The organism is Mycoplana ramosa, assembly GCF_041930185.1.
In the GTDB taxonomy this organism is placed as follows: Bacteria; Pseudomonadota; Alphaproteobacteria; order Rhizobiales; family Rhizobiaceae; genus Mycoplana; species Mycoplana ramosa.
The window spans coordinates 1-57,671 of sequence record NZ_JBHEEW010000011.1 but is presented as its reverse complement, the minus strand read 5'-3'; the positions used below and the strand labels follow the sequence as shown (position 1 = coordinate 57,671).

Genomic DNA, 57,671 nt, shown 5'->3' with positions numbered 1-57,671 from the left:
GCGCGCCTCCGCGAAGAGACCCGTGCCGAGACCGGTGCGCTTGATGGTCTTCAGGTAGTCCTTCGGGATGATCATGTCCGTGTCGATATTGACCACGGGCAGCGGCGCGGCGACGCCGGTCAGCTTGACGAACTTGTCCATGACGTGAACCTCGATTGCGATGCGTAGCGTTTCGCGCTTGCGTTTAGATCACTTTGGCGGGGAATTGAAGGAGAATCTTGGCAGGCGCCACCATGGCGAGAAGACCCGCGGCGCAGGCGGGCCCGCCCGCGCCTTCAGCGCGGCGCAGATCCCGTCAGCGGATCCATCAAAGATCGATGATCGTACCGCGACCGTCATTCCAGACGCGCGGTTCACGCTGGCCCGGCTTGTTGGCGCGGGCATAGGCCTTCGCGCGCACCGGCGTCGGCTGCAGCCTGGTCGAGATCCAGCTGCCGAGCATCACAAGCGAGGCGATCCCGGCCAGCGCCAAGCCGACCGAAGCGGCGAAGACGATCGTGGCGGCGGCAACGGCGATTGCGACGGCGGTGAGGAAGATGGAGCGGATGCTGTGCATGGATAACCCTTTCTCTGCCGCTCAATGTGGGCAGCGAATGTGGTCATTGCAAGGCTTGCGCGGGCGGCCACGCTGTCGCACCGCTGGCAAGCGGCAGAGGGGCAAGACCGCTTGCCCATTCCGAGAAAGCGAGGCAGAAAGCAGTCATGGACACGCCGACCCGTTATCAGCCGCTTCGCCTGCGCCGCTCGCTTTTGAGCGTGCCCGCCGGCAACGCCCGCGCGCTGGAGAAGTCGTCCTCGCTCGCCTGCGACGGCGTCATCTTCGACCTTGAGGATTCGGTCGCGCCGGAGAAGAAGGCTGCGGCGCGCGAGGCGCTGAAGCGGCATTTCGCCGGGCTGCAACGCGCGTCGGCGCAGGAACGCATCATCCGCGTCAATGCGTTTTCCGGCCCCGAAGGACAGCACGACCTGGCGGCGGTTCTCGCCTGCGGGCCGGATGCGGTGCTGGTGCCGAAGGTGTCCGGACCGCAGGACATCCGCGCCGTTGCCGACTGGCTGGGCGATCAGGGCGCCGACGAGAGCCTGCGACTGTGGGCGATGATCGAGACGCCGGCGGCGATCCTGAACCTCGCCGAGATCGCCGAGGTCGGCCGCACCAGTGGCGGCAGGCTCGATTGCTTTGTGCTCGGCCTCAACGACCTGCGCCTTGCCACCGGCATCGCCGACATCCCCGGACGGCCCTTTCTCGTGCCGCTGCTGATGCAGGCGCTCGTCGCCGCCCGGGCCGCCGGCCTCGACGTGATCGACAGCGTCTTCAACGGCTTCACCGACCTCGAGCCGTTTGCGGCCGAGTGCGAGCAGGGCCGGCAGATGGGTTTCGACGGCAAGATGCTCATTCATCCCGCCCAGATCGAACCGGCTAACCGCGCTTATGGTGTCTCCGCTGCGGCGCTCGCCGACGCCGCGGCCATTGCGGCGGCCTTCGCCCTGCCGGAAAATGAAGGCAAGGGGGCCATCAACCTCGACGGCCGCATGGTCGAACTCCTCCACCTCGACCAGGCGAAGCGACTGCTCGCCAAGGCCGACCTCATCGAAAAGAAAGAAAGCAGCACATGAAAGTCTACCGCTTCCTCACCGGCCCCGACGACGCCGCCTTCTGCCACAAGGTGACGCTGGCCCTGAACAAGGGCTGGTCGCTGCACGGTTCGCCGACCTATGCCTACAACGCCGAGACGAAGCAGATGCAGTGCGGCCAGGCGGTCGTGAAGGAGGTCGAAGGCAAGGAGTACACGCCGGACATCAAGCTGTCCGAACAGTGAGGCGGCAAACGCAGCCTTGGCGCATGTTTCGCGTAAGCTGTGCCCGGTCTCGGTGATGCGAAGGAGCGGAGCCGGAAGCGCTTCAGGCGACCCTGAACGATAGCGACCGGTTTTAGGCGGCCGGCGCGACCGGGTCGAAGCGGATCCGCGCCTCCAACCCGGTCGGCAAGCCCTCGGGCGGCGACAGCAGTTCCAGCCGGGCGTTCATCTGGCGCAGCAGTCGCTCGGCGATGGAGATGCCAAGCCCGGAGCCCGAGGCCGACGTCCGGCCGCGGCCGAAGCGCTTGCGGATCATCTCCAGCTCCCAGTCCGCCAGGACCTGCCCGTCGTTGATGATCCGCACGACGCCGTCCCGCTCGAGCCGGATATCCACCGGCGCCTCAGCGGCGCCATGGATCAGTGCGTTTTCGATCAGGTTACGCAACGCGATCGCAAAGCCGTCCTCGCTGGCCGGGTAGCGCAGCGACGCCCCCTCGGACCGGTGCAATCGCAGCCGGCCGGCAACCCGGGGATCGCGCTGGAAATCGAGAACGACCAGCTCCAGCACCCGCGCCAGGTCGACGGGGGTCTCGACGGTGCCGAGCCCGGCCTCGGCCCGGGCCAGCTGCAGCAGTTTTTCCGCCAGGTGGCTGAGATTGGCCAGCGACGCCTCGATCTGGCGCGCCCGTGCCTTCTTCGGTCCGCTCGGAAGCTCGTCGATCAGGACCTGCGTCTGCGCCAGTGCACCGGCGATCGGCGTCCTCAGTTCATGGGCGCTGTTGGCAGTGAACTCCCGCTCGGCATCCAGCGCCGCCTTCAGGCGGTTGAGCAGCAAGTTGACGGAGCGCACGATCGGCAAAAGCTCGCGCGGCATGCCCTCGCGTGGGATGACGGCAAGGTTGCCGCCGTCCTTGCTGCCAATCTCCTGGCGCAGCGTGTCGATCGGGGCGATCGCCCGGCGGCCGATGTACCAGACCAGCGCGATGCTGGCCGGCACGAGAAGAAGCACCGGCAGGAACAGTGCCATTGCCCCTTCGATCAGTGCCTCGCGCCGGTTGGCGAGCGCGTCGGCAACCTGCAGGTACAGCCGGCCGTCGCCGGCGGTCGTCGCCGTATAGTAGCGATAGTTCGCGTCGCGCCAGAAACCCTTCTTCAGCGGCACGTCGAACGGTGGCGTCGGCGCGTCGTGGGAGCGCAGCAGCACCTGTCCCCTGTCGTTGCGCAACTGGTAGATCAGATACTCCTTGCCGGAGGCCGAGACCACGCCTGCGTAGGCGTCGCCCGAACCGACCTCATCGTCCGGCGTGGCGTTGTCTGCGACAAGGACCAGCAGCCGCTCCGCCGTTTCCTGCAGCGCACCGTCGAAGATCTCGCCGAACTCGTCCTGCATCACCATGACGCCGAGGGTGGTCGCCAGCAGCCAGAAACCGGCCAGCGCGGCGGCGAGCGACAGCGTCAGCCGGCGGGTGATGCTGGGTTCCTTCATGCCTGCATCCCAAGCCTATAGCCGACGCCGCGAATGGTGAGGATGTAGTCGTGCCCCAGCTTCTTGCGCACGCGGCTCACATAGACCTCGACGGTGTTGCTTTCGATCTCCGAGCCGAAGGCGTAAAGCGCCTCCTCGATCTGCGCCTTGGAGACGATGGCGCCCGAGCGGGCGAGCAGGGCATCCAGGACGGCCCATTCCCTGCCCGACAGCACGATTTCGCGGCCGTCGCGAACGATGCGGCGGTCGGCCTGGCCGATCTCCAGATCGCCAAGCCGTACGACGGGGGACGGGTTGCCGCCGTAGCGCCGTGCCACCGCGAGCATTCTCGCCGACAACTCGCCGAGATTGAAGGGCTTGACCAGATAGTCGTCCGCTCCGCTGTTGAGCCCCTCGATACGGTCGGAGATCTGGTCGTGCGCCGTCAGGATGATCACCGGCGTGCCGTCACCCGCTTCGCGCAGGTCCTTCAAGAAGCCGATGCCGCTCCCGTCCGGCAGACGCAGATCGAGGAGGATGAGACCGTATTTGACTGCCTTGGTCGCCGACTTGGCATCTTCGAGCGTCCGCACCCAGTCGGCCGCGTGCCCGCCCGCGGCGACATAGTCACGAACGGCTTCGCCCAATATGGCGTCGTCCTCGATCAGCAGCACCCGCACGCAGCAGCCCTCCCGGAATGCGCCGCAGCGCGTTTATTGCTCCTCGTCCAGACTATATCGGGCGCCGTTCCCTCGTCCATTCCGGTTCAGTCTCAGGTCGAGGGGGCAGGCCGGCAGCCTGAAAGTACGTCGAGCGCCGGATCGTAGACCGTCGTCGCCACCGACATCAATCCCAGCACGGTGTGGAACAGGTTGTCGTGCGACGCCGGTTCGCCGGCACGTTGGCGCAGGCAGGCCGTGTTGACCGTGGCTCTGTCTTGTGCGCCGAGCCACAGAACGAACGGGACATGCGTCTGCTGTTTCGGCGCAATCAGGTAGGGGGCGCCGTGCAGGTAGAGGCCGTTCTCTCCAAGGGATTCGCCATGGTCGGACATGTAGATCATCGTGCCGTCCAGTCGGCCCTCGCGCGCTTTCAGCGCGTCGATGATCGTCGACAGAAAATGATCGGTATAGGCAATGGTGTTGTCGTAGGCGTTGACGATTTCCTCTGCGCTGCAGTCGGCGACGTCCGGCGTCCGGCAGTCGGGCTTGAAGCGCCGGTAGGCGTCCGGATAGCGCTCGTAATAGGCCGGGCCGTGGCTGCCCAGCTGGTGGATGACGAGGACGCTGTCCGTCGTCACCCCGTCAAGCCAGGGAACGAGGCGCTCGAGCAGGATGCCGTCCTGACATTCGCCATCGGTGCAAAAGCGGGGATCGGGGCTGGCGGGTAGAGAATGGTAGGTGACGCGGTCGGCGATCCCCTTGCTGCCGGTGTTGTTGTCCCACCACTCGATCGCAAGCCCCGCATGGGACAGGACATCCAGAAGGTTCTCGGTCTGAAGGCCCTTGCGGTGGCTGTAGCTGTCCCGGTCGTAGACGGAGAACATGCAGGGCAGCGACACGGCGGTTGCCGTGCCGCAGCTTTCCGTCTGCGCGAAGTAGGTGATATCGCGCGCCGCCAGCTCGGGGTTGGTCGGTCGCGGATAGCCTCCGAGCGAGAAATTGTCGGCCCGCGCGGTTTCGCCGGCGACCACGACCAGCACCCGCGGCCGGCGTCCGGCTGCCGCGACGAGATGGGCATCGGCGCCGAGCGTCTGCACGACGATATTCTTCTCCGCCTTCGTGCTGGACGCATAGCGGACGGCGCTGACGATCGGCGCAACCGGATTGAGGCTTGCGAGCCAATCGCGGTGCTCGCGGCTGGTGATGATGAGCAGGCGCATCTGCATCGACGCGGCGACCGCGGCAATCAACAGCAGCGGCACCAGGAAGGCGGCGTTCCGGCGCGCCTTGGCGATAAAGGGGCGGTGCTCGACCCGCACCCAGGCGACCGCCAGCGTGGGGAGAAGGCCGAACTTGACAACATGCCAGGCAAGGGCCGGCGTGATCAGGTTGCTCGCCTCTGCCCTGGTCGTTTCGGCTGCGTTGCGGATCATCTCGACACTCACGAGCACGCCGAAGCGGTCCATGAACCACGAGGCCACGGCGCTGGTCAGGATCAGGAAGATGAACAGCGGCTTGGTCAGGAACCGGATGGAGACGGCAATGCAGATGGCGGAAAAGAGCGCGGCCAGCCCCAGCGCCAAAACCGGCATGGCCCCAACGGTTCCGCTGAAGTAGATCGCCGTCTTGTCCCAAAAGCTCCGATTTGCCGTCGCCAGCAGGAAGAGCGCCACGACGAAGCTCAAGGACACGGCACCGATGGTGGGCCGCAAATTCTGCCGCGCGGCCGTCGGGCCGTCCGTGAAAGTCGTCATCTGGTCTCCTCGCGATCCGCATCATCCGCGGATCAGGAAACCTCGCAAGCGCCTCTTGTGAACATGTGCACGCGGTCAGCCTCGTTGCGGACAGTTGTCCGCCTCCGCTGCGGCGGACCATGCCGAGCGATACTGACAGCAACCTGAACGACGTCGGGCCGGTTGCGGGGCGCCGTCGTCAGTTCGAGGGCCGCACCTTTGTCTTTCTCGGCGACATCTGCGCGGGCTGAGCCGCGGGCGAAAACGGTTTATCGCCCCTGCGTAGGGATTGGCTGAGCTTGACTCGTTTTTGCGAGAAACCTATTACTTTTGAAGGATTTGATAGAAACGAAGGGGAACGAAACATGACGACCAACCTCCTGATTAAACGTCGTACCGTGCTTGCCGGCGGTCTCGTTCTCGGGGCGAGCACGTTTCTGCCGCAGGCGCGCGCGCAGGCACCGCTGAAAGTTGCGGGCATCCACGCCTCCCCCGTCGAAAACGCCTGGAACTCGCGCCTGCACGAGGCGCTGCAGGCCGCGGCCAAGGACGGCGTGATCGAATACACGTTCTCGGAAGGCGTCTCCGGCACCGACTATCCGCGCGCCATGCGCGAATACGCCGAGCAGGGCAACAAGCTGATCGTCGGCGAATCCTATGCGGTCGAGCGCGAGGCGCGGCAGGTGGCTGCGGACTATCCGGACACCGCCTTCCTGATGGGGTCCAGCGGCGAGGCCGCGGGCGACAATTTCGGCGTCTTCGGCACCTGGAACCATGACGGCGCCTACCTCGCCGGCATGCTCGCCGGCAAGATGACCAAATCCGGCATCGTCGGCTCGGTCGGCGCGATCCCGATTCCCGAGGTCAACATGCTCATCAACGCCTTTGCCGCCGGCGTGAAGGAAGTGAACCCGGACGCCAAGCATCTCGTCTCCTTCATCGGCACCTTCTTCGACCCGCCGAAGGCGCGCGAGGCGGGCCTGGCGCAGATCGACGCCGGCGCCGACATCCTGTTCGGCGAGCGCATCGGCACCGCCGACGCCGCCAAGGAACGCGGTATCAAGGCGGTCGGCTCGCTGCTCGACTATACGCCGCGCTACCCCGACACCGTCTTCGCCAACGCGATGTGGTACTTCCGCCCGATTCTCGATGCCGCGGTTGCCGACGTGAACGCCGGCAAGCCGGTCGGCCGGAGCTACACCGCCTACGGCCTGATGAAGGAGGGCGGCAGCGACATCGTCTACGTCAAGGGCGTGGCGCCGGCGGAGGCAGAGGCGGCGATGGAAGCCAGGCGGGCCGACATCAAGGCCGGCAAATTCGAAGTCCCGATCCTGATGGAAGAGCCGAAGTAAGCCGGCCGTAGTCGTGCCCACGCCGACGGTCGAGAGTGCGACGAGGGGGGACGCGTCGGCGCTGGCCGATGCGATCCGCTCCGGCGTGCTGTCCGCCTCCGAGGCGATGGAGGCGGCGCTGTCGGCCGCTGCCGCCAACGCCGCACTCGGCGCGATCTGCCACCTCGATGAAGCGCGCGGCCGTGAGGCAGCATCAGCTTTGGACGCGGAGCGCGCGGACAGTCCGGGCCATTTCTCCGCCAGGCCCTTCGGTGGCGTGCCGTCATTGGCAAAGGACCTCGGCGGCCCCTTTGCCGGCTTTCCTGTCCGTGCCGGGTCTCGCATGCTGGACGGGATGCTGGATCCGGCGCGGGATTCGACCCTCGCCGCCCGGTTCCGCCAGGCCGGCTTCGCCCTCTTCGGCCTGACGACCAGCCCGGAATTCGGGCTCTCTCTCGCCAGCGAGCCGGCCCGCGGGCCGATCTGCCGCAATCCGCTCGACCCGTCCCGAACCGCCGGCGGCTCGTCGGGCGGGGCGGCCGCTGCCGTCGCAGCCGGGATCGTCGCGATCGCCCATGCCACCGACGCCGGCGGATCGATCCGCGTGCCCGCCGCCTGCTGCGGCCTGGTCGGGCTGAAGCCGACGCGCGGCGCCATTCCCGGCGGCCCGCATTTCGGCAACCACCTCGGCGGCGTCGCCAGCGAGCTTGCCGTCTGCCGCTCGGTGCGCGACACGCGGGCGGTCCTCGCGGCGTTGCGCGGCATGGCAAAGGGCCCGTTTGCCGACCCGGCAGAGAACGGCGCGGTCGGCGGGGTCGGCGCCGGCCTGAGGATCGGTGTTCTCACCGAGACCGGTCGCGACTATCCCACGGATGCAGCGCAAAGCACGGCGGTTTCGGACGCGGCGAAAGCCCTGGAAGGCGTCGGGCACCGGATCGTTTCGCTCCGCTGGGCGGAATTCGAGGATCTCGTTGCAACGTCCGCCGGCGTCTTCGCCGACATCGTTTCGGTCAATCTGGCCCGGCTTGCCGAGGCTGCGGCACTCGATCTCGACCTTGGCGAACCGCTGACGCGCGCGTTTGCGCAGCGTGGACAGAAAATATCCGGTCGCGACCTCTGGACATCGCTCGATGCCGCGGTGCATGTGAGCCACAGAACCTGGGCGCTGTTCGAAAGCCTGGATTGCCTGCTGATGCCGATGCTCTCTTCCGCCCCCCTCCCGGTCGGGTCGTTTCCCACCGACCATACCGACACCGATCTGCACCTGCAGCGGATGACGGCCTTTGCGCCCCTGGCAAGCCTCGCCAACATCTCCGGCTTTCCGGCGCTGACGCTGCCTTTCGGCACGGACGCGGACGGATTGCCGCTGCCGCTCCAGTTGATGGCCCCCATGGGCTGCGAGACGTTGCTGCTGTCCCTCGCCGCCGGGCTTGAGCGCGAAGGGCGCTGGCAGCACCGTTTTGCCGTTGCGGGACTTGCAGCATGACCAGCGAAATCGTCCTCGAACTCTCCCACATCAGCAAGCGCTTCGGTCCGATCGTCGCCAACGACGATATCTCCATCAGCCTGCGCAAGGGCGAACTGCTGGCGCTGCTCGGCGAGAACGGCGCCGGCAAGACGACGCTGATGAGCATCCTCTTCGGCCACTACACGCCGGACGAAGGCACGGTTCGGGTCGACGGGGTCGAGCTTCCGCACGGCCGGCCGCGCGCGGCGATCAAGGCCGGCGTCGGCATGGTGCATCAGCATTTCTCGCTGGCGCCGAACCTGACCGTGCTCGAAAACGTCATGACCGGCACAGAATCGCTGTGGTCATGGCGGTCGAACGAGAAGGCGGCGCGGCGCAAGCTGCTGGCGATCGCCGAGCGCTTCGGCCTCGGCGTCGATCCCGACGCGCGGCTCGGCGACCTTTCCGTCGGCGAGCAGCAGCGGGTGGAGATCCTCAAGGCGCTCTACAACGACGCGCGGATCCTGATCCTCGACGAGCCGACGGCGGTGCTGACGAACATCGAGGCGGAGCGGCTGTTCCGCACGCTGAGGGAGATGGCGCGCCAGGGCCTGTCGCTGATCTTCATCTCGCACAAGCTGGACGAGGTGATGGCGGCGGCCGATCGCATCGTCGTCCTGCGCGGGGGCAAGGTGGCGGCCGAGCGCCTGGCCGGCGAAACCAACAAGGCGGAACTGGCCGAACTGATGGTCGGCCACCGCGTCACGCGGCCGACGCGCGAACCGGCGACCCCGGGCGAAACCGTGTTCCAGGCGTCCCGCCTGACGGTGACCGGCGGCGGCATCGACCGGCTGAAGGAGATCGACTTCTTCCTGCGCGAAGGCGAGACGCTGGGCATCATCGGCGTTTCCGGAAACGGCCAGGCAGCGCTGTCGCAACTGATGAGCGGACTGGCAGCGCCAAGCAGCGGCGAGATGCGGCTGTTCGGCGAAATCACCCCCGCGCTCGATGTGCACGCGCTGGTGGAAGCCGGGGTCGGCCGCATTCCCGAAGATCGCCACCGGCAAGGCACGATCGGCGAAATGGCAATCTGGGAGAACGCTGTGCTGGAGCGAATCCACACGGCGCATTTCTCCCGGGCCGGCCTCGTCAACCGCATGGCCGGCCAGGCGCTGGCCGCCACGATCATCGAGGATTTCGACGTGCGCGGCGGCACGCCGACGAGCCGCGCGCGGCTGCTGTCCGGCGGCAACATGCAGAAGCTGATCCTGGGACGCAACCTCTACAGGCGGCCCCGAATCCTGATCGCCGCTCAGCCGACGCGGGGCCTCGACGAGGGCGCGGTCGCCGCCGTGCACGCGCGCATCCTCGAGGCACGCCGGCAGGGGACGGCGGTGCTGTTGATTTCCGAGGACCTGGACGAGGTGATCGGCCTCGCCGACCGCATCCAGGCGATCGTCAAGGGGCGGCTTTCCGCGCCGATCGCCGCCGAAGACGCCGACCCGCGCCGCCTCGGCCTGATGATGTCCGGCGACTGGACGTCGAGCGAAGGACAGACCAATGCGCCTTGAACGCCGCGAACACCGTCCGCTTCTGCTGGTCGTCCTGTCACCGATCCTCGCCGTCGCCGCGGCGCTGGCGCTCGCCGGCGTGCTGATCGCGCTGGCCGGCGCGCCGGTGCTGGAGGCCTATGGGCGGATCCTCACCGGCGCCTTCGGCACCCGGCTCTCGGCCACCGAGACGCTGACGCGGGCGACGCCGCTGATGCTGACCGGGCTGGCGGCTGCCGTCGCCTTCCGCGCACGGCTATGGAACATCGGCGCCGAGGGGCAGTTCTATCTCGGCGCGATCATGGTGGCGGCGCTCGGGTCGAGCGCGCTCTCCGGATTGCCCGCGCCGGTGCTGGTCCCGCTCCTTTTTGCCGCCGGCGCCCTTGCCGGCATTCTCCTGATGCTGGTGCCGCTCTGGCTCCGCCTGCGTTTCTCCGTCGACGAGGTGGTGACTAGCCTGTTGCTGAACTTCGTCGCGGTCCTCTTCGTTTCGATGATGATCGAGGGACCGCTGAAGGATCCGCTCGCCTTCGGCTGGCCGCAGTCCCTGCCGGTCGCCGACCATGCGCTGCTGCCGAAGCTGATCGAACGCTCGCGGCTTCACGTCGGGCTTGTGGTGGCCGTCATTGCTGCATTGCTGGTCTACTTGCTGCAGGCGCGCACGGTTTTCGGCCTGCAGTCGCGCGCCGCCGGCCTGAACCCGGAGGGCGCCGCCTTTGCCGGCGTGCCGCTCGGCAGGACGCTGGTCAAGGTTGCCTGCCTCTCCGGGGGGCTTGCCGGGCTTGCCGGCGCGATCGAGGTGATGGGGGTGAAGGGGTACGTCACGACCGATCTGTCGCCGGGATATGGCTATGCCGGCATCATCGTCGCCATGCTGGCCAACCTCAATCCGCTCGGCGTCATCGCCGCCGCGCTCTTCACCGCCACCATGTTCGTCGGCGCCGACGGCATGAGCCGGGCGTTGAGCATCCCGACCTACATCGCCGACGTCACCGTCGCGCTGTCGTTGTTGACCATGCTCGTCGCCATCTTCTTCACCCAGTACAGGATCCGCCGATGAGCACGCTGTTCGACATCATCGCCTCGGCCGGCCTGTGGGCCGCGGTCCTGCGGATCGCCACACCGCTGATCTTCGGTACACTCGGCGCGCTGTTGTCGGAGCGGTCCGGCGTGCTCAACCTCGGTATCGAGGGCATCATGACCTTCGGCGCGATGATCGGCTGGCTGGCGGTGTTCAACGGCGCCGACCTCTGGACCGGTGTCCTGGTCGCCGCGCTTTCCGGCGCGCTGTTCGGCCTGCTCCACGCGTCGATGACGGTGACGCTCGGCCTGTCGCAGCATGTCACGGGGCTCGGCATCACCCTGTTTGCCTCCTCGCTCAGCTACTATATCTTCCGCCTGACGGTGCCGCTTGCCTCGACGCCGCCGACGGTGATACCGTTCCAGCCGATCGCGATCCCGGGCCTCTCGGATCTGCAGTTCGTCGGCCCGGCGCTCTCCACCCAGACCGCCCCCACCTATCTGGCGATCGTCATCGCGCTCCTGCTCGGCTATATCGTCTACCGCACGCCACTCGGGCTGGCGCTGCGCATGAGCGGCGAGAACCCGCACGCTGCCGAGGCGCAGGGCGTCGACCCGATCAGGGTGCGCTACGGCGCGATCATGGCGGGCAGCGCGCTGATGGCGGTCGGCGGCGCGTTCCTGACGCTCTCGGCGTTCAACAGCTTCTTCCCGACGATGGTGCAGGGTCGTGGCTGGATCTGCATCGCGCTCGTCGTCTTCGCCTCCTGGAAGCCGGCAAGGGCGCTGTTCGGGGCGTTGCTGTTTGCTTTCTTCGACGCGTTTCAGTTGCGGCTGCAGGCAGTGCTGGGTGACGTGCCCTACCAGATCTTCCTGATGATGCCCTATATTCTCTCCATCGTGGCTCTCGCCGCCATGGCGCGCCGCGCCCGCGTGCCGCAGGCGCTGATGCAGCCCTATCGGCGCGGCGAGCGCTAGTCTTCCTCCGTCCCCATTGCAGGTGCCCCATGTTCGATGTGCTGATCAAGAATGCCAATCTCCCCGACGGTCGCGAGGGCATCGACATCGCCATCAAGGGCGACAAGATCGCCGAGGTCTGTCCGCGGATCGAGGCTGAGGCGGGCGAGGTGATCGAGGCCAACGGGCGGCTGGTCACGCCGCCGTTCGTCGACCCGCACTTCCACATGGATGCGACGCTCTCGCTCGGCCTGCCGCGCATGAACGTCTCCGGCACGCTGCTGGAGGGCATCGCGCTCTGGGCCGAGCTGCGCCCGACGCTCACGCGCGAAGCGCTGGTGGAGCGCGCCATGCGCTACTGCGACCTCGCCGTGAGCCAGGGCCTGCTCGCCATCCGCAGCCATGTCGACACGAGCGATCCGGCGCTCGTCACCGCCGAGGCGCTGATCGAGGTGCGCGAGAGGGTCGCGCCGTATCTCGATCTGCAGCTCGTCGCCTTTCCGCAGGACGGCTATTACCGCGCCGAAGGCGGCGTCGAATCGCTGAACCGCGCCCTCGACATGGGGCTCGACATCGTCGGCGGCATCCCGCATTTCGAACGAACCATGGCCGACGGTGCGGCCTCGGTCGCAGCGTTGTGCAAGATCGCCGCCGACCGCGGGCTGCCGGTCGACATGCACTGCGACGAGACCGACGATCCGATGTCGCGCCACATCGAGACGCTCGCCGCCGAAACCGTGCGCTACGGCCTGCAGGGCCGCGTCGCCGGCTCGCACCTGACCTCGATGCATTCGATGGACAACTACTATGTCTCCAAGCTCATTCCGCTGATGGCGGAGGCCAGGATCAACGTCATCCCGAACCCGCTGATCAACATCATGCTGCAGGGCCGGCACGACACCTATCCGAAGCGCCGCGGGATGACGCGGGTGCGCGAGCTGATGGAGGCCGGCCTCAATGTCTCCTTCGGTCATGACTGCGTGATGGACCCGTGGTACTCGATGGGCTCCGGCGACATGCTCGAGGTTGGCCACATGGCGATCCACGTCGCGCAGATGGCCGGCATCGAGGACAAGCGCAAGATCTTTGACGCGCTGACGGTGAATTCGGCCAGGACGATGGGGCTGGAGGGTTATGGCCTGGAAAAGGGCTGCAACGCGGATCTCGTGCTCCTGCAGGCGCGCGATCCGCAGGAGGCATTGCGGCTGAAGGCCAATCGCCTCGTCGTCATGCGGCGCGGCAAAATCATCGCCCGCTCGGCACCCCGCTTCAGCGAGCTGAAGCTTGAGGGACGGCCGACCGCGGTCGATGCCGCAGACTACGCGCCGCTGCGGCCCGGCGAACGCTGAGGCTGGCCGGGCCAAGGCTCGCCGCTTCCGGAGATTGCCCATCAGGATACAAAAATGGCGGCCCCTCTCGGAGCCGCCATTTTTTGTTTCGCTTGCCGCTTGGCCCCGGAGCAGGTCCGGTGCGGAGCACACAGGCCTCAGCCGATCGCCATCAGGCTGGCATTGCCGCCGGCGGCGGTGGTGTTGATCGAGGTGGACACCTCTTCCAGCAGCCAGTTGAGGCAGTAGGCATCCGCGTTCCGGTCGGCAATCGCCGCAGCCGACGCCGCCTGGACCAGCACCAGCGGGCCGGGCAGGGCTGCGATCTTCTCGTTGGCGGCACGGACGCGTTCGCCGTCGCCCTCCACCAGCGCGCCGGCGAAGGGGCCGTTCTTCGCCCAGTCGTTCGACCAGGCGATCCGGGCGGCAACGCTTGCCGGCAGGTCCTTCAGCGAGGTCTGCAGGCCGGAAGCCGCATCGATCACCGCACGGTTGCCGGTGGCGAGCGCGGCGACGATCTGGCTGTAGAGTCCTGCTTCCGTCTGCGGCACCAGCAGGATCTGGCCGCGCGGGTGCAGCGCATAGAGGTTGCGTTCGCCGACCGGGCCGGGCAGCTCGATGTCGAGCCCCAGCGCCGAGGCGCTGCCGGTGTCGCGCGCGGCCTGCGCCTGCGCATTCATGCCGCGCTGGCCGAGCCAGTTGGCGAAGTCCGTCAGCGCCGGGTCGGTGTGGACCGAGCTGTGCTGCGGCGGGATCGGCGCGGTCTTGACGAGACGGCCGAGATAGAGCGGGCCGCCGGCCTTCGGGCCGGTGCCGGAGAGGCCGCGGCCACCGAACGGCTGGACGCCGACGACGGCGCCGATGACGTTGCGGTTGACGTAGATGTTGCCCACCCTCACCCGGCTCGTCACGTGGGCGATCGTCTCGTCGAGACGCGTGTGCAGGCCGAAGGTCAGGCCGTAGCCGGTGGCGTTGATGTCGTCGATCAACCGGTCGAGATCGCCGCGCTTGTAGCGGATCACGTGCAGGACCGGGCCGAACACCTCGCGTTTCAGCTCGGAAATGCCGCCGAGCTCGATGATCGTCGGCGGCACGAAGGTGCCCTGCGCCGTCTCGGCGTCAAGGCTGATCTGCTCGACCTTGCGGCCCTTGCCGCGCATGCCCTCGATGTGCTCCTCGATGATGCCCTTGGCTTCGGCGGTGATGACCGGGCCGATGTCGACGGACAGCCTGTCGGTGCGGCCGATCTTCAGTTCGTGCAGCGCGCCCTTGAGCATGGCAAGCGTGCGATCGGCGACGTCCTCCTGCAGGCAGAGCACGCGCAGCGCCGAGCAGCGCTGGCCGGCGCTGTCGAAGGCGGAGGCGATCACGTCGAAGACGACCTGTTCGGCAAGCGCCGAGGAATCGACGATCATCGCGTTCTGGCCGCCGGTCTCGGCGATCAGGGGGATCGGCCGGCCATCGGCCGAAAGCCGACCGGCGAGTTGCGCCTGGATCAGGCGAGCGACCTCGGTCGAACCGGTGAACATGACGCCGGCGGTCTCGGGAGCGGCGACCAGGGCGGCGCCGACACGGCCGTCGCCCGGAAGCAGTTGCAGCGCCTCGGCCGGGACGCCGGCCTCATGCAGCAGGCGCACGCCTTCGGCGGCGATCAGCGGCGTTTCCTCGGCCGGTTTTGCCAGCACCGGGTTGCCGGTGACCAGTGCGGCCGCGACCTGGCCGGTGAAGATCGCCAGCGGGAAGTTCCACGGGCTGATGCAGACGACCGGGCCGAGCGGCGCATGCGCCGGGCCGAGGGTGCGGCGCGCCTGGTCGGCGTAGTAGCGCAGGAAGTCGATCGCCTCGCGCACCTCGGCGATCGCGTTCGGCAGCGACTTGCCCGCCTCGCGGACGATCAGGCCGAGCAGCGTCGGCATGCGCGCCTGCATGGCATCGGCAGCCCGCTCGAGGCAGGCGGCGCGCTCGGCCGGCGACACCGCGGCCCAGCGGGGCGCCGCAGCGGCTGCCAGCGCCACGGCCTGGCGCGCGGTTGCATCCGAGGCTTCGGTGACCTGTCCGACGACATCGCCGAGATCGCCCGGATTGAGGACGGGGCGGGTCTCGCCGCCGGCCGTACCGGTGGCCAGCTGCGGCTCGGCCTTCCAGGCGATTGCCGCGCTGGCTTGAAGCGCTTCGGTGAGCGAGGCGAGGGTGGTCTCGTCGGAAAGGTCGAGGCCGGCGGAATTCGGCCGCGCGCCATAGAGGTTTGCCGGCAGGGCGATCTGGTCGTGGCGGGCGCCGACGACGGCCATCGCGCGGACGACCTCGGCCGGGTCGGCGATCAGATCGGCGATCGACACGGCCGGGTCGGCGATGCGGTTGACGAAGGAGGAGTTCGCGCCGTTCTCCAGAAGTCGGCGGACGAGATAGGCCAGCAGCGTCTCGTGCGTGCCGACCGGCGCGTAGATGCGGCAGGGACGGTTGAGGTTGCCGCTGCCGACAACCTCGTCATAGAGCGGTTCGCCCATGCCGTGCAGGCACTGGAACTCGTACTTGCCGACGGAAAAGTCCGGGCCGGCGAGATGGTAGATCGTTGCCAGCGTCTGCGCGTTGTGGGTGGCAAACTGCGGGAAGACCGCGTCGGTCGCCGCGAGCAGCTTCTTGGCGCAGGCGATGTAGGAGACGTCGGTGTGGATCTTGCGGGTGTAGACGGGGAAGTCGACAAGCCCGTCGACCTGGGCCCGCTTGATCTCGGCATCCCAATAGGCGCCCTTGACGAGGCGCACCATGATGCGGCGGCCCGAGCGCCGGGCGAGGTCGATGATGTAGTCGAGCACGAACGGGCAGCGCTTGCCATAAGCCTGGACGACGAAGCCCACGCCGTTCCAGCCGGCGAGATCCGGATCGACGCAGAGGCTCTCGAGAAGGTCGAGCGACAGTTCCAGCCGGTCGGCTTCTTCGGCGTCGATGTTGAGGCCGATGTTGTAGGTCTTCGACAGCAGCGCCAGCGCCTTCACCTTGGGCAGGAGTTCGCCCATCACCCGGTCGACCTGGGCGCGCGAGTAGCGCGGATGCAGGGCGGACAGCTTGATCGAGATGCCCGGGCCCTCATAGATGCCGCGGCCGGCCGACGCCCGGCCGATCGCATGGATGGCGTTTTCGTAGTCGCGATAGTAGCGCTCGGCATCGGCAGCCGTCGTCGCAGCCTCGCCCAGCATGTCGTAGGAATAGCGGAAGCCCTTCTGCTCCAGCGCGCGGGCGCGGGTGACGGCCTCGTCGATCGTCTCGCCGGTGACGAACTGCTCGCCCATCATGCGCATCGCCATGTCGACGCCGCGGCGGATCACCGGCTCGCCGCAGCGGGCGATGAGCCGGGTGAGCGCCGCCGAGAGGCCGCGATCGTTGACGGTGCCGGTCAGCTTGCCGGTGACGACAAGCCCCCAGGTGGCGGCGTTGACGAACAGCGAACGGCCGCCACCGATATGCGACTTCCAGTCGCCGTCGGCGATCTTGTCGCGAATCAGCGCGTCGCGCGTCGCTGTATCGGGAATGCGCAGCAACGCTTCGGCGAGGCACATGAGCGCCACGCCCTCCTGGCTCGACAGCGAATACTCCTGCACCAGGCCCTCGACGCCGGTGCCCTTGTGCTTGGCGCGCAGCGCGGTAATCAGCTTGCCTGCGGTGGCGGCAATGGACGCGCGCTGTTCGGGCGAGACCGTGGCGGCCTCGAGCAGCGGCGCCAGCGCTTCGGCCTCGGGCAGGCGATAGGCGGCGGTGATCGCGCGGCGCAAAGGGCCTTGTTCGCGGACCGGCGGGGCAAAATCGGCAAAGGGGCTACGTGCACCGGCAGAGCCGGCGGTTTCCGGAGAGGAGGAGGTCTTGGTCATCGTGGCGCGCTCGTGGGTGATTGGTCGTTGCAGCTGATCGTCGGGCCTGGCCGCGCCGCCGCTTTCCGGCGTGTCGTTGCGCAGCGTCCGGATAGTAGCACTGAAGCAAAAACCATGTTGACTTGATTATCGCTTCATTTAGGCCATTCAATCTGTTTATCGACCAATGGGGAGGCCGAATGAATGGCAAAGACGCAAACCAACGACGATTTGGATCAATTCGACATTCGCATCCTCGACGTCCTCAGCCAGGACGGTCGGCTCTCGGTGACAGAGTTGTCCAAGCGGGTGGGATTGTCAAAGACTCCCTGCCAGGCGCGCCTGAAGCGACTGATCGACGAGGGCTTCATCCTCGGTTTCCATGCCGAGATCAATTTGCGCAAGCTCGGTCTCGACCACATCGCCTTTGCCGAGGTGAAGCTTTCGGATACGCGCGAAAAGGCGCTCGAGGCGTTCAACAGCGCCGTGCGCCGCATCCAGGAGGTCGAGGAATGCCACATGATCGCCGGCTCGTTCGACTATTTGCTCAAGGTCCGCACCTCCGACATCCGCAAATATCGCGAGGTGCTGGGTGAAAAGATCTCCAGCCTGCCGAACGTCGCCAACACCTCGACCTTCGTCGTCATGCAGGCGGTCAAGGACAGCGGCGCCACGAACGTCCCCACCGCCCTGCTGTAGATTCCGGCCACATCGGCACAACCGGCGGAACCGGAAACCTGACGTTAACCATGCACCCCGTATGCAGGACGCACCGCACATGAGGGGACAGCATACAATGAGTGCAGCATCTGCAGATATCGGCCTGACATCGCGCATGGTCCCGGTGCCGTTCCCGTTGGCCCGGCGGATCGGGATCGTCCGACGCTGCGCTGCTGAACTGGAGGCTCTGCACGGTGAAGCGGCCCAGCGGTACTGGCGCGCGCAATGCCGCAAACTTGCCGACGAACTGCTGGCGCTTGGCTGCGCCGAGGCGGAAATGCGCCTGCAGGTGCTGGATTTCCAGGACGAGGTTCAGGCCGAACTGCGCCGCCGGCACCTGGCGGATGCGACGCGCGACGAGGCTGTGCGCGGCTGATCGGCCGGCCGGGTTGCCTCTGGCCGCGCTCCGTTCAAACCGGGCAGGGAGCGCCCATCATCGTACCTGGCGGCTTGCATAAGCAGATGCGATAAAATACATAATTTTTATACGTTTTTAGCACTTGGCGCCTAAAATGCGTCGGAATCATCCGTAATGGGTGGCTGACGATCATCCCCGAATAGACGGGTGAATTCCTGGAAGCGGGTGCGCTTGGTGCGCAACGCGGCGAATGTCGATTTGCAGGCAGAAAGCGGGCGGGCATGCTGACGAAAAAGGGCAAGTACGGGCTGAAGGCCCTGGTCGACCTGGCGCGGCTTGCACCCGGCGAAACCGCGTTCGTCAGCGAGATCGCGCTGCGCAACAACATTCCGAAGAAATTTCTCGACACCATCCTGCTTGAACTGCGCAACGCCGGCATCCTGCGCTCGAAGAAGGGCCCGGGCGGCGGCTATGCGCTGTCACAGCCGGCGTCGGCCATCCGCATCGGCCACGCCATCCGCGTGCTCGACGGCCCGCTGGCGCCGATTCGCTGCGCCAGCCGCACCGCCTATGAGGCCTGCGACGATTGCGCCGACCCCGAGACCTGCCAGGTGCGCCGCTCGATGACGGAGGTGCGCGACGCCATCGCCGCCATCCTCGACACGATGACGCTGGAACAGTTCGTCGCCGCGCCCGGCGCGGCCGGCCTCGTCGAGGAGGACGAACCGGTGAAGAAGATCGTCGGCCGGTGAGACGTTAGACCACCAAATCTATAGACTATTGACGCGCGCCACGATTTTGCCATGATCGTTGCCCGACGGTTAACGGCGGAGCACGATCAGGGGGACGCATGTTCTATATGGGCGGAATGACTCTCGGCTATCTGTCGCCACATCCGACCGGTGCCGGCGAAGGCGAGGCCGACAAACGCGTCCCGGTTTCGGCTCAGACCAGGACCCTCAAGAGCCTGCTGGACCTGCTGAAGCCGATCGTCCCCCAGAAGGCACGGCAAGAGCACACCGCCTGGCCCATCCACGTGTTCTACTGATTTCTACGCGCGACAGCGACAAACAAGAGCGCGGCCAATCGAAGGCCCGGGCCCGACGGCGATGACGGGCCTGAGCTCCGCCCTCGGGTGCGGGCCGCGCTGGCCGCTACAATCCCAGATAGGCTTCCATCACCTTCGGATCGGTCAGCAGCGCGCTCGCCGCGCCGGAATGAACCACCTCGCCGGTTTCCAGCACATAGCCGCGATCGGCGATGGCGAGCGCTGCCGACGCATTCTGCTCTACCAAGAGGATCGCCATGCCGCGCGCCTTCAGATTGGTGACGGCGGCAAGGATCTGGTCGATCAAAAGCGGCGACAGGCCGAGCGAGGGCTCGTCCAGCAAAAGCAGCTCCGGCTCCGCCATCAGAGCGCGGCCGATCGCCAGCATCTGCTGCTGGCCGCCGGAGAGGCCCGAAGCGGGCTGGGCGCGCTTCTCGGCGAGGATCGGGAACATGGCAAGGACGTCGGCAAGGCTCTCTTCGGTTCTGTCGCGGCCGCGACGGAAGGCGCCGAGGCGAAGATTGTCCTCGACACTGAGCGGACCGAAGATCTGCCGGCCTTCCGGCGATTGCACCAGGCCGCGGGCGACGCGCTCGTGCGGCGGCAGCTTCTGGATCTCCTGGCCTGCCAGCAGGATGCGGCCGGACAGGATCGGCTGCACGCCGGAGAGCGCGCGCAGCAGCGTCGTCTTGCCGGCGCCGTTCGAGCCGACGATCGCCACCACCTCGCCGTCGCCAATCGAGAGCGACACGTCGTGCAGAACGCGGATGCGGCCGTAAGCGGAGTTCAGTCCCTCAACCTTGAGCACGATCCGCCTCCCTTGCGCCGTGTTCCCCGAGATAGGCGGCGATCACCGCGGGATCGTTGCGGATGGCCTCGGGTGTGCCCTCCGCCAGCCGCTTGCCTTCGGCCAGCACCAGGATCCGGTGCGAGATGCGCATGACCAGTTTCATGTCGTGCTCGATCAGGACGACGGCGATGCCGCCTGCGGCAATCTCGCTGATCAGCTTGTCGATCGCCTCGCTCTCGACCGCATTGCAGCCGGCGGCCGGCTCGTCGAGGAGCAGCACCTTCGGCTCGGCAGCGAGCGCGCGGGCGATTTCGAGGCGTTTCAGCGCGCCATAGGAGAGCGAGCCGGCCGACATGTCGGCGTAGCGCGCAAGACCGACGCGGTCGAGCAGCGCCAGCGCCGCCTCGCGGGTGGCCCGGTTCTGGCGCGTCACGCCCGGCAGGCCGAGCAGGTCGGAGAGGAACGAGGTCTTCTCCGTCAGGTGGAAGCCGACCATGACGTTCTCCAGCGCCGTCATGCGGAAGAAGATCTGCAAGTTCTGGAAGGTGCGCACCATGCCGCGCCGGACGAGCAGGTGGGGGGCGATACCGCTGACCGCCTCGCCGTCCAGCATGACGCTGCCGCGGTCGGTCTGGTAGACGCCGGTGACGATGTTGAACAGCGTCGTCTTGCCGGCGCCGTTCGGCCCGATGATCGAGAAGACCTCGCCCGGCTTGACGGCGAAGGAAACGTTGTCGACGGCGACGAGACCGCCGAAGGAAATGCCGGTGTTATCGACCTGGAGAATGCTCATGCCGCGCGCTCCGTCCAAAGCTTGCGCAAGGCGGGCACGATGCCGGCCGGCAGGAAGATCATGAACACCATGATCAACAGGCCGAGCACCATCTGCTCGTAGTCGTGCAGGGCCGTCAGAGCCTGTGGCAGCACGACCAGGAAGGCAGCGCCGACCACCGCGCCGAAAACGGAGCCGAGACCGCCGATGATGACCATCGCGACGAGTTCGATCGAGTTCATGAAGCCGGCAATATCCGGCGTGACAAGGCCGTTCATCAGCCCGATCAGGCCGCCGGCGACCGCGCCATAGATGGCGGCCAGCACGAAGGCGTTGAGCTTTTTCGCCGCGACGTCGATGCCCGTGGCGGATGCGGCGACCTCGCTGTCGTGCAGGGCGCGTAGCGCCCGGCCCGTCGGGCTGGCGCCGATGTTCAGCGCGATTGCGGCGCCGACGAGCATGACGCCGGCCGTGACCCAGTACCAGGTGGACGCGCCGGAAAGCTTCAGGCCGAACAGTGTCGCCCGTGCCACCTTCATGCCGTCCGGGCCGCCGGTGATGTCGCTCTCGCCGGTGATGACGAGCGAGACGATCATGCCGAAGCCGAGCGTGGCGATCGCGAGATAGTAGCCCTTCAGCTTCAGGATCGGCTTGCCGACGATCCAGGCGATCAGGCCGGCAAGAGCGGCGCCAAGGACGAGCGATACGAGCGGGTGCAGGCCGAGATATTCGGGGCCGAGCGCGACCGAGTAGGCGCCGATGCCGAGAAAGCCAGCGTGGCCGAGGCTGACCTGGCCGGCATAGCCCATCAGGATGGTCAGGCCCATGGCAGCCAGAGAAAAGGTCCAGACGAGGGCCGCGACGCGCAGATAAAAGCCGGACGGAGCGACCAGCGGGACGATTGCGACGATGACCGCAAGCACGACGAGCGGCAGCAAACGGCTGTTGAGAAGCGACTTCGCCATCAGACGCGCTCCACGCTTTTCGAGCCGAACAGACCGCGCGGCATGAAGAACAGCACGACGAGGATCGCCAGGAAGGCGACGGCGTCCTTGTAGGCCGAGCTGATGTAGCCGGCGCCGAAGGCCTCCGGGATGCCGATCAGCAGCCCGCCGACCAGCGCCCCCTGCGGCGAGCCCATGCCGCCGACCATGGCGGCGGCGAAGCCTTTTAGCGCGAAGATCGTGCCGATGTCGTAACGGGTGAGCGTGATCGGCGCGACGAGGATGCCGGCCAGCGCGCCCATCGCGGCCGACAGGCCGAAGGCAAGGCCGAGCATGACGCGGACGTTGATGCCGACGAGGCGGGCGGCGAGCCGGTTGGCGGCGGTGGCGATCAGCGCCTTGCCCGTCAGTGTGCGCGTCAGGAAGAGGTAGAGCGCGACGAACAGCACGACGGCGCCGGCCAGCACCCAGAGGCTCTGCGGCAGGATGGCGGCACCGGCGATGTTGATCGGGTCGGCCCCGGAGAAGGCGGGCAGGGTGTGGAATTGCTTGTCGAAGACGATCTGTGCCACGCCCTTGATGAAGATCGAGGCGCCAATCGTGATCATGATCAGGGTGACGGGCGAAGCCCCGCGCGCCGGCTCGATCGCAAGCCGGTGCAGGAGCAGGCCGACGATCACGGCGCCGACCACGGCGACCAGCGCCGCGATCGGCAGCGACAGGCCGGCGGCCATGAGGAACACCGTCCCCATGCCGCCGATCATGACGAAGTCGCCCTGGGCGAAGTTGATCACGTCGGAGGCGTTGTAGATCAGCGTGAAGCCGAGGGCGACGAGCGCGTAGACGGCCCCCACGGTCAAGCCGGAAATCAACAGTTGCAGAAATTCGCTCATGGCCCGGTTACCCGCTCGTCGAGGATTCAATGGGACGCCGAATCAGTTGGCGGCCGTCTCCGGCACCCAGTCGCCGTTCTCGATCCGCAGCAGCCGGAAGGACTCGGTGCCGAGACCCAGGTGGTCTTCGGCCGACATCGTATAGATGCCGGTTACCCCGACATAGCCGTTCGTCGCCTCGATCGCGTCACGGATCGCCGCCGGCTCGTCCGAGCCCGCCCGCTCGATCGCCGCGGCCAGCAGCGACAGCCCGTCATAGGCATAGCCGCCGAAGGTGGAGACCGGCTGGCCGGTGCTGGATTCATAGGCCTGCTTGTAGGCGGAAACCACCGGCTTCTGCTTGTCGTCGTCGGCAAGCTTGTCGGCGATCAGAAGCGCCGGCGCCGGCAGGCGTACGCCCTCGGCCGCCGCGCCGGCCAGCTCGATGAAGCTCTTCGAGGCGACGCCGTGCGATTGGTAGAGCGGAACGGAAATACCAAGCTGGGCGTAGTTGCGCGTGACGATCGCCGGGCCCTGGCCGAAGCCCGGATTGACGACGGCCTGAACGCCCTCGGTGTTCTTGATCTTGTTCAACTGCGGCGTCATGTCGGCGTCGGTCGGGCCGTAACTCTCGTCGACGAGCACCTCGATGCCGTAGTCGCCGATCACGTTCATGCACTGGTTGCGCATCGACTTGCCGAAGCCGTCGGTACCGGAGATCATGCCGATCTTCATCAGGCCGCGCGCCTTCATGTCCTCGAAGATCTTCATGCAGGCGGTCTTGTCGGTGTGCGGCGTCTTGAAGACGAACGGATTGACCGGATCGATGATCTCGATCGCGCCGGCAAGCGAGATGAAGGGGATTTCCGCATCCTCGAACACCGGGACCATCGCCATCGTGGCGCCGGTCGAGGTGCCGCCGACAACGGCAACGACGCCGTCGTCCTCGACCAGGCGGGTGGCGAAGGTGCGCGCCTTGTTGGCGTCGCCGCCGTCATCATAGAGGATCAGCTCGATCGGCCGGCCGAGAATGCCGCCCTTGGCGTTGATCTGCTCGGCCACGAGCTTGAGCGTCTTGGCTTCGGGGTCGCCGAGGAAGGCGGTGGAGCCGGTGGCGGAGACGACGGAGCCGATCTTGATCGGGTCGGCTGCGGCAACCGGAGCGATGCCTGCCGCAAGAACGGCAGAGGCAGCGACGGCGCCGAGAATCGCGCCACGGGTCGACGTGAAGGTCATGATCGGAACTCCTCCCAAAGTGTCCAGGTTCGGCGGGCGCCCGAAGGGGCGCGACAGGGCCAGTTTGCAATTTGCGAAAGGCACGATATAATTCACCGAACGATTGGTCAATCATAATTTCCGCCCGGATTTCCGGGCGGTCCGCCGGTGACGGCGCGCGAGGCCGACTTTACGCCGCCCGGAGCGATTGATAGACCGTTCGGATAATCATTCGCCGCGCCGGCGAGTCGGCCCCCGGCGAAGGCAAGCGATTGGATTTCTGCACATGGCCCGTACCCGCGCCCAGGACTACGACACCAAGCGTCTGGCGATCTTGCAGCGCTCGGCGGGGCTGTTCGCCCGTTTTGGCTTTACCGGCACGTCGATCAACATGATCGCGGAAGCCTGTGGCGTATCGAAGGCGCTGCTCTATCACTACTACCCGGACAAGGAAGCGCTGCTCTTCGACATCCTGAACGACCACCTGCAGGAACTGGTCGAAGTCGTGGGGCAGGCCTTCGCCTCGACGGCGGATCCGAGACTGCGGGTCCGCGCCATCGCGCTGGCCCTGCTCGACGCCTATCGCGACGCCGATGCGGAGCATCAGGTGCAGATCGCCAACCTGAAGCTGCTTTCGGACGAACGGCGCGAGCTACTGCTGGCGATGGAGCGCCAGCTTGTCGTGTTCCTCTCCGACGCACTGGCCGAGGCGCTGCCGGAGATTGGCCGGGGACCACTGCTCAAGCCGCTGACGATGTCGATGTTCGGCATGCTGAACTGGCACTACCTGTGGTTCCGCGAAGGCAAGGGTTTGACGCGCGAGGCGTATGCAGAAATGGTCACGACCCTGATCCTGGCCGGCGCGCCCCAGGTTGCCCGGCCCGACGCCTCGGACGGCAAGGTCAGCCAGATCGGTCGGCGATGACGACGCAGGCCAGGACACAGCCGCCGGATGCGGCCGCCCTGCGGCAGGCGCTGTCGCAGGTGCTCGATCGGCTGCAGTCGCAGCCTTCGCGCACCTGGTCGATCATCATCACCTTTTACGGCGACGCCCTGTTGCCGCGGGGCGGCTCGGTCTGGCTCGGCACGCTGAACTCGTTCTTCAAGGGACTGGACATCGCCGACGGGGTGGTGCGGACGGCCATGTCGCGACTGGCGGCGGACGGCTGGCTGGAGCGCAACAAGGTCGGCCGCAACAGCTTCTACCGCCTCGGGGCGAAGGGGCGCGAAACCTTCTTCGAGGCGGCCAACCGCATCTACAACCCCAAGGTCGCCGACTGGGACGGCCATTTCACCGTGCTGATGCCGGCGCCCGGACCGGACCGGGACGTGTTGCGCAAGGCTCTCGAGCAGGCCGGATATGGCGCTCCTCTGCCGGGCACCTGGATCGCGCCCTCCGGCTGGGCCATCCCCGAGGTTGCCCGCGATGAACCACGGCTTCTGGCGCAGGGTTCGGAGGCCGACATGCGCGCGCTGGCCGAGCGGGCCTGGCCGCTCGCCGTCCTCGCCGACCACTACCGCCATTTCATCGCCGACTTCAGCCCGCTGCTGGCCGCGCTCGACCAGGGGCTGCATCCGTCCGATCTCGGCGCCATCACGGCGCGGGTGCTGATGATCTACGAATATCGCCGCATCGTGCTGCGCGATCCCGGCCTGCCGGCGGCGATCCTGCCGGAGGACTGGCCGGGCGCGGCGGCGCGGCAGCTGTGCGCCGCCCTCTATCGCCATCTCGCCGTCGCCTCGGAGCGCTGGCTGGACCAGAATGGCGTGGATGAGGACGGGCCGCTGCGCCCGCCGCGCATCTCGATGGCCGACCGTTTCGTATAAAAACCTCTTATTTTCAACGCCCAAAGCGGCGTGTCGTTGTTGTAGCGCAAAGTGTTACAAAAAATCGTTGTCGAATTGTTTTTTGTTACATATATTGACCGCATTCGATGGAGGATGCCATGTACACGCAAGCTCTCAACGCCAATCCGGATGCCGGCGACCGCCAGCTCGAGGATGCGGTGCTGCTCGAAAAGTTCCAGGCGCGCATCGATGCGGAAGATCGCATCGAGCCGAACGACTGGATGCCGGCCGCCTACCGCAAGACGCTGACGCGCCAGATTTCCCAGCACGCCCATTCGGAAATCGTCGGCATGCTGCCGGAAGGCAACTGGATCACCCGCGCCCCGTCGCTGCGCCGCAAGGCGGCCCTGCTGGCCAAGGTGCAGGACGAATGCGGCCATGGCCTCTATCTCTATACGGCCGCCGAAACGCTCGGCGTCTCGCGTGAGGAGCTGGTCGACCAGCTTTTGACCGGCAAGGCAAAATACTCCTCCATCTTCAACTATCCGACGCTCACCTGGGCGGATATCGGCGCGATCGGCTGGCTGGTCGACGGTGCGGCGATCATGAACCAGATCCCGCTCTGTCGTTGCTCCTACGGTCCCTATGCGCGCGCGATGATCCGCGTCTGCAAGGAAGAGTCCTTCCACCAGCGCCAGGGCTATGAGATCATGGTGACGCTGTCGAAGGGCAATGCGGAACAGAAGGAAATGGCGCAGGACGCGCTGAACCGCTGGTGGTGGCCGTGCCTGATGATGTTCGGCCCGCCGGATGCAGCAAGCCAGCATTCCGACCAGTCGACCCGCTGGAAGATCAAGCGCTTCTCCAACGACGAGCTGCGCCAGAAATTCGTCGACGCCACCGTGCCGCAGGCCCACTATCTCGGCCTGACGCTGCCCGATCCGGACCTGAAGTTCAACGAGGAAACCGGCCACTGGGACTATGGCGCGATCGACTGGGACGAGTTCAAGCAGGTGATCTCCGGTAACGGCCCGTGCAACCGCGATCGTCTCGCTGCCCGCAACAAGGCCCATGCGGAAGGCGCCTGGGTGCGCGAAGCAGCCCTCGCCTATGCCGAGAAACGCCGCGCCCGCAAGGCGGCGGCTTAAGGAGAACAGGACATGAAGGACATTTTTCCGCTCTGGGAAGTTTTTATCCGCTCGCGCAACGGCCTGGCCCACAAGCACGTGGGTTCGCTGCATGCGGCCGATGCCACGCTGGCCTTGCAGGCTGCCCGTGACATCTACACCCGCCGCGGCGAGGGGCTGTCGATCTGGGTCGTGCCCTCGAACGCGATCACGGCCTCCGATCCTGCCGACAAGGACATGATGTTCGAGCCGACCGCTTCGAAGATCTACCGCCATCCGACCTTCTACGACGTGCCGGAAGAAGTCGGCCACATGTAAGCCCAGGCTTACGACGATCGCTGCATGATTCGGCGGGCGCTGCCGGAAGGACCCGTTCATCGTCCGCTTGAGGCGGACGACCCTGGAGGAAACCCATGGCGAAGACCATTCGCGTCAACGAAACGCCGCTCGTTCTCTACACGCTCCGCCGCGCCGACGACGCGCTGATCCTCGGCCACCGCCTGTCGGAATGGTGCGGTCACGCGCCGATGATGGAAGAGGACATGGCGCTCGCCAACATGGCGCTCGACCTGATCGGCCAGGCGCGCTCGCTCTATACCTACGCCGGCGAGGCGGAGGGCGAGGGGCGGACCGAGGACGACTTCGCCTATTGGCGCGACGAGCGCGGCTACCGCAACCTTTTGCTCGTCGAGCAGCAGAACGGCGATTTCGCCCGCACGATCCTGCGCCAGTTCCTCTACGCCAACTTCGCCGACCTCTACTGGCGGGCGATGATGGCGTCGAAGGACGAGACGCTCGCCGCAATTGCCGCGAAGAGCGAAAAGGAAATGGCCTACCACGTGCGCCACACGGCGGAATGGGTGATCCGGCTCGGTGACGGCACGACGGAAAGCCATGCGCGCATCGCCGCAGCCCTCGACGGGCTCTGGGCCTATACGGGCGAACTCTTCGAGATGGACGCTTCCGAAAAGGAGTTGGTGGACGCCGGCATCGCCGTCGATCTTTCCACCCTGCGCGCGGCCTGGCGCGACAATGTCAAGGCCGTGCTGGACGAGGCGACGCTGATCACGCCGGAGGACGGCTGGATGCAGAAGGGCGGGCGCACCGGCATCCACAGCGAGCATCTTGGCCATCTGCTCTCCGAACTGCAGCACGTCCAGCACACGATCCCCGGAGCGGTCTGGTGATGGCCGGGCGGGAAAGCCAGCCGGTGCCGGCGACGTCTTTTCCGCTGGCAGATACGGACGCGCGGCTGGCGCATGCGCGTTCGGTCGCCGCCACCGTCACGGACCCGGAAATCCCGGTTCTTTCCATCGATGACCTCGGCGTCCTGCGGGAGCTGAAGCTTGCCCTGGACGGTACGCTCGAAGTGTTCATCACGCCCACCTATTCCGGCTGCCCGGCGATGAACATGATCGCACTGGAACTGGAGCTGGCGCTGGAGAAGGCCGGCTTCGACCGGGTCAAGGTAACGACGGTGCTGTCGCCCGCGTGGACGACCGACTGGATGACCGAGGCGGGCCGGCGCAAGCTGAAGGAATACGGCATCGCCCCGCCCTCCGAAAAGCGTGCCGGCCGCGGCGCCCTGTTCGGCGCCGACGAGGTGGAATGCCCCCGTTGCGGCTCCGTGCGCACAAACCGGCTTGCCGAGTTCGGCTCGACCTCCTGCAAGGCTTTGTGGCAATGCCAGGACTGCCGCGAGCCCTTCGATTATTTCAAATGCCATTGACGAGGTGATCCGGATGTCCGTTTCCCAGCAAGCCACGACCGCCGCCCAGGCCCATGCGCCGACCTCGGCTCCGCAGCACGCCCCGCGCTTCCACAAGCTGCGCGTCGCCGACATCAGCCGCGAGACCGACCACGCCGTTTCCGTCGCCTTCGACGTGCCGGCCGATCTGGCCGATGACTATCGCTTCGAGCCCGGCCAGTACCTGACGCTGCGCGCCACGATCGACGGCGAGGACCTGCGCCGCTCCTACTCCATCTGTTCCGGGCCGAAGGACGGCGACCTGCGCGTCGCCATCAAGCGGCTCGAGGATGGCGTCTTCTCCAACTGGGTGAACGACACGCTCAAGGCCGGCGACGAGATGGAGGTGATGACGCCGACGGGTCGCTTCGGCCTCGCCAACGCCCCCGGCGACGGCCGCATCCATGTCGGCTTTGCCGCAGGCTCCGGCATCACGCCGATTCTGTCGATCATGCGCGGCGTGCTGGAGACGGAGCCGGACAGCCATTTCTTTTTATTCTACGGCAACCGCTCGACCGGCGACATGCTGTTCCGCACGGCGCTGGAAGAGTTGAAGGACCGCTTTCTCGGTCGCCTCGCGGTCTTCCACGTGCTCAGCAAGGAGGAACAGGACATTTCCGTGCTCAACGGCCGGCTCGACGGCGACAAGGCGCGGGTGCTCTTGACCTCGATGGTGCCGGCGAAGATGGTCGATCACGTCTTCATCTGCGGCCCGACCGGCATGATCGACGACCTCGAAGCGACGCTGAAGGACCTCGGCATCGCCGAGGACCGGATCCACACCGAGCGTTTCGTCTCGGTCTTCAACGGCCGCCCGCGGGCGCCGGTGAAGGTCGCACCCGATGCGCCGCCGGCGCACACCGCGCTTTTGACCGTCGACGGCAAGCGCCGCGAGGTTCCGGTGGCCGACGGCGAATCGATCCTTGATGCGGCCTTGCGCGCCGGCATGGACCTGCCGTTCGCCTGCAAGGGCGGCATGTGTTCGACCTGCCGCGCCAAGTTGGTCGAAGGCGAGGCGCCGATGGAGGTCAACTACTCGCTGGAGCCTTGGGAAGTCGAGGCCGGCTTCGTGCTCACCTGCCAGGCCCATCCGAAAAGCGCCCATGTTGTGGTCGACTTCGACCAGATGTGACGCCTTGTCCCGCCGAACCGTATCCTGGCGGGCGTTCCCCTGACCACGCGCTGAATAGAAAAAGGCCGGGCGCCTCAAAGCGACCGGCCTTTCCTCCCAGCCCCTTGGCAGCAACGCGTCGAGCGTTGACGCATGAGACGCCTGTCGCACGCGCAGGGGGTATTTCAGCGCACCGGTGGTCATCCGGCTTGTTGGTTCTTGGCGCCGCCCGTCCCCAAGATGCGTCGCGGAGAGAAAATCGCACGCGACGAGCTGGCTGTCCTTGTGCTTTTGCAAGTCAGGTTGTGGAAAAATTACACTGCCCGCAAAACAGGAAAAGCCCGGACGATGGGCCGGGCTTCGATCCAGTTTCGCAAGCTTCAGTCCTTCGGGCGCTTGTCGATGATGCGCTTGGCCTTGCCTTCGGAACGGGCCACCGAATTCGGCGCCTGGATGGCGATAGCCGTCGAGATGCCGATGGTGTCCTTGATGTGCTTGGCCAGCCGCTGCGCATGGGCCTGCAGGCCTTCGCCATCCCAATGCTCCTGGCGCGCCTCGGCGAAGACCGTCATCTTGTCCATGCGGCCTTCCCGGGAAAGCTCGATGACGAAATGGCCGGCGCACCAGTCGGTGGCAAGCAGCGCCTCCTCGATCTGGCTTGGGAAGACGTTGACGCCGCGCAGGATGATCATGTCGTCGGAGCGGCCGGTGACCTTCTCCATGCGGCGCATGCCCGGACGCGCGGTGCCGGGAAGCAGGCGGGTGAGATCGCGCGTGCGGTAGCGGATGATCGGGAAGGCTTCCTTCGTCAGCGAGGTGAAGACCAGTTCGCCATACTCGCCGTCCTGGACCGGCATGCCGGTGTCCGGATTGATGATTTCCGGCAGGAAATGGTCTTCCCAGATGTGCAGGCCGTCCTTGGTGTCGACGCATTCCTGGGCGACGCCGGGGCCGATCACCTCGGACAGGCCGTAGATGTCGGTCGCCTGCATGTCGAAGGCGTGCTCGATCTCCTGGCGCATGGCGTTCGTCCACGGCTCGGCGCCGAAGATGCCGTATTTCAGCGTGGTGGAGCGTGGATCGATGCCGGCCCTGGTGAAGCCGTCGAGCAGCGCCAGCATGTAGCTCGGCGTCACCATGATGATGTCCGGCTGGAAGTCGTTGATGAGTTGCACCTGACGTTCCGTCATGCCGCCGGACATCGGAACGACGGTGCAGCCGAGCCGCTCGGCGCCGTAATGGGCGCCGAGACCGCCGGTGAACAGGCCGTAGCCATAGGCGACGTGGACCATCATGCCCGGCTTGCCGCCGGCCGCGCGAATCGAGCGGGCCATGACATCGGCCCACATGTCGATGTCATTCTTCGTGTAGCCGACGACGATCGGCTTGCCGGTCGTGCCGGAGGAGCCGTGCACGCGGGCGAGCTTTTCCTTCGGCACGGCGAGCATGCCGTAGGGATAGGTGTCGCGCAGGTCCTGCTTCACCGTGAAGGGGAACTTGGCGAGATCGGAAAGTTCACGGAAGTCGGAGGGATGAACGCCGGCCGCCTCGAACTTCTGCCGGTAGAACGGCACGTTCTCATAGGCGTGCCGCAGCGACCAGGCGAGACGTTCGCGCTGCAGCGACTGGATCTGGTCGCGTGAGGCACGCTCATGCTCGTCGAGGCCGACGAAGTCCCGACCGGACTGGATGTTGGGAAACCTCATGTTCATATTCTCCTCCGTCGCGACCTGTCCTCCGACAGGATCATGCAGGCTTGTTGGTTTGCGGTCCATCAGTTCCGATGAAGGAACTGCCGAGACTGCGCGAGTGGCCGCGGAACTCGGCGATCGTCACGCCGTTGGCGCTGACCCTCACGTCATAGATGCCGGAGCGGCCGGCGCGCGAGACTTCGCGTGCCTCGGCCGTCAGCAAGTCGCCAAGCCGGCCCGGCCGGATGTAGCTGATGCTGCAATGGGCGGCGACGGTGGTCTCGCCGTAAGAATTGCAGGCGAAGGCAAAAGCGCTGTCGGCGAGCGCGAAGATGAAGCCGCCATGCGCGGTGCCGTGGCCGTTGGTCATGGTCTCATTGACCGTCATGGTCAGCGTTGCCTTGCCGGGCTCGACGGAAACGACGTCCATGCCAAGACCCTGGCTGGCACGGTCGCTGGCCCACATGGTCTCGGCCGAAAGTTTTGCGAGTTCAGCGCCGGTCATTTCGTTCGTCCCGTAAAGACCGCCTGGCGCTTCTCCATGAAAGCCCTGACACCCTCGGCATAGTCCGGCGTGCGGCCGGCCTGGCGCTGCAGGTCGCGCTCCAGGTCGAGCTGGGTGTCGAGGTCGTTGGCGCTGGAGGCCTGCATCGCTTCCTTGATCAGCGCCAGGCCCTGCGTCGGCTGGGTGGCAAAATGGGCGGTCAGCGCCTCGGCTTCCGCCATCAGCTTGTCGTCGTCGACAACCTTCCAGATCAGGCCCCATTGCTCGGCCTTCTCTGCCGACAGCGGCTCGGCAGTGAATGCGAGCGCCTTGGCGCGGGCCTCGCCGATCAGGCGCGGCAGGAAGAAGGTGCCGCCGGAATCCGGCACGAGGCCGATCTTGGCGAAGGACTGGATGAAGCGGGCCGAGCGGGCGGCAAGCACGATGTCGCAGGCAAAGGCGATATTGGCGCCGGCGCCGGCGGCGACGCCGTTGACGGCGCAGACGACCGGCTTGCGAAGCGCGCGCAGGCGGCGCACCAGCGGATTGTAGAAGGTCTCGATCGTATAGCCGAGATCCGGCGGGCCGTCCTTGCCGACCCGGTCGGAAAGGTCCTGTCCGGCGCAGAAGCCACGGCCTTCGCCGGTCAGAAGCACGGCGCGGCAGCTTTCATCGGCAGCCTCTTCGAGTGCGGCGGCCAGTGCGCGGTGCATCTCTTCATTGAACGAGTTGAGCCGGTCGGGCCGGTTCAGCGTGATCGCGGTCCAGCCCTCGCGCCGGTCCACCTTGATTGTAGACGTCACTTTCTGCCTCCCTTCGGCGGGTCAACAAGTTTCACTTGAATTGACCGATCGTTCGGTTAATAATTAGCCGAAATCGACCCCTTGTCAACTGTCAAGCACAATCGGGCCGAACGTGGAGGAATTCATGACCGGACTGTTCGAAACGCATCGCAATCTGCTTGCTGATGCGATGAAGGCCATTGAGGAGCGCGGCTTCTGGAGCGCCTTTTCCGAGGTCCCGCGCACCTATGGTGAGGTGCTGCCCGTCGAGGGCAAGGCCGCTTTCGAGGCGCTGCTCGACAAGCCTTTCGCGCTCGACCAGGAAGCGGACGATGGCCGCGTCGGCGGCGAGGTGTCACCCTTCGGTCCCCCCCTTGGCATCACCTATCCCCGCACCGGAATTGACCAACTGATCGCGCGCGCTTCCGCTGCCGCCTCGGGTTGGGGGCAGGCGAGTATTCAGGCCCGCTGCGGCGTCGCCCTCGAGGTCATCGCCCGGCTGAACAAGGCATCCTTCCTGATGGCGCACGCGGTCGAGCAGACGACGGGCCAGGCCTTCGCGATGGCCTTCCAGGCCGGCGGGCCGCATGCGCAGGACCGCGCCTTGGAAGCGGTGGCCTACGCCTATCGGGAAATGACAGGCATCCCGCGGGGTGATGTCGCCTGGGACAAGCCGGCGGGCCGCAACGTCATCCGGCTCACGAAGGAATTCCACCTCGTGCCGCGGGGCATCGGCCTTGTCATCGCCTGCGCCACCTTCCCGACTTGGAACAGCTATCCGGCGATCTTTGCCGATCTCGTCACCGGCAATCCGGTGATCGTCAAGCCGCATCCGGCGGTGATCCTGCCGCTGGCGATCACGGTGAAGATTGCGCGTCAGGTGCTGTCCGAGGCCGGCTTTGACGCCGATGTCATTCAGTTGGCCGTCGACACGCCCGAGGCGCCCGTCGCGCAAACGCTTGCCGTCCATCCGGCTATCGCGCTCGTCGATTTCACCGGTTCCTCCGAGTTCGGCGGCTGGCTGCGCGACAATGTCCAGGGAAAGCCGGTCTTCACCGAGGAAACCGGCATCAACACGATCGTCATCGACAGCACCGACGATTTTTCGGCCATGTGCCAGAACATCGCCTTCTCCCTGTCGCTCTACAGCGGCCAGATGTGCACGACCCCGCAGGACATCTTTGTGCCGCGCGGCGGCATCGAGACGAACGAAGGCCACAAGAGCTTCGACGAGGTAGCCAGCGGCATCGCCGCGGCGATCGACGCGCTGCTGGCCGACCCGCAGCGCGCGGCGGCGGTCTGCGGCGCAATCCAGAACCCGGCGACGCTCGAGCGTGTCGCCAAGGCTTCCGCCCTAGGCCGCGTCGTGCGCGCCAGCACCCCCGTTTCTGGACAGGAGGGTGCGCGGACGGCGACCCCGCTGGTTCTCGCGGTCGAGGCCGCGGACGAAGCCGCCTATCTCAAGGAACAGTTCGGTCCGATCAGCTTCGTGGTATCCTGTGAAAATGCCACGGACGCGATCGATCGCGCCACGCGCGCGGCGAAGGCGAAGGGCGGCATCACCGCCGCGCTCTACAGTCGCGACGACGCGCTGATCGACGCGGCGGTCGGGCTCTATGCGCAGGCCGGCGCTCCGCTCTCGGTCAACCTGACCGGCGGCATCTATGTCAACCAGAGTGCTGCCTTCAGCGACTTCCACGTCACCGGTGCCAACCCCGCCGGCAATGCCTGCCTGACCGACACGGCCTATGTCGCCCAGCGCTTCCGCGTTGTCTGCGTGCGCCGTCCGGCAGCGGCCTGAACCGCATTTTCAAGGAGGATTTCATGTCGGAAGCCTATATTTGTGACTTCACCCGCACGCCGATCGGCCGCTATGGCGGCGCGCTGAAGGACGTCCGCGCCGACGACCTCGCCGCCCATCCGTTGCGCGTGCTGAAGGAGCGTAACCCGGGGATCGACTGGGAAGCGGTGGACGACGTGATCCTCGGCTGCGCCAACCAGGCGGGGGAGGACAATCGCGACGTGGCGCGCATGGCGGTGCTGCTGGCCGGCCTGCCGGTGAGCGTGCCGGGCACGACGATCAACCGCCTGTGCGGCTCGGGCCTTGATGCCGTCGGCATGGCGGCCCGTGCGATCAAGACCGGTGACGCCGACCTGGTGATCGCCGGCGGTGTCGAGAGCATGACGCGCGCCCCCTTCGTCATGGGCAAGGCGACCGACGCGTTCTCAAGGCAGGCCGAAATTTTCGACACCACGATCGGCTGGCGCTTCGTCAATCCGGTGCTGAAGGCGCAGTACGGCGTCGACTCGATGCCGGAGACGGCCGAAAACGTCGCCGCCGACTTCAATATCTCGCGCGAAGACCAGGATCTCTTTGCCTGGCGCTCACAGCAGCGGACCAAGGCGGCGCAGGAGGCCGGCTTCTTCGCCCGCGAGATTTCGCCGATCGACGTCGCCGGCAAGAAGGGAGCGATCACGACGGTCAGCGTCGACGAACACCCGCGCGCGGAGACGACGCTGGAACAGCTCGCCAAATTGAAGGCGCCGTTCCGGAAGGAAGGCGGCTCGGTGACAGCCGGCAACGCGTCGGGCGTCAATGATGGTGCCGGCGCGCTGATCATCGCCTCGGAGGCTGCGGTGAAGCGCTACGGCCTGACGCCGCGCGCCCGTGTCGTCTCGGTCGTCTGCGCCGGCGTCGCCCCGCGCGTCATGGGTATCGGTCCGGCGCCGGCAACGAAGAAGCTTCTGGAAAAGACCGGGCTTTCGCTCTCCGACATCGACCTGATCGAGTTGAACGAGGCCTTCGCCTCGCAGGGGCTGGCGGTGCTGCGCCAGCTCGGCCTGCCGGACGATGCGGAACACGTCAATCCGCATGGCGGCGCGATCTCGCTCGGCCATCCGCTCGGCATGTCCGGTGCGCGCCTTGCCATGACGGCCGTCAGCGCCCTGGAAGTGCGCGGCGGAAAACGGGCGATCGCCACCATGTGCATCGGCGTCGGCCAGGGGATCGCCGGATTGATCGAAAGGGTGTGACCATGACCAGCCCTGCCCATCCCGTTTCCATTACACGCCATGGCGGCGTCGCCGTCATCACGATCGACTACGCGCCGGTCAATGCGCTGTCCAAGGCGGTGCGCGAGGGCCTGCTCTTCGCCGCCTCCGAGGTCGCTTCGGACGACGGCGTCACCGCCGCCGTCATCTACGGCGGTCCGGGCCGCTTCATCGCCGGCGCCGACCTGAAGGAAATGTCCCTGCCGCCGGACGAGCCTTATCTCCCCGACGTGGTGGCAGCGATCGACGCCCTGGAAAAGCCGGTTGTAGCCGCAATCGACGGCGCGGCGCTGGGCGGCGGGCTCGAGATCGCGCTTGCCTGCGACTACCGCATCGCCGGCCCGAAGGCGCAGGTCGGTCTGACGGAAACGCGGCTCGGCATCATCCCCGGCGCCGGCGGCACCCAGCGGCTGCCGCGCCTGACCGGCATGGCGACGGCGATCACCCTGATCGCCGAGGGCAAGATCCTGAAGGCGGCCGAGGCTGAGAAGCACGGCATCGTCGATCGCGTCGTCGAGGGCGACCTGCTGGCTGCGGCGATCGCAGCGGCGGAGACGATGGACAAGCGCCGCGTACGCGAGTTGCCGGTTCCCGAAGGGGACGAGGCCGAGGAGGAAGCGGCGGCCGCGGCAGCGATCGCGCGCGCCAAGGGCGTGCCGGCGGTGGCGGAGGTCATTCCGATCATCCGCACGGCGCGCAACCCGGCCTTCTCCGACGGCCTCGCCACCGAGCGCGCCGCCTTCCTGCAATTGCGGGAAAGCGCGGAAGCGAAAGCCTTGCGCCACCTGTTTCTTTCCGAGCGCCAGGTCTGGAAGGTGCCGGGGCTGCACGGCGCCAGCGCGCGCCCGGTCGCCAACGTCGCCGTCATCGGCGCCGGCACGATGGGCGCCGGCATTGCCGTGGCACTCGCCGATGCCGGACTGACCGTCACCGTCCTCGAACGCGACGAGGCGGCCGCCGCGACAGGCCGGGAACGGGTGAAGGGGCTCTACGAGCGGCAGGTCACGGGCGGCCGCATCAGCAGCGAATCGATGGCCGAGCGGCTTGGCCGACTGACCGTCGGCGCGGACTGGAACGTGCTTTCCGGGCAGGACCTCGTCATCGAGGCGGCCTTCGAGGACATGGCGGTAAAGACCGACATCTTCAATCGGCTGGACGCGCTTTGCCGGCCGGGGGCGATCCTGGCCTCCAACACCTCCTATCTCGACCTCGACGCGATCGCCGCCGTGACGAAGCGCCCCGAAGACGTCGTGGGCCTGCATTTCTTTTCACCGGCCAACATCATGAAGCTGCTGGAGGTTGTGCGCGGCGCAAAGACCAGTGCCGAAACGCTTGCGACCGCGCTGGCGCTGGCGAAGAAGATCGGCAAGATCCCTGTCGTTGCCGGCAATTGCGACGGCTTTATCGGCAACCGCATCTATGCCGTCTATCGCCGTCACGCCGAGTACCTGATCGAAGACGGCGCTTCGCCGGAGCAGGTGGATGCGGCGCTTCAGGCCTACGGCTTCGCCATGGGCATCTTTTCCGTGTCCGACATGTCCGGCCTCGACATCGCCTATGCGATGCGCAAGCGGCGCGCCGCCAGCCGCGATGCGGGCGAGCGTTACGTAACGATTGCCGATACGCTGGTGGAAGCCGGCCGGCTCGGCCGCAAGACCGGCGCCGGCTGGTATGCCTATGACGCAGCCGGGAAGAAATCGGTCGATCCGGTGACGACGCAGACGATCGAGGCCGCCCGCGCGGCAAGGGGCATCGCGCCCCGCGCCTTCACTCCGGAAGAGATCCAGCGCCGCCTCGTCGCCGTCATGGCGAACGAGGGTGCCAAGGTGCTCACCGAGGGGATCGCGCTGCGCGCCTCCGACATCGATCTCGCCTTCGTCAACGGCTACGGCTTCCCGCGCCTGAAGGGCGGGCCGATGTGGGCCGCCGACCAGATCGGGCTGTCGCGCCTCCTTGAAGAGGTCGAGGCGGCGCACCAGGCCGGCGGCGTCGGCTCCGAACCGGCCCCTCTTCTCATCGAACTCGCCCGCACGGGCGGAACCTTTGCCGCGTGGCGCAGCCACTGACGCAAACAGGAGACCATGACATGTCAACCATCCTGAAGAGCTATGTCGAAGACCGCTGGTTCACCCCGGAGAGCGGCTTTGCCGACATTCCGAGCGCGATCGACGGTCGCGTCGTCGCCCGCGCCTCGACGAAGGGGCTGGATTTCGTCGCAGCCCTTCGCCATGCGCGCGAGGTCGGTGGTCCGGCGCTGCGGGCGCTCACCTTCCACGAACGCGCCGGCATGCTGAAGGCCATTGCGGTCTACCTCAACGAACGCAAGGAAGAGCTCTACCAGATCGCTTTTGACACCGGTGCCACCCGCCGCGATAACTGGATCGACATCGATGGAGGCATCGGCACACTGTTCGCGTATGCCTCGCGCGGCAAGAAGGAACTGCCGAGCGAGCGCTTTGTCATCGAGGGCGAGACCGAGCCGCTGTCCAAGGCCGGCACCTTCGTCGCCCGCCACATCCTGACGCCGCTGATCGGCGTCGCCGTCCACATCAACGCCTTCAACTTCCCTTGCTGGGGCATGCTGGAGAAGCTGGCGCCGACGATCCTTGCCGGGGTTCCCGTCATCACCAAACCGGCGACGGCGACGGCCTACGTGGCCGAAGCCTGCGTGCGGATGATCATCGAAAGCGGCATCCTGCCGAAGGGCGCGCTGCAGTTCATCGCCGGCTCCACCGGCGACCTGCTCGACCACCTGACCGGACAGGACGTCGTCTCGTTCACCGGCTCGGCCGACACCTCGGAGAAGCTGCGCAACCACCCGGCGATCTCGCGCAATGCCGTACGGTTCATCGCCGAGCGGGATTCGCTGAACGCCGCCGTGCTCGGACCGGACGCGGGGCCGGGCACGCCGGAATTCGACATCTTCGTCAAGGAAGTGGCGCGCGAGATGACGGTGAAGGCCGGGCAGAAGTGCACGGCCATCCGCCGCGTGCTGGTGCCGCGGGCGCAGGAAGAGACGGTCACCGAAGCGTTGAAGGCGGCACTCGCCAAGGCCGTTCCCGGCAACCCGCGCCTCGACGAGACGCGGATGGGTGCGCTTGCCTCGCGGGCGCAGCGTGAAGCGGTCGTCGAGGCGATCGAGGAATTGCGCAGCGAGGCTGAGATCGCCTTCGGCCGCGTCGACATTCCGGACGGCGAGGGTGCTTTCTTCGCGCCGGTGCTTTTGCGCTGCGACGAGCCGCTCAAGGCAAACAAGGTCCATTCGGTCGAAGCCTTCGGCCCGGTCTCGACGCTCATGCCCTATGACACGCTGGACGAGGCGGTCGAACTGGTGAAGAAGGGCGAGGGCAGCCTGGTCGCCTCCGTCTACACCTATGACGCCGATGTCGCCGATGCGCTGATCTTCGGCATCGCCCCCTATCACGGCCGCGTGCTCGTGCTCGACCGCGACTGCGCCAAGGAATCGACCGGCCACGGCTCGCCGCTTCCGGGCCTCGTCCACGGCGGCCCGGGCCGGGCTGGCGGCGGCGAGGAGATGGGCGGCCTGCGCGGCGTGTTCCACTACATGCAGCGCACCGCCCTGCAGGGATCGCCCGACCGGATCGCCCAGATCACCCGGCGCTGGACGAAGGGCGCGGCCGCCCCGGTCACGCCTGAGCATCCCTTCAAGCGCAATTACGAAGCACTGAAGATCGGCGAGACGGTGCAGACGCCGTCGCGCACGGTCGGTCTGGAAGACATCGAGCACTTCGCCCATTTCACCGGCGACAAGTTCTATGCGCACATGGACGAGGAGGCCGCGAGCGCCAATCCGTTCTTCCCCGGCCGCGTCGCGCATGGCTACCTGATCCTGTCTTTTGCCGCCGGCCTCTTCGTCGATCCGGCGCCGGGCCCGCTGCTCGCAAACTACGGCCTCGAGAACCTGCGCTTTCTCAAACCGGTTTCGCCCGGCGATTCGATGCGCGTGCGGCTGACGGTGAAGGACAAGAGGGCGGCGCGCAGCCCGGAATACGGCGAGGTGCGCTGGGACGTCGAGGTGTTCAACCAGAACGACGAGACGGTCGCCCGCTATGACCTTCTGACGATGAGCGCGCGCACCGCCGCCTGACGGCTCGCCACCCGGGGCCGCGCGCGGTAAGTGCGGCGCCGGAAACGAAGCGCTTGCGTTCGAGGAGGGACGCAGGCGATGCTTCGGTTGCTGCCAGGGATGCCCTGCCACAGGGCCTCGCCCTCACATGCCAATTTTCGTGCGACGATCGTCCGGGAGGATGGCGATGGAGCATGCGGAGACAGGCGGACACATCGACCGGCGGGTTCTCGCCGGCGTCGGCGCGCAACTGCGCCACCGGGGCATCGATCCCGAGCCGATCGGCCGGCGCATCGGCTGCCCGCTGACGAACGGGAGTCTTTCCGGTTCGACGGTCAGCCTCGGTCAGTTCGTCGGATTTCTCGAGGAGGCCGGCCGGGCGCTTGGTGATGCCGCCGGCATCTGGCAATGCGGCCGCGCCTTCGTGCCCTGCGGCTTGCCGCAGCTCTTTCCGCATTTCGCGCGCGGAAGCCGGCTCGGCACCGTGCTTTCGGCGCTCGTGGCGACGATGAACGAAGTTCAGTCCGGCAGTCTCATCCGCCTTTCGGTCAGCGATTCGCTGGCGCTCATAGAATACCGCATCCTCGATCCGGCGATCTGGCCGCGCGCCTTCGACGTCGAGTTCACCTTCGGCTTCTTCGATGGCGTCATTCGCCGCTATTTCAAGCCGGACTTCCGGCCCGAAAGTCTCGTCTTCGAGCATGAGCAGGGCGGTCGGCGCCATGCGTTTGACAACGCTTTCGGGATCGCCTGCGTCTATGGCTATTCCAGCAACCTCTTTGCCTTTCCCGCCGCAATGCTGTCCCTTCCGGTCTTGTCGGAGTGGCCGGCCGGGGCCCATCCGGCCGACGCCCCGGGACGATCGGAGCGCAGCGAGCGGCTGGCGGACCGGCTGCGGCTGGCGGTGCTGTCCTGCATCGGCGAGGGCGAGATGGACCAGGCGACGATCGCCATGATGATCGGCCTTTCGACGCGCACGCTGCGTCGGCGGCTGCTGGAGGAGGGCTTGTCGTTCCGCGACGAGATCGAGCGACTGCGGATGGAATACGCCCGCGAGATGATCCTGCAGACGAACCTGCCCTTCATGGAACTCGCAAGCCGGCTCGGCTACCGCCAACAGTCGGATTTTACCCGCGCGTTCCGTCGAGCAGAGGGGATACCACCGAGCAGGCTGCGGCGGTTGCGGTGCGACGATGAACCGGATTGAGAAGGGGCCGGCGCGATGAGGCTGCCTGGACGGTTTCAGCAATCCCGGACGCAGGAAGCGTCCGGGGTTCCGGAAGATAGGATCGGGCGGGGGCCGGTCGGCGTGTATGTCCGCGATGCTGTTGGCGGGGTTGTTATCGACGCAGCCCGCGGCCATCAGCCCCAACCCGGCGGGGGGCGATGCTGGAAGATCAGCGCATCGATCGCCGAGCGGATCGCGGCGAGGACGGTCTGTATGTAGTGATACATTTCAAGTCCTCCGGTGCCTTGCAGCCGGACGTTTCGTTTCCGGCTCTACGCTTCCTTGATCGCACAAGACGGCGGCCGACCCTGTTTCCCCGGTGACAAGGCGGTCGGGCGGCTGCGCAAAATTCTTTCGTCGCGGCGATTTGCCTTGAACGGAAGTTGCGCTAAGAACCGCGCGAAACCCGCTATCTTTGACGAGGAACTTCCCATGACAGAGCGCAACCTTCTCCTCCTGCCCGGCGACGGCATCGGCCCGGAAGCCATGGCGGAAGTCCGCAAGATCATCGCCTACATGAACGCCGAGAAGGGCGCCGGCTTCGTCACCGACGAGGGTCTCGTCGGCGGCTCGGCCTATGACGCCCATGGCGCGGCGATCTCGGAAGGCGACATGCAGAAGGCGCTCGAGGCCGACGCCGTGCTGTTTGGCGCCGTCGGCGGGCCGAAGTGGGATTCGGTGCCCTACGAGGTGCGCCCGGAGGCCGGCCTGCTGCGGCTGCGCAAGGATCTGAAGCTGTTTGCCAACCTGCGCCCGGCGATCTGCTATCCCGCACTTGCCAACGCGTCTTCGCTTAAAGCCGAGCTGGTCGAGGGCCTCGACATCCTGATCGTGCGCGAACTGACCGGCGGCGTCTATTTCGGCGAGCCGAAGGAGATCATCGACCTTGGCAACGGCCAGAAGCGCGGCATCGACACCCAGGTCTATGACACCTACGAGATCGAGCGCATCGCCGGCGTCGCCTTCGAGCTGGCCCGCACCCGCAACAACCGCGTCTGCTCGATGGAAAAGCGCAACGTCATGAAGTCGGGCGTCTTGTGGCACCAGGTCGTGACCGAGACGCACAAGCGCGCCTATTCCGACGTGCAGCTCGAGCACATGCTCGCCGACGCCGGCGGCATGCAGCTGGTGCGTGCGCCAAAACAGTTCGACGTGATCGTCACCGACAACCTGTTCGGCGACATGCTCTCCGACGTCGCCGCGATGCTGACCGGCTCGCTCGGCATGCTGCCGTCGGCCTCGCTCGGCGCGCCGGACCCGAAGACCGGCAAGCGCAAGGCGCTCTACGAGCCGGTGCACGGCTCCGCCCCGGACATCGCCGGCAAGGGCATCGCCAACCCGATCGCCATGATCGCCTCGTTCGCGATGTGCCTGCGCTACTCCTTCAACATGGTGAAGGAAGCCGACGACCTGGAAAAGGCGATCGCCAACGTGCTCGAGAAGGGCATCCGCACCGGCGACATCATGGCCGAGGGCTGCACCAAGGTCGGCACCGCCGAAATGGGCGACGCAATCCTGGCCGAGTTCAAGGCTCTGTCGGCCTGAGGGCATAAGGGGGCGTGGAAGCGCCCCTTCCCGAACCGCTCGAACAGCCCCTCCCCAACCCCTCCCCACAAGGGGGAGGGGCTTTTTCTTGCGCTGACGCGGTCAATCTACCGCCCCCCGGGGGCGGGCCGGTGCGAAGCGGGAGCGGTTCCCTGGCCGCAACCTTGAAAATGCCTCCGGCGACACCCAAGGTCAGGGGTCGCAACAGGAGCCCAAATGAACCGACCGCTCTCCTCCTCGCTCTGGATCTTCATCACCGCCACAGTCCTCGTTGCGGCCCTCATCCCGTTCGATGCCCGGCTTTCGGCGTACGCCCAAGGCCTGCCCAAGGCGATTGTCGCCTTCAATCGGACGATCACCGATTTCGGCACCTTTCGCTGGATGATCTATGGGTCGGGGTTGCTGGCGATCGTCGCGTTCATCGTCCATCAGGCCAGCCGCAGCGAGACGGTGGCCGGCCGGGCGCGAACGGCGATGCGGCTGTTTTCCTATTTCTTCGTCACGATCGGCAGTGCCAGCGCGCTCGTCCACCTCCTGAAGACCCTGATCGGCCGGGCGCGGCCGGAAATGCTGGTCGAGCTCGGCGCCTACAGCCTGACGCCGTTGACCGGTAACACGGTGTTCGAGAGCTTCCCCTCCGGCCACTCGGCGGCGGTCGGCTCGTTCTTCGGGGCGTTCGCGCTGCTCGTGCCGCGGCTGCGGCCGCTGTTTCTTGTCGGCGCGCTGCTGATCGGCGTCTCGCGGGTGATCGTCGGCGCCCATTATCCGAGCGACGTTGCCGCCGGGCTGCTGGTTGGGTTGTGGTGCGCGGTAATGGCCGCCTTCCTATTCGCCCGCTGGAACGTGCTGTTCCGGCTGGACGCCGCGGGGTGGCCGCGACCCAAGATCGCTTTCAACGGGCCTGCGAAGGAGTGACGCGCCCATAAAAAAACCGGCGCGTGTCGACACGCGCCGGTTCCATGTGTCCGTTGGACGGTCGATCAATCCATGGTGTGGATGTCGCGGTCCTTCGTTTCCGGCAGGAACAGCAGGCCGATGACGAGGGTGATCGCCGCGAAGACGATCGGGTACCACAGGCCGTAGTAGATATCGCCCTGGGCGGCACTCATCGCAAACGCCGTCGCCGGCAGCAGGCCGCCGAACCAGCCGTTGCCGATGTGGTAGGGCAGCGACATGCCGGTGTAGCGGATGCGGGTCGGGAACAGCTCGACGAGCAAAGCTGCGATCGGGCCGTAGACCATCGTCACGTAGATGACGAGGACGGTCAGGACGGCGATGATCTTGGTCCAGTTGACGGCGGCCGGATCGGCGACCATCGCGTAGGCGCCGCCGTTGGCAACCGTGAAGACCGCCATACTGTCGACGCCCGCGGCTTCGTCGGCGGTGAGCAGCTTGGCGGTGACGAGCTCGTCGCCGCTCATCGTGGCCTTGTCGCCGGCGCGGATGGCGGCGGCGTCGAGGGCGAGTTCCGGGTTGGCGGCGACGAAGGCGTCGAGCTTGGAGTCCGGAACCTTGGCGGCGGCGCGGTTCAGCGGGTAGCCGGCGTCGTGCAGGGCCATGTTGGTCTGCTTTTCGAACGCGGCGGTCATTGCCTTGGCCTGGTCGCCGGCGGCAATCACGTCAAAGCTGTTGATGACGGTCTCGCCGATCTTCACGGTGGCCGGGGTACCCGGGGCCGCCGTGGTCACGACGTCGTAGGGCACCGAGTTCTTCGTGAGGAACGCGGTTGCGATGTCGCACGAGGTCGTGAACTTCGCCGTGCCCGTCGGGTTGAACTGGAACTTGCAGTCGCCGGGGGCTGCGGTCACGGTCGCACGGACCGTCGCCTGCGCCTGTGCGAGCGCCGGGTTGCCGGCCCAGGTCAGCGCCTTGAACAGCGGGAAGTAGGTCAGGATGGCCAGCAGCAGGCCGGCCATGATGATCGGCTTGCGGCCGATCTTGTCCGACAGCCAGCCGAAGAAGACGAAGAAGCCGGTGCCGAGGATCAGCGAAGCGGCCACCATGATGTTGGCCGACTGGCTTTCGACCTTCAGCACGCCGGTCAGGAAGAACAGCGCGTAGAACTGGCCGGAATACCAGACGACCGCCTGGCCGACGACGGCGCCGAACAGGGCAAGCAGGGCGATCTTGGCGTTCTTCCACTGGCCGAAGGCCTCCGAAAGCGGCGCCTTCGAGGTCTTGCCCTCTTCCTTCATCTTCTTGAAAGCCGGCGATTCGTTCATCTTCAGCCGGATCCAGACGGAGACGCCGAGAAGCACGACGGAGACCAGGAACGGAATGCGCCAGCCCCAGGCGGCAAAGGCCTCCTTGCCGAGCATGAACTGCACCGCCAGGATAACGACGAGCGACAGGAACAGGCCGAGCGTCGCCGTCGTCTGGATCCACGAGGTGAAGTAGCCACGGCGACCGTGCGGCGCATGCTCGGCCACGTAGGTTGCGGCGCCGCCATACTCACCGCCGAGCGCCAGGCCCTGCAGCATGCGCAGGACGAGCAGCAGGATCGGGGCGGCGATGCCGATCGAGGCGGCACCGGGCAGGATGCCGACGAGGAAGGTCGACAGACCCATGATCAGGATCGTCACGAGGAAGGTGTACTTGCGGCCGACGAGGTCGCCGAGGCGGCCGAAGACGAGGGCGCCGAACGGGCGGACCAGAAAGCCGGCGGCAAAGGCCAGCAGCGCGAAGATGTTGCGCGTGGCTTCCGGATAGGAACTGAAGAAGGCCGCGCCAATATAGACGGCAAGCGAACCGTACAGATAGAAATCATACCACTCGAAAACGGTGCCAAGCGACGAGGCGAAGATGACTTTCTTCTCCTCGCCCGTCATCGGACGGGTTTTCGCACCGTCCGCTGTTGCGGTGTTCGCCATTGTGAAATCCTCCACTTCAAACGGCCTAGGGGAGCGCCCGTCGCTCTCGTCAACCGATCCTCCTCGGTCGGACGAACGTGGTGCGCGTTGTCACAAAATGGCAGAAAAGTGGTGAACGCGGCAGCGCGGCTTTCGGATTATGACTTTAGTCTAAAACCCGGAGTTCCCGCCATGATTGCGGTGCAAAGGTGCGATATCGCCGGGGGACCGTGCCATGCGGGGCGATGACGATGCGCGACGCGCCGGCAGGACTGGCATAATCGTGATCGCCAATCCGCCGCCCGGCAGCCGCTGTTACTTGACTCCCGGGGAAAATCACTTAATAGCAGCCCCGGAAAAGGACAGCGTCCCATGCTTTGCCGCGACTTGATCATCGCCGACAGCAACCTCCTGGCGGATCCCGCCGGGGCGGACTCGCGTTGCCCCGTTTCTTCGAAAACACCGGCCAAAACGACGACGAAAACCGTCTGACGTCTCTGGCCCGCCGCTCTCTCCCCGGCATGGCCGGGGACCGGAACCCGCGTCGCATGTCGCCGGGTTTCCCCTCACGAAGCCGAGGAGAGACAGAGAAAGAGAGCAAGACACATGGGTTTCAAGATTGCAGTCGCCGGCGCTACCGGCAATGTCGGACGCGAGATGCTGAACATCCTCGTCGAGCGCGGTTTTCCCGCAGATGAGGTCGTGGCGCTTGCCTCGAGCCGTTCGGTCGGCACGGAAGTCTCCTACGGCGACAAGACGCTGAAGGTGCACAATCTCGAGACCTACGACTTTTCCGACACCGACATCTGCCTGATGTCCGCCGGCGGCGCGGTGTCGCTGAAGTATTCGCCCAAGATCGGTGCCCAGGGCTGCGTCGTGATCGACAACTCGTCGGCCTGGCGCTACGACGCCGAGGTGCCGCTGATCGTTCCGGAAGTGAACCCCGATGCGATCGCCGGCTTCCGCAAGAAGAACATTATCGCCAACCCGAACTGCTCGACCGCCCAGCTCGTCGTCGCGCTGAAGCCGCTGCACGACCGCGCGACGATCAAGCGCGTCGTCGTCTCAACCTACCAGTCGGTTTCCGGCGCCGGCAAGGAGGGCATGGACGAGCTCTTCAACCAGACCCGCGCCGTCTTCGTCGCCGATCCGATCGAGAGCAAGAAGTTCACCAAGCGCATCGCCTTCAACGTCATCCCGCACATCGACGTGTTCATGGAGGACGGCTACACGAAGGAAGAGTGGAAGGTGTTGGCCGAGACGAAGAAGATGCTCGACCCGAAGATCAAGGTGACCTGCACGGCCGTGCGCGTTCCCGTGTTCATCGGCCATTCCGAATCGGTCAACATCGAGTTCGAAAACGAGATCACCGCCGATGAGGCGCGCGAAATCCTGCGCGAGGCGCCGGGCTGCCAGGTGATCGACAAGCCGGAGAACGGCGGCTACATCACCCCTTACGAATCGGCCGGCGAGGACGCCACCTACATCTCGCGCATCCGTGAGGACGCTACGGTGGAGAACGGCCTGAACATGTGGGTCGTCTCCGACAACCTGCGCAAGGGCGCGGCCCTGAACACGATCCAGATCGCCGAGTTGCTGGTCAACCGCGGTCTGATCAAGGCGAAGAAGCACGCCGCCTGAGGGGACAAACCCAAAGCACGAAAATAAAGGTCCCGCCTCGACCGTCAGACGGGTGCGGGACCTTGCCTTGATCGAGACATGGTCGGCGGCTATGGCACCCGCCGCATGCGCGAGTGGCGATGACGCATCTGACGGGCAATTCGCATGTCGTGACGCAAAGTGGTTCGAGATCTCGGAGTTGATTGGATGGGCTTGATGAACAGGATGGTACAGGGGCTGGCGGCGGTGGTGCTGACGGCGGCAGTTCCAGCGGTAGCGATGGCCGCGGCGTGCGGCGACAACGCCACCGGGTTCGAGGCTTGGGTCGACCAGTTCAAGACAGAGGCCTCGGGAAAGGGAATCGACCCGCGCACGCTCGACGTCGCCTTTGCCGAAGTCGGCTATAACAGGGCAACCATCCGGGCCGACCGCGGCCAGAAGAGCTTCAAGCTGTCGCTCGACCAGTTCATGCAGAAGCGCGGCGGACAAACGATCATCAACCGTGGAAAGGGTCTGCGCAAACAGAACGCAGCGCTCTTCGCCCGCATCGAGCGCCAGTACGGCGTGCCGGCCGGACCGCTCATCGCGATCTGGGGCATGGAAACCGGCTTTGGCGGATTCCTCGGCAAGGAACACACGCTTTCGGCGGTGGCCACGCTCGCCTACGACTGCCGGCGTTCGGAATACTTCACCAACCAGCTCTACGCGGCGCTCAATCTGGTGCAGAGCGGCACGCTGAGCACGCAGGCGCGCGGCGCCGCCCATGGCGAGATCGGCCAGACCCAGTTCCTGCCGGTCAACGTTCTCAAATATGGCGTGGACGGTGATGGCGACGGCCGCATCGACCTCGTCCGCTCCAAGGCCGACGCGCTCGCCTCGACCGCGAATTTCCTGGTCGGTCACGGCTGGACCCCCGGCGCCGGCTACCAGCCGGGCGAGGCGAACTTCGCCGCGATCCAGGGCTGGAACGCGGCCAGCGTCTATCAGCAGGCGATCGCCATCATCGGCGCGGAAATCGACGGCGACTGACGCCGCTTCTCCGAAGGCCCGGCGACGTGTCGGGCCTGATCGCGGGCTACGTTGTTCTTAAATCTCGAGCGGGCTCAATGAATCCGTCATGCCGGACATGATCCGGCATCCAGCGCGCTCAAATCGTTGAGCCCAAGGGACTTTTTCGCGCCGCCCGCGGCTGGACGCCGGATCAAGTCCGGGGTGAGGGAAGAGGGCGGGTTGCGCGTAAGAAAATATAGCGACAGTCTGGCCCGGGCACGCCGCCGGGCGCTCTTCACATTCCCGGCCGGCCGAAATCGCCGGTCTTGGCGTCCATGATCCAGAGTTCGCCAGTGGAGATGTCGAACCAGGCGCCGTGCAGGTTGAGCTTGCCGCGCTGTTCGAGGATCTGCACGCAGGGAAACGTTCTCAGGTTGGCGATCGAGTTGCGGATCGAGACGCGTTCCAGCGCGCGCTGGCGCTCGGCGGCCGTCATCACCGCGTTGCTCTGGATCTGCTCGGCAGACGGCTTCAGGAGGTTCATCCAGCGGCCTATGAAGTCCCCCGGCGACAGCGGTTCCGCATCCGGATCGAGGGCCGCCTTGATGCCGCCGCAGCGGCCGTGGCCCATGACGACGATGTCGGAGACGCGCAGCGACTGCACGGCGAATTCAAGGGCGGCCGAGGTCGAATGATAATGGCCATCCGGCTCGTAGGGCGGCATCAGATTGGCGACGTTGCGGACCACGAACAACTCGCCGGGGCCGCAGTCGAAGATGGTCTCCGGCGCCGCGCGCGAATCGCAGCAGGCGATCACCATCGTCTTCGGTTTCTGGCCGCTTTCCGCAAGCGCCTTGTAGCGCTGTTGCTGTTCGCTGAAGCGTCCGTCCATGAAATTCTGATAACCGGTCAGAAGGTGGTCCGGAAAGCGATGCATTTTGTCGATACTCCCGTACGATGACGAATGAGTAGAAGCGCGGAAAAATGCTGTAACGGGCGCGGCCTCGCTGCGCAAGCCTGAGATTGACCTGAATCGTCATCGTCCAGCGGCCATGCGGGGCGGGGGCATCGGTCCCGTACTGCGCGCTTGCGCCCCTACCGGATTCGCCTTGCGGCGGGATGGACGAGCCGGCGCATCTGCACCATCGCCATCGGCGTGGCGAGGCTGGCGGCATCCTGCTCTAGGGTCAGCTCGTCTGCGCCGCGCTTGGCGCTGCGTGCCACGATCTCGAAGACGCTGGCGGTGGCCAGCTGCAAGGCCCGCTCCTCGGACAGACCATCGAGCAGCCGCGACAGGAAGACGGAGGCGACGAGGTCGCCCGTCCCGTTCGGCGGGTTCGGCACCTGGCGGTGCTCGGCCAGAAGGGCGGTCCGGCCGGAAAGATAGAGATTGCCTGTCCCCCCGGCCATCATCGCCACGGCGGAGGTGACCAGCACGCGCGAGGGCCCGAGCGCCAGCGCCGCCTCCATGATCGCGGCATTCGTCTCGAGCGGCGCACCGGCAAGCCAGGCGAGCTCGAACCGGTTCGGGGTGGCGATCGAGGCGAGCGGCAGCAGATCGTCGCGGATCGCCTCGGCGGTGGCAAGCGGCACATAGAGGCCGCCTTCGTCGCCGCATACCGGGTCGCAGAGATAGACGATCTCCGGGTTCTCGGTCTTCAGCGCGCGCACGAGGCGGGCAATCGAAGCGGCTTGCGCCGCCTCGCCGATATAGCCCGACAGCACCGCCTTGATCTCGCCGCGCCAGGGAGCGCCGATCAGGTCGTCGACAAGCGCGTCGAACTCGCCGGCGCCGATCACGACCCGCGTAGCCCGACCATGCCCGGGATGCCACGGAAGGATGACGGTGGGAACGGCCCAGACCGGGTGGCCAAGCGATTCCAGCGCGAACACCGCGGCGCGGTTTCCCACCGTGCCGCGCACGACATGGCTCGATATGACAAGGATCGCGCCCTTTTCGCCTACGCTCATCCGATGTGGCTTTCCCGAGTCCGTTACACCGATCGTCCTCCATTGAACCAAGGCTCTGCCAACCGCAAGAAAATGTTGAGCGGACAGTAAAGGCGCGCCGACCGATTGGCCAAAATCCTGGCTCGCGTGCGGCCAGACCTCATCACCGGCGAGCCGCAAATGCCGCGATTTCTGCGGATTTTGACCGGAAATTTCGAGAATCGCCCGTTTTTTTGCGGGGATTGCCACCGGTTTTGGCGTTTTTCGGACAAAATCGATTGAAATCAGCCCAATAGCTACAAAAACCTCGCGGGGAGAATTTCTCTTCTGCTAGGGTCCTGACATCCAATTTCGGGGGGAATTCATGTCTACACGCAGCAATACGAGGAGAGAGAAACAGATCGATGCGGTAGCGACCGCCGCGGCGAAGCGGGGGGAGAAGTTCATCGATCCCTGGATCCTCTTCGGGCGGGCCAGCAACGACGATCTCGACCTCTACAGCGCCGACATGCTGGCGGCGACCGCGGCCCACGCCCACGCCGAGATCTTTGCCTGGGACGGCTGCGAACCGCGCGTGACGGTCACCAATGTCGCTGCCGCCGCCCCGCAGGGCGCGCCGGTGTCGATCCTGTCGGTCACCGACCGCAACCAGCCGTTCCTGTACGATTCGGTGATGGGCGAGGTGACGAGCACGCACCGCGACATCCACCTTGCCATCCATCCGATCCTGGTGATCGAACCGGACCAGGAGCCGAAGCTCTTTTCTCCCGACGAGCCGAGCGATCCGGCCCATCGCGTCAGCCATATCGAGATCCATCTGTCGGCGCTGGGCGCCTCGGAGGCGGCGAGCCTGATCGAACGCATCCGCCACGTGCTCTCCCAGGTTCACCTGGCGGTCGGCGACTGGAAGCCGATGATGGACACGCTGGCGCTTGCCGTTTCGGAGATGGCGCAGAACGGCACCGCGCGCCGCCAGGCCGACAAGGACGAGGCCATCGCCTTCCTCGACTGGCTGCGCAACGACAACTTCACCTTCCTCGGCATGCGCGAGTACACCTACAGCGGCAAGGGCGAAAAGGCGCTGGTCGAGCGCGGCACCGGCAAGGGCCTCGGTATCTTGTCCGATCCGGATGTGCGCGTGCTGCGGCTCGGCAAGGACGCGGTGACGACGACGCCCGAAATCCTGGCCTTCCTCGAAGGGCCCGAGTTCCTGATCGTTACCAAGGCGAACGTGCGCTCGGTGGTCCACCGCCGCGCCTACATGGACTATGTCGGGGTCAAACGGTTCGACGCCGAGGGCAACGTCACCGGCGAGCTCAGGATCGTCGGCCTGTTCACGTCGACCGCCTACACCCACGCCGCCTCGCAGATCCCGTTGCTGCGTTCCAAGGTCCAGGCGATCATCGACCACTTCGGCTACGATCCGCAGAGCCATTCCGGCAAGATGCTGATCAACACGCTCGAATCCTACCCGCGCGACGACCTCTTCCAGATCGATACGGGATTGCTTGCGACCTTCTGCGAGCAGATCAACGAACTCAGCGACCGGCCGCGCATCCGCGTGCTGCCGCGGATCGACCATTTCGACCGCTTCGTCTCCGTCATCGTCTACGTGCCGCGCGAGCAGTATGATTCGGACGTGCGCGAGAAGATCGGCACCTATCTCAAGACGGTCTACGACGGGCGCGTGTCCGCCTACTATCCGGCCTTTCCGGAAGGGGGGCTGGCGCGCGTCCACTTCATCATCGGCCGCTCCGGCGGCAAGACGCCGCGGGTTCCGCAGAAGAAGCTCGAGCTGGCCGTCCGTGACATCGCCACCCGCTGGACCGACCGCTTCGAGGCGCTGGCCGGGCCGGACGCGACGAAGCTGATCGCGCCGAAGGCCTATCAGGAAGCGTTCACCCCGGCGGAGGCCCATGCCGACCTCGGCATCATCGAGGCGGCGACCGAGGCTGATCCGATCCACATCGCCTTCTACCGCAAGCCCGGCAACAGCGACACGAAGATGCTCGAACTGAAGATCTTCCACGCCGGCGACGCGGTGTCGCTGTCGAGGCGCGTGCCGCTTCTGGAAAACCTCGGCTTCAACGTGGTGAGCGAGCAGACGCACGACATCGAAGTGGTGCAGGAGGACGGCGCGCGCCGGCTCGTGGTGCTGCACGACATGGAACTGCGCCATCGCGACGGGCTCGACATCAACCTGCCGAAGCTCGCCGGCGTGCTGAAAGACGCCTTCCTGTCGGCCTGGCACGGCCGCACCGACGACGACACCTTCAATCGCCTGGTGATGACGGCCGGCCTTGACGCCCGCGAGATCATGGTGGTGCGCGCCTATGCGCGCTATCTGCGCCAGACCGGGATCGCCTACTCGCAGGACTACATCGCCGACACGCTAAGCAAGTACCCGCTGATCGCCGCCGACCTGTTCCACCTGTTTGCGACGCGCTTCGACCCGAAGCTTGCCGAGCGCAAGCGCGAAAAGCAGGCGGGCGAGCTGTCGGTCAGGATCGAAGCGGCGCTGGCCGGGGTGCCGAGCCTGGACGAGGACCGGATCCTGCGCCGCTATGTCAATGCGATCCAGTCGACGCTCCGGACGAACTACTTCCAGCGCGACGGCGAGGGCCGGCCGCTTCCGGCCCTTGCCTTCAAGCTCGATCCGCAGGCTCTCGACGGCCTGCCGGAGCCCAAGCCGTTCCGCGAGATCTTCGTCTACGGCGCCGAGGTCGAGGGCGTGCACCTGCGCTATGGCCGCGTCGCCCGCGGCGGCCTGCGCTGGTCCGATCGCGCGCAGGACTACCGCACCGAGGTGCTGGGCCTGGTCAAGGCGCAGCAGGTCAAGAACGCCGTGATCGTTCCGGTCGGCGCCAAGGGCGGCTTCTATCCGAAGCAACTGCCCGTCGGGGGCAGCCGCGATGCCGTCTTCAATGCCGGCAAGGAGGCCTACAAGACCTTCATCCGCACGCTCTTGTCGGTGACGGACAACATCGTCGGGCAGGAGGTCGTGCCGCCACGTGACACCGTCCGGCTCGACGGCGACGATCCCTATTTCGTCGTCGCCGCCGACAAGGGCACGGCGACGTTCTCCGACACGGCGAACGCGCTGGCGCAGGAGGCCGGCTTCTGGCTCGACGACGCGTTCGCCTCCGGCGGCTCGGCCGGCTACGACCACAAGAAAATGGGCATCACGGCGCGCGGCGCCTGGGAGACGGTGAAGCGCCATTTCCGCGAGATGGACATCGACATCCAGAAGACGCCGTTCTCGGTCGTCGGCGTCGGCGACATGTCCGGCGACGTGTTCGGCAACGGCATGCTGCTGTCGCGCAAGACCCGGCTGATCGCCGCCTTCGACCACCGCGACATCTTCATCGATCCCAACCCCGATACCGAGCTGTCCTTCGCCGAGCGCAAGCGCATGTTCGCGCTGCCGCGCTCGAGCTGGCAGGACTATGACCGCGCCGCCCTTTCCAAGGGGGCGATGATCATCCCGCGCACGGAAAAATCGGTGACGCTGACGAGCGAGGCGATGGCCGCGATCGGCATCGACAAGCAGAAGGCAACCCCCTTCGAGATCATGAGCGCGATCCTCAAGGCCCCGGTCGACCTGCTCTGGTTCGGCGGCATCGGCACCTATGTCCGCGCCGCCAGCGAGACGGATGCGGAGGTGGGCGACCGCGCCAACGATGCGATCCGCGTCACCGGCGAGGAGGTGCAGGCAAAGGTGATCGGCGAGGGCGCCAATCTCGGCGTCACCCAGCGCGGCCGCATCGCCTTCGGACTGAAGGGCGGCCGGTGCAACTCCGACGCGATCGACAACTCCGCCGGCGTCAATTCGTCGGACGTCGAGGTCAACATCAAGATCGCGCTCGCCTCGGCGATGCGCGAGGAGCGGCTGACCCGGGCGAAGCGCAACACGCTGCTGGCGTCGATGACGGACGAAGTGGCCCATCTGGTGCTGCGCAACAACTACCTGCAGTCGCTGGCGATCTCGCTGTGCGAGCGGCAGGGCCAGGCGAACCGGCCCGGCCTGTCGCGGCTGATGACGCGGCTCGAGGCGGCCGGACAGTTGAACCGCAAGGTCGAGATGCTGCCGAGCGACCAGGAAATGGACGAACGCTACCGCGCCGGCAAGCCGCTGACGCGGCCGGAGATCGGCGTGCTTCTCTCCTACTCGAAGCTCGTTCTGTTCGACGAGATCCTCGAGAGCGACCTGCCGGACGACCCCTATTTCGAGCCGACCCTGATCAACTATTTCCCGGCGAAGATGCAGCGCGGCTTTGGCCAGGATATCCGCTCGCACCGGCTGCGCCGCGAGATCATCGCGACCATCCTGGCCAACGGCGTGATCAATCGCGGCGGGCCGGCCTTCGTCAGCCAGCTTACCGACGGCAGCGGTTATTCGAGCGCGGACGTCGTCAAGGCGGCCATGCTGGCCTTCGAGGGCTACGAGCTGTTCCCGCTCTATGCGGCTGCCGATGCGCTGGACAACGCGATTGCGGGGTCGGCGCAGAACGAGGTCTACGAGGAGCTCGGCCGGATCTTCTCCAACGCCACGGCGCTGCTTTTGACCACCGGCGCCATCAACGCGCCGATGGACACGGCGGTGCACAAGCTGAAGCAGGCGCTCAGGCAGCTGCGGCCGCATCTCGCCAGCCTGATGCCCGAGGCGGCGCGCGAGGAGTTGCGCCGCAAGGCACTCTCCTTCGAGGACAAGGGTGTTCCCGAGCAACTCGCGGGCGAGATCGCCGATCTGCTGGCGATGGCCTTCGTTCCCGAGATCATGCTGATCGCCACCCAGACGGGCGACAACCTGGTGCGCACGGCGCAGACCTTTGCGGGCATCAGCGAGACCCTCAACATCGGCGCCCTGCTCGGCGCGGCCACGCGCGTGCCGACGACGGACCTGTACGAATCGCTCGCACTGGCGCGCAACCTCGCCGACATCGCCTATGCGCGTCGCGAGCTGACGATGGCCGTGCTCGCCAAGCACAAGGGAGACAAGAATCCCCTTTCGGCCTGGCGGAGCGCCGACGCCGGAAGGCTGGGCCTGGTGACCGGGCGCCTGGGCGCACTGACCGAGGCCGGCGAGGCGACGCTGGCCAAGATCTCCGTAGCCGCCGGCGCGTTGAGCGACCTTGCGCACGGCCGGGCAAGGTGAGAAAGTCCTGCCGGGCGCGCCAGCGCCCGGCATCCCTCGCCGCACGGACGGTCCGATAGAACGACAGCCGGCTAACGACCGGCCGTCGGCGTCAGAGCCTGCGCCATCTCCGGTACGGGCTGCTCCGCAAGCTCAAGCGCCGGAGGGGCAATGACAGGCAAGGACGACACGGCCGGACGCCGGCCAAGGCGGCTCGGCATCTGGGGCTGGATGCTGTTCGACTGGGCGGCCCAGCCGTTCTTTACCGTCATCACCACCTTCATCTTCGGTCCCTATCTCGTCTCGCGGTTGGCCGCCGATCCCGTGGCCGGCCAGGCCGCGTGGAGCTACACGCTCACTGTTTCCGGCATCATCATCGCCGTGCTTTCCCCGGTTCTCGGTGCGGTTGCCGACAAGACCGGCCGGCGCAAGCCATGGATCGGCGTCTTCGCCGTCGTCCAGATCGTCGCGCTCTGGGCGCTTTGGTATGCCGCGCCAGGAACGAGCCTGGCCGTGCCGCTGGCGATGATCGTGCTGGCCACGATCGCGGCGGAGTTTTCGATCGTCTTCAACGATTCGATGATGCCGCGGCTGGTACCGCCGCAGGAGGCGGGGCGGATCTCGAACCTCGCCTGGGGTCTGGGTTATCTCGGCGGCATGATCGTCCTCATCGGCGTCGTGCTGCTGCTGGCGGCCAATCCGGAAACCGGCAGGACGGCGCTCGGCATCGAGCCGCTGTTCGGACTGGACGCGGCGGCAGGCGAGGACGCGCGGATCACCGGGCCGATCTCGGCCGTCTGGTATCTGGTCTTTGTCCTGCCGATGTTCCTGTTCACGCCCGATGGCGGACGCGGCATGCGCATCCTGCCCGCGGTTCGGGCAGGCGTCGCCGATTTGCGCCACACCTTTGCGGAGCTCAAGGGGCGCCCGGGCATCGTCCGGTTCCTGATTGCGCGCATGCTCTACCAGGACGGCGTCAACGGCCTGCTCGCCCTCGGCGGCACCTTTGCGGCCGGCATGTTCGCCTGGCAGACGATGGAGCTCGGCCTCTACGGCATCGTCCTGAACGTCGTGGCGATCGGCGGCTGCCTGTGGGCAAGCCGGCTCGACGGCCGCTTCGGCTCGAAGACAGTGGTGGTCGCGAGCCTGATCTGCCTGATCGTGGCCACCCTCGGCATCGTCTCGACGGCGCCGGGCCATACCCTGTTCGGCCTGGTGCCGCTCTCGCCAGCCGATTCCGGCGGCCTGTTCGGCACGGCGGCGGAGAAGGCCTACATCCTCTACGGGCTGCTCGTCGGCATCGCCTTCGGCCCGGTGCAGGCATCCGCCCGCTCCTACCTGGCGCGCAGCGTGGCGCCGGAGGAGGCCGGACGATATTTTGGGCTCTACGCGCTGACCGGGCGGGCCACGTCCTTCGCCGCCCCGCTCTGCGTCGGCCTGATCACCAGCGCGACCGGCTCGGCGGCACTCGGCATGGGTGCGCTCGTCGTCTTCCTCGGCATCGGCCTCGTCCTGCTGCTGCCGGCGCCCTATCCGGCGCACGACCCCGCTGACCGCTGACGCGAGATGCGAGCCCACCATGCGGGCTGGCGCTGAACAAGCCTCCGTTGCCGTTGGGCAACAGATCCCAGGAAAGCCTTGGTCAGCCGCTTTCCAATCTGGAACTCCACTCATTCTGAAGGCTTGGTCTCCTCGGAGGAGCGCCGTTGATTCGCCGCTATGTATTTCAGGTTTGTATTTCAGGTTTGTATTTAAGTTTGTATCTCAGGAGACGTAATGCGCCCGCTGTTCCCGTCCGTTCGGGCATCTTTCCCGGCCTTCGCCCGGTCCCCGCACCAGAGAGACGGTTCCACGAACGATAGGGTCATGGATGCGCCGATGACTGCGGGCCTTGCGGCACAGGTTGCCGCATCCGCCCATGTCAGACGCCTGCGCAACCTGCTGCTCTGCGGCGCCGGTGGCGAGAGCCCGCCTTTTATTGCAGGGTGGTTCAAGCGAGGGCACATCGCAGCGCTTCCGGCCGCGCTAAGCCTGGGTCTTTCCGGGCTCCCGAACGCGGCCGCGGCTGCTTGCTTTCCCGGACCTACCACAGCCTGTAGCGCCCCCGGCGGCAGTGGCTTTCCGGACCGCTCCGGCTATGGCGGCGCGGGCAATGGCGATGGCGGCGGTGCCAGCACCCTCGACGGGAGTGTAACGATCACGATCCCTGGCAATCCCGGATCGGGAGGCCATGGCGGCCAGGGAGCGGACGGTGACCTCCCGGGCGGATTGGGCGGGGCCCTTGGCGCCAGTACCGGCGCAACAGCCACCGTCTTCGGGCTTGTGACCGGAGGAGTAGGGCAGACAGGTCCGGACGGATTGAATTTCGGCGCCGGTGGCGGCGGGGGCGGCACGGGCCTCTATTACAGTGGTCAGGACTTGACCATCCTCTGGAGCGGCTCCCTCGTCGGCGGAGCCGGCGGTGCGGGCGGTTCCGCCACCGCCGCCGTTGTCGGCAACGCCGGCGGTGGCGGCGGTGGCGGAACCGGTATCGCATCGGTGACGGCAGGGGCGGCGATCACCAATAACGGCGTCATCACGGGTGCCGCCGTTGAGGGTGGCGGTGCCGGTCGCGGCGATTCGGTCCGACTGACC

General features: G+C 66.4%; 47 protein-coding genes and 1 pseudogene (1 of these 48 running past the window's edge). 31 read left to right on the top strand and 17 right to left on the bottom strand.

Annotated features, from left to right (window positions below; translation table 11 throughout):
• A protein-coding gene (gene leuD, locus JNC62_RS15000) for a 3-isopropylmalate dehydratase small subunit (RefSeq protein ID WP_374839822.1) crosses the window boundary here: on the bottom strand, positions 1–141 show its start. 465 nt of this gene lie to the left of the window's left edge; 141 of the gene's 606 nt are visible here — the first part of the coding sequence; its start codon is at positions 139–141; the stop codon falls past the left edge of the window.
• A gap of 166 nt (positions 142–307) precedes the next feature.
• Entirely contained in the window at positions 308–556 is a 249-nt protein-coding gene (locus JNC62_RS14995) for a hypothetical protein (RefSeq protein WP_374839821.1), read from the bottom strand.
• 146 nt (positions 557–702) lie between these two features.
• Between JNC62_RS14995 and JNC62_RS14990 the strand changes: the two genes are divergently transcribed.
• A complete protein-coding gene (locus tag JNC62_RS14990) occupies positions 703–1,614 on the top strand; it encodes an HpcH/HpaI aldolase/citrate lyase family protein (protein WP_374839820.1) in 912 nt (303 codons plus the stop codon).
• Positions 1,611–1,817: a DUF1737 domain-containing protein gene (locus tag JNC62_RS14985; RefSeq protein ID WP_310413843.1), complete on the top strand. Its 207-nt coding sequence runs from the start codon at positions 1,611–1,613 to the stop codon at positions 1,815–1,817. Before JNC62_RS14990 ends, JNC62_RS14985 begins: the two co-directional genes overlap by 4 nt.
• Positions 1,818–1,929: 112 nt before the next feature.
• Here JNC62_RS14985 and JNC62_RS14980 read toward each other — a convergent pair whose 3' ends face one another.
• From JNC62_RS14980 to JNC62_RS14970, 3 genes are all read right to left on the bottom strand, one after another.
• The gene (locus JNC62_RS14980) at positions 1,930–3,282 is read right to left on the bottom strand and encodes a sensor histidine kinase (protein ID WP_374839819.1); all 1,353 of its coding nucleotides are present in this window, start codon (positions 3,280–3,282) and stop codon (positions 1,930–1,932) included.
• Positions 3,279–3,941, bottom strand: coding sequence for a response regulator transcription factor (locus JNC62_RS14975; protein WP_374839818.1), 663 nt, complete (start codon positions 3,939–3,941; stop codon positions 3,279–3,281). Before JNC62_RS14975 ends, JNC62_RS14980 begins: the two co-directional genes overlap by 4 nt.
• Positions 3,942–4,033: 92 nt before the next feature.
• Positions 4,034–5,677: a phosphoethanolamine transferase gene (locus JNC62_RS14970; protein ID WP_374839817.1), complete on the bottom strand. Its 1,644-nt coding sequence runs from the start codon at positions 5,675–5,677 to the stop codon at positions 4,034–4,036.
• 344 nt (positions 5,678–6,021) lie between these two features.
• Between JNC62_RS14970 and JNC62_RS14965 the strand changes: the two genes are divergently transcribed.
• The 6 genes from JNC62_RS14965 to JNC62_RS14940 are packed head-to-tail and all read left to right on the top strand — an operon-like array spanning position 6,022 to position 13,310.
• Positions 6,022–7,008, top strand: coding sequence for a BMP family protein (locus tag JNC62_RS14965; RefSeq protein ID WP_374839816.1), 987 nt, complete (start codon positions 6,022–6,024; stop codon positions 7,006–7,008).
• A gap of 13 nt (positions 7,009–7,021) precedes the next feature.
• The gene (locus tag JNC62_RS14960) at positions 7,022–8,473 is read left to right on the top strand and encodes an amidase (RefSeq protein ID WP_374839815.1); all 1,452 of its coding nucleotides are present in this window, start codon (positions 7,022–7,024) and stop codon (positions 8,471–8,473) included.
• A complete protein-coding gene (locus JNC62_RS14955) occupies positions 8,470–10,005 on the top strand; it encodes an ABC transporter ATP-binding protein (RefSeq protein ID WP_374839814.1) in 1,536 nt (511 codons plus the stop codon). The genes JNC62_RS14960 and JNC62_RS14955 overlap by 4 nt, the downstream gene beginning before the upstream one ends.
• A complete protein-coding gene (locus JNC62_RS14950; protein ID WP_374839813.1) occupies positions 9,995–11,044 on the top strand; it encodes an ABC transporter permease in 1,050 nt (349 codons plus the stop codon). The genes JNC62_RS14955 and JNC62_RS14950 overlap by 11 nt, the downstream gene beginning before the upstream one ends.
• A complete protein-coding gene (locus JNC62_RS14945) occupies positions 11,041–11,982 on the top strand; it encodes an ABC transporter permease (protein ID WP_374839812.1) in 942 nt (313 codons plus the stop codon). The genes JNC62_RS14950 and JNC62_RS14945 overlap by 4 nt, the downstream gene beginning before the upstream one ends.
• A 29-nt stretch (positions 11,983–12,011) precedes the next feature.
• Positions 12,012–13,310 carry an amidohydrolase family protein gene (locus JNC62_RS14940; protein ID WP_374839811.1) on the top strand — a complete coding sequence of 433 codons (1,299 nt, stop codon included), beginning with the start codon at positions 12,012–12,014 and terminating at the stop codon, positions 13,308–13,310.
• Between the two features lie 137 nt (positions 13,311–13,447).
• Here JNC62_RS14940 and putA read toward each other — a convergent pair whose 3' ends face one another.
• Positions 13,448–17,155 carry a trifunctional transcriptional regulator/proline dehydrogenase/L-glutamate gamma-semialdehyde dehydrogenase gene (putA, locus tag JNC62_RS14935; RefSeq protein WP_374839810.1) on the bottom strand — a complete coding sequence of 1,236 codons (3,708 nt, stop codon included), beginning with the start codon at positions 17,153–17,155 and terminating at the stop codon, positions 13,448–13,450.
• Between the two features lie 183 nt (positions 17,156–17,338).
• Between putA and JNC62_RS14930 the strand changes: the two genes are divergently transcribed.
• The 4 genes from JNC62_RS14930 to JNC62_RS14915 all read left to right on the top strand — a co-directional run bounded on the left by JNC62_RS14930 (position 17,339) and on the right by JNC62_RS14915 (position 19,260).
• Complete coding sequence (locus tag JNC62_RS14930; protein WP_374839809.1) at positions 17,339–17,833, top strand: Lrp/AsnC family transcriptional regulator; 495 nt, start codon at positions 17,339–17,341, stop codon at positions 17,831–17,833.
• A gap of 97 nt (positions 17,834–17,930) precedes the next feature.
• Positions 17,931–18,230, top strand: coding sequence for a DUF6074 family protein (locus JNC62_RS14925; protein WP_374839808.1), 300 nt, complete (start codon positions 17,931–17,933; stop codon positions 18,228–18,230).
• 263 nt (positions 18,231–18,493) lie between these two features.
• Complete coding sequence (locus JNC62_RS14920; protein WP_374839807.1) at positions 18,494–18,964, top strand: RrF2 family transcriptional regulator; 471 nt, start codon at positions 18,494–18,496, stop codon at positions 18,962–18,964.
• Between the two features lie 107 nt (positions 18,965–19,071).
• The gene (locus JNC62_RS14915; protein WP_374839806.1) at positions 19,072–19,260 is read left to right on the top strand and encodes a hypothetical protein; all 189 of its coding nucleotides are present in this window, start codon (positions 19,072–19,074) and stop codon (positions 19,258–19,260) included.
• A 106-nt stretch (positions 19,261–19,366) separates the two neighbouring features.
• Here JNC62_RS14915 and JNC62_RS14910 read toward each other — a convergent pair whose 3' ends face one another.
• Genes JNC62_RS14910 through JNC62_RS14890 form a run of 5 tightly spaced genes read right to left on the bottom strand, consistent with a single transcriptional unit; the run spans position 19,367 to position 23,874 of the window.
• Complete coding sequence (locus JNC62_RS14910; protein ID WP_374839805.1) at positions 19,367–20,068, bottom strand: ABC transporter ATP-binding protein; 702 nt, start codon at positions 20,066–20,068, stop codon at positions 19,367–19,369.
• On the bottom strand, positions 20,055–20,843 hold the full coding sequence (locus tag JNC62_RS14905; protein ID WP_374839804.1) for an ABC transporter ATP-binding protein: 789 nt from the start codon (positions 20,841–20,843) through the stop codon (positions 20,055–20,057). The genes JNC62_RS14910 and JNC62_RS14905 overlap by 14 nt, the downstream gene beginning before the upstream one ends.
• Complete coding sequence (locus tag JNC62_RS14900) at positions 20,840–21,787, bottom strand: branched-chain amino acid ABC transporter permease (protein WP_374839803.1); 948 nt, start codon at positions 21,785–21,787, stop codon at positions 20,840–20,842. Before JNC62_RS14900 ends, JNC62_RS14905 begins: the two co-directional genes overlap by 4 nt.
• Positions 21,787–22,659: a branched-chain amino acid ABC transporter permease gene (locus tag JNC62_RS14895; RefSeq protein ID WP_374839802.1), complete on the bottom strand. Its 873-nt coding sequence runs from the start codon at positions 22,657–22,659 to the stop codon at positions 21,787–21,789. Before JNC62_RS14895 ends, JNC62_RS14900 begins: the two co-directional genes overlap by 1 nt.
• Before the next feature lie 42 nt (positions 22,660–22,701).
• Positions 22,702–23,874 carry an ABC transporter substrate-binding protein gene (locus JNC62_RS14890; protein ID WP_374839801.1) on the bottom strand — a complete coding sequence of 391 codons (1,173 nt, stop codon included), beginning with the start codon at positions 23,872–23,874 and terminating at the stop codon, positions 22,702–22,704.
• Between the two features lie 265 nt (positions 23,875–24,139).
• Between JNC62_RS14890 and JNC62_RS14885 the strand changes: the two genes are divergently transcribed.
• The 7 genes from JNC62_RS14885 (at position 24,140) to paaE (ending at position 29,647) form a co-directional block, all read left to right on the top strand.
• Positions 24,140–24,778: a TetR/AcrR family transcriptional regulator gene (locus JNC62_RS14885; RefSeq protein WP_374839800.1), complete on the top strand. Its 639-nt coding sequence runs from the start codon at positions 24,140–24,142 to the stop codon at positions 24,776–24,778.
• Complete coding sequence (gene paaX, locus JNC62_RS14880) at positions 24,775–25,680, top strand: phenylacetic acid degradation operon negative regulatory protein PaaX (RefSeq protein WP_374839799.1); 906 nt, start codon at positions 24,775–24,777, stop codon at positions 25,678–25,680. Before JNC62_RS14885 ends, paaX begins: the two co-directional genes overlap by 4 nt.
• A gap of 119 nt (positions 25,681–25,799) precedes the next feature.
• Positions 25,800–26,789: a 1,2-phenylacetyl-CoA epoxidase subunit PaaA gene (gene paaA / locus JNC62_RS14875; protein ID WP_374839798.1), complete on the top strand. Its 990-nt coding sequence runs from the start codon at positions 25,800–25,802 to the stop codon at positions 26,787–26,789.
• A 12-nt stretch (positions 26,790–26,801) separates the two neighbouring features.
• A complete protein-coding gene (gene paaB, locus JNC62_RS14870) occupies positions 26,802–27,086 on the top strand; it encodes a 1,2-phenylacetyl-CoA epoxidase subunit PaaB (protein WP_374839797.1) in 285 nt (94 codons plus the stop codon).
• A gap of 95 nt (positions 27,087–27,181) precedes the next feature.
• Entirely contained in the window at positions 27,182–27,955 is a 774-nt protein-coding gene (paaC, locus tag JNC62_RS14865) for a 1,2-phenylacetyl-CoA epoxidase subunit PaaC (RefSeq protein ID WP_374839796.1), read from the top strand.
• The gene (gene paaD / locus JNC62_RS14860; RefSeq protein ID WP_374839795.1) at positions 27,955–28,497 is read left to right on the top strand and encodes a 1,2-phenylacetyl-CoA epoxidase subunit PaaD; all 543 of its coding nucleotides are present in this window, start codon (positions 27,955–27,957) and stop codon (positions 28,495–28,497) included. Before paaC ends, paaD begins: the two co-directional genes overlap by 1 nt.
• A 13-nt stretch (positions 28,498–28,510) precedes the next feature.
• The gene (gene paaE / locus JNC62_RS14855) at positions 28,511–29,647 is read left to right on the top strand and encodes a 1,2-phenylacetyl-CoA epoxidase subunit PaaE (RefSeq protein WP_374839794.1); all 1,137 of its coding nucleotides are present in this window, start codon (positions 28,511–28,513) and stop codon (positions 29,645–29,647) included.
• 359 nt (positions 29,648–30,006) lie between these two features.
• On the opposite strand, the gene paaK is transcribed toward paaE, so the two are convergent.
• The 3 genes from paaK to paaG are packed head-to-tail and all read right to left on the bottom strand — an operon-like array spanning position 30,007 to position 32,604.
• Entirely contained in the window at positions 30,007–31,338 is a 1,332-nt protein-coding gene (gene paaK, locus JNC62_RS14850) for a phenylacetate--CoA ligase PaaK (protein WP_374839793.1), read from the bottom strand.
• A 34-nt stretch (positions 31,339–31,372) separates the two neighbouring features.
• Positions 31,373–31,822 carry a hydroxyphenylacetyl-CoA thioesterase PaaI gene (gene paaI / locus JNC62_RS14845; RefSeq protein ID WP_374839792.1) on the bottom strand — a complete coding sequence of 150 codons (450 nt, stop codon included), beginning with the start codon at positions 31,820–31,822 and terminating at the stop codon, positions 31,373–31,375.
• A complete protein-coding gene (paaG, locus tag JNC62_RS14840) occupies positions 31,819–32,604 on the bottom strand; it encodes a 2-(1,2-epoxy-1,2-dihydrophenyl)acetyl-CoA isomerase PaaG (protein ID WP_374839791.1) in 786 nt (261 codons plus the stop codon). Before paaG ends, paaI begins: the two co-directional genes overlap by 4 nt.
• A 124-nt stretch (positions 32,605–32,728) precedes the next feature.
• On the opposite strand from paaG, the gene paaN reads away from it, so the two are divergent.
• The 7 genes from paaN to JNC62_RS14805 all read left to right on the top strand — a co-directional run bounded on the left by paaN (position 32,729) and on the right by JNC62_RS14805 (position 43,409).
• A complete protein-coding gene (gene paaN / locus JNC62_RS14835; protein ID WP_374839790.1) occupies positions 32,729–34,384 on the top strand; it encodes a phenylacetic acid degradation protein PaaN in 1,656 nt (551 codons plus the stop codon).
• Positions 34,385–34,407: 23 nt separating this feature from the next.
• Positions 34,408–35,616, top strand: coding sequence for a 3-oxoadipyl-CoA thiolase (pcaF, locus tag JNC62_RS14830; protein WP_374839789.1), 1,209 nt, complete (start codon positions 34,408–34,410; stop codon positions 35,614–35,616).
• Between the two features lie 2 nt (positions 35,617–35,618).
• Entirely contained in the window at positions 35,619–37,700 is a 2,082-nt protein-coding gene (locus JNC62_RS14825; protein WP_374839788.1) for an FAD-dependent oxidoreductase, read from the top strand.
• A gap of 20 nt (positions 37,701–37,720) precedes the next feature.
• Positions 37,721–39,742 carry a phenylacetic acid degradation bifunctional protein PaaZ gene (paaZ, locus tag JNC62_RS14820; protein ID WP_374839787.1) on the top strand — a complete coding sequence of 674 codons (2,022 nt, stop codon included), beginning with the start codon at positions 37,721–37,723 and terminating at the stop codon, positions 39,740–39,742.
• A gap of 166 nt (positions 39,743–39,908) precedes the next feature.
• Positions 39,909–40,928, top strand: coding sequence for an AraC-like transcriptional regulator QhpR (gene qhpR / locus JNC62_RS14815; protein ID WP_374839786.1), 1,020 nt, complete (start codon positions 39,909–39,911; stop codon positions 40,926–40,928).
• Positions 40,929–41,381: 453 nt separating this feature from the next.
• On the top strand, positions 41,382–42,494 hold the full coding sequence (gene leuB / locus JNC62_RS14810; RefSeq protein WP_374839785.1) for a 3-isopropylmalate dehydrogenase: 1,113 nt from the start codon (positions 41,382–41,384) through the stop codon (positions 42,492–42,494).
• 216 nt (positions 42,495–42,710) lie between these two features.
• Positions 42,711–43,409, top strand: coding sequence for a phosphatase PAP2 family protein (locus tag JNC62_RS14805; protein ID WP_374839784.1), 699 nt, complete (start codon positions 42,711–42,713; stop codon positions 43,407–43,409).
• A 65-nt stretch (positions 43,410–43,474) separates the two neighbouring features.
• On the opposite strand, the gene JNC62_RS14800 is transcribed toward JNC62_RS14805, so the two are convergent.
• Positions 43,475–45,364, bottom strand: a complete 1,890-nt coding sequence (locus JNC62_RS14800; protein ID WP_374839783.1) for an MFS transporter — start codon at positions 45,362–45,364, stop codon at positions 43,475–43,477.
• 585 nt (positions 45,365–45,949) lie between these two features.
• Here JNC62_RS14800 and JNC62_RS14795 point away from each other — a divergent pair.
• Together JNC62_RS14795 and JNC62_RS14790 are read left to right on the top strand one after the other, a co-directional pair.
• The gene (locus JNC62_RS14795) at positions 45,950–46,984 is read left to right on the top strand and encodes an aspartate-semialdehyde dehydrogenase (protein ID WP_374839782.1); all 1,035 of its coding nucleotides are present in this window, start codon (positions 45,950–45,952) and stop codon (positions 46,982–46,984) included.
• Between the two features lie 186 nt (positions 46,985–47,170).
• Positions 47,171–47,992: a lytic murein transglycosylase gene (locus JNC62_RS14790; protein WP_374839781.1), complete on the top strand. Its 822-nt coding sequence runs from the start codon at positions 47,171–47,173 to the stop codon at positions 47,990–47,992.
• Positions 47,993–48,248: 256 nt separating this feature from the next.
• Here JNC62_RS14790 and JNC62_RS14785 read toward each other — a convergent pair whose 3' ends face one another.
• The gene (locus JNC62_RS14785) at positions 48,249–48,890 is read right to left on the bottom strand and encodes a carbonic anhydrase (RefSeq protein ID WP_374839780.1); all 642 of its coding nucleotides are present in this window, start codon (positions 48,888–48,890) and stop codon (positions 48,249–48,251) included.
• A gap of 158 nt (positions 48,891–49,048) precedes the next feature.
• A complete protein-coding gene (gene pdxY / locus JNC62_RS14780) occupies positions 49,049–49,924 on the bottom strand; it encodes a pyridoxal kinase PdxY (protein ID WP_374839779.1) in 876 nt (291 codons plus the stop codon).
• A 343-nt stretch (positions 49,925–50,267) separates the two neighbouring features.
• On the opposite strand from pdxY, the gene JNC62_RS14775 reads away from it, so the two are divergent.
• From JNC62_RS14775 to JNC62_RS14765, 3 genes and pseudogenes are all read left to right on the top strand, one after another.
• On the top strand, positions 50,268–55,058 hold the full coding sequence (locus JNC62_RS14775) for an NAD-glutamate dehydrogenase (protein ID WP_374839778.1): 4,791 nt from the start codon (positions 50,268–50,270) through the stop codon (positions 55,056–55,058).
• Positions 55,059–55,208: 150 nt separating this feature from the next.
• Complete coding sequence (locus JNC62_RS14770) at positions 55,209–56,597, top strand: MFS transporter (RefSeq protein ID WP_374839777.1); 1,389 nt, start codon at positions 55,209–55,211, stop codon at positions 56,595–56,597.
• A 318-nt stretch (positions 56,598–56,915) separates the two neighbouring features.
• Positions 56,916–57,671, top strand: a pseudogene (locus JNC62_RS14765) (hypothetical protein); the annotation flags it as partial.

Excerpts from the sequence above, each read along its gene's own strand:
- JNC62_RS14995 (WP_374839821.1), bottom strand. The coding sequence starts at position 556 with ATGCACAGCATCCGCTCCATCTTCCTCACCGCCGTCGCAATCGCCGTT.
- JNC62_RS14990 (WP_374839820.1), top strand. The coding sequence starts at position 703 with ATGGACACGCCGACCCGTTATCAGCCGCTTCGCCTGCGCCGCTCGCTT.
- JNC62_RS14985 (WP_310413843.1), top strand. The coding sequence starts at position 1,611 with ATGAAAGTCTACCGCTTCCTCACCGGCCCCGACGACGCCGCCTTCTGC.
- JNC62_RS14980 (WP_374839819.1), bottom strand. The coding sequence starts at position 3,282 with ATGAAGGAACCCAGCATCACCCGCCGGCTGACGCTGTCGCTCGCCGCC.
- JNC62_RS14970 (WP_374839817.1), bottom strand. The coding sequence starts at position 5,677 with ATGACGACTTTCACGGACGGCCCGACGGCCGCGCGGCAGAATTTGCGG.
- JNC62_RS14965 (WP_374839816.1), top strand. The coding sequence starts at position 6,022 with ATGACGACCAACCTCCTGATTAAACGTCGTACCGTGCTTGCCGGCGGT.
- JNC62_RS14955 (WP_374839814.1), top strand. The coding sequence starts at position 8,470 with ATGACCAGCGAAATCGTCCTCGAACTCTCCCACATCAGCAAGCGCTTC.
- JNC62_RS14950 (WP_374839813.1), top strand. The coding sequence starts at position 9,995 with ATGCGCCTTGAACGCCGCGAACACCGTCCGCTTCTGCTGGTCGTCCTG.
- JNC62_RS14945 (WP_374839812.1), top strand. The coding sequence starts at position 11,041 with ATGAGCACGCTGTTCGACATCATCGCCTCGGCCGGCCTGTGGGCCGCG.
- JNC62_RS14940 (WP_374839811.1), top strand. The coding sequence starts at position 12,012 with ATGTTCGATGTGCTGATCAAGAATGCCAATCTCCCCGACGGTCGCGAG.
- putA (WP_374839810.1), bottom strand. The coding sequence starts at position 17,155 with ATGACCAAGACCTCCTCCTCTCCGGAAACCGCCGGCTCTGCCGGTGCA.
- JNC62_RS14930 (WP_374839809.1), top strand. The coding sequence starts at position 17,339 with ATGGCAAAGACGCAAACCAACGACGATTTGGATCAATTCGACATTCGC.
- JNC62_RS14925 (WP_374839808.1), top strand. The coding sequence starts at position 17,931 with ATGAGTGCAGCATCTGCAGATATCGGCCTGACATCGCGCATGGTCCCG.
- JNC62_RS14920 (WP_374839807.1), top strand. The coding sequence starts at position 18,494 with ATGCTGACGAAAAAGGGCAAGTACGGGCTGAAGGCCCTGGTCGACCTG.
- JNC62_RS14915 (WP_374839806.1), top strand. The coding sequence starts at position 19,072 with ATGGGCGGAATGACTCTCGGCTATCTGTCGCCACATCCGACCGGTGCC.
- JNC62_RS14905 (WP_374839804.1), bottom strand. The coding sequence starts at position 20,843 with ATGAGCATTCTCCAGGTCGATAACACCGGCATTTCCTTCGGCGGTCTC.
- JNC62_RS14900 (WP_374839803.1), bottom strand. The coding sequence starts at position 21,787 with ATGGCGAAGTCGCTTCTCAACAGCCGTTTGCTGCCGCTCGTCGTGCTT.
- JNC62_RS14895 (WP_374839802.1), bottom strand. The coding sequence starts at position 22,659 with ATGAGCGAATTTCTGCAACTGTTGATTTCCGGCTTGACCGTGGGGGCC.
- JNC62_RS14890 (WP_374839801.1), bottom strand. The coding sequence starts at position 23,874 with ATGACCTTCACGTCGACCCGTGGCGCGATTCTCGGCGCCGTCGCTGCC.
- JNC62_RS14885 (WP_374839800.1), top strand. The coding sequence starts at position 24,140 with ATGGCCCGTACCCGCGCCCAGGACTACGACACCAAGCGTCTGGCGATC.
- paaX (WP_374839799.1), top strand. The coding sequence starts at position 24,775 with ATGACGACGCAGGCCAGGACACAGCCGCCGGATGCGGCCGCCCTGCGG.
- paaA (WP_374839798.1), top strand. The coding sequence starts at position 25,800 with ATGTACACGCAAGCTCTCAACGCCAATCCGGATGCCGGCGACCGCCAG.
- paaB (WP_374839797.1), top strand. The coding sequence starts at position 26,802 with ATGAAGGACATTTTTCCGCTCTGGGAAGTTTTTATCCGCTCGCGCAAC.
- paaC (WP_374839796.1), top strand. The coding sequence starts at position 27,182 with ATGGCGAAGACCATTCGCGTCAACGAAACGCCGCTCGTTCTCTACACG.
- paaD (WP_374839795.1), top strand. The coding sequence starts at position 27,955 with ATGGCCGGGCGGGAAAGCCAGCCGGTGCCGGCGACGTCTTTTCCGCTG.
- paaE (WP_374839794.1), top strand. The coding sequence starts at position 28,511 with ATGTCCGTTTCCCAGCAAGCCACGACCGCCGCCCAGGCCCATGCGCCG.
- paaK (WP_374839793.1), bottom strand. The coding sequence starts at position 31,338 with ATGAACATGAGGTTTCCCAACATCCAGTCCGGTCGGGACTTCGTCGGC.
- paaI (WP_374839792.1), bottom strand. The coding sequence starts at position 31,822 with ATGACCGGCGCTGAACTCGCAAAACTTTCGGCCGAGACCATGTGGGCC.
- paaN (WP_374839790.1), top strand. The coding sequence starts at position 32,729 with ATGACCGGACTGTTCGAAACGCATCGCAATCTGCTTGCTGATGCGATG.
- pcaF (WP_374839789.1), top strand. The coding sequence starts at position 34,408 with ATGTCGGAAGCCTATATTTGTGACTTCACCCGCACGCCGATCGGCCGC.
- JNC62_RS14825 (WP_374839788.1), top strand. The coding sequence starts at position 35,619 with ATGACCAGCCCTGCCCATCCCGTTTCCATTACACGCCATGGCGGCGTC.
- paaZ (WP_374839787.1), top strand. The coding sequence starts at position 37,721 with ATGTCAACCATCCTGAAGAGCTATGTCGAAGACCGCTGGTTCACCCCG.
- qhpR (WP_374839786.1), top strand. The coding sequence starts at position 39,909 with ATGGAGCATGCGGAGACAGGCGGACACATCGACCGGCGGGTTCTCGCC.
- leuB (WP_374839785.1), top strand. The coding sequence starts at position 41,382 with ATGACAGAGCGCAACCTTCTCCTCCTGCCCGGCGACGGCATCGGCCCG.
- JNC62_RS14805 (WP_374839784.1), top strand. The coding sequence starts at position 42,711 with ATGAACCGACCGCTCTCCTCCTCGCTCTGGATCTTCATCACCGCCACA.
- JNC62_RS14800 (WP_374839783.1), bottom strand. The coding sequence starts at position 45,364 with ATGGCGAACACCGCAACAGCGGACGGTGCGAAAACCCGTCCGATGACG.
- JNC62_RS14795 (WP_374839782.1), top strand. The coding sequence starts at position 45,950 with ATGGGTTTCAAGATTGCAGTCGCCGGCGCTACCGGCAATGTCGGACGC.
- JNC62_RS14790 (WP_374839781.1), top strand. The coding sequence starts at position 47,171 with ATGGGCTTGATGAACAGGATGGTACAGGGGCTGGCGGCGGTGGTGCTG.
- JNC62_RS14785 (WP_374839780.1), bottom strand. The coding sequence starts at position 48,890 with ATGCATCGCTTTCCGGACCACCTTCTGACCGGTTATCAGAATTTCATG.
- pdxY (WP_374839779.1), bottom strand. The coding sequence starts at position 49,924 with ATGAGCGTAGGCGAAAAGGGCGCGATCCTTGTCATATCGAGCCATGTC.
- JNC62_RS14775 (WP_374839778.1), top strand. The coding sequence starts at position 50,268 with ATGTCTACACGCAGCAATACGAGGAGAGAGAAACAGATCGATGCGGTA.
- JNC62_RS14770 (WP_374839777.1), top strand. The coding sequence starts at position 55,209 with ATGACAGGCAAGGACGACACGGCCGGACGCCGGCCAAGGCGGCTCGGC.